Below are 46,805 nucleotides of genomic sequence, written 5' to 3'. Positions count from 1 at the left end.
ACACGTATCCATTCAGACAACCGACATCTACGCCCGTGCTGATTCCAAGCAAAAACGGGATGCTTTTGAAAAGGTTTATGTTGAAATGAAACCTGAAAAATCCAAAGCTAACTCGTGGGAGAAAGATGATACCTTGTTGGAATGGCTAAGGAACCTTAAAAAATAGCTGCATTATTATGTAAAGTGATATTGTAAAGTAGACGGCCAAACACACCTGTTTACCCCTCTTTATGATGTTGCTTTACATAATCTTTTACTTTCCATAATTACCGTTATGCAAAGCTTTGCATAACGGTCACAGGTTATTTTCAAAACATTAGAAAATACGATGATGGTGAAGCGAAAGTAAAATCGGTGCTTTTTGGGGGAACAGCGCAGCTTAGGTCACAGCGCGCCTTTGAGCTTTGTGAAGGGTTCACCCAAAATGGAAATGGCCTGTTTCAATTGAATTAGCAAAGGGGAGGCCTTCGTGCCTCCCCCTAAAAACACCCGTGATGAAAAGATATCCAGATTTATCTAATACAGCGCGCCCGGATTCTCTGTCCGCTTTTTCCGGTAGAGATCCCTTAAGTATTGGACTTTATTCCGCACAAAACAGCTGATCTTTTAGCTCGTCCCGCTGCTTATGAAGATCGGTATGACGACCGCTTGCTTGCTCTGGCCAAAGAGGTTAGAAACCAAGCTAAATGTGATTTGTAATCGGGGTTAGCTTGGTTTAGCGCTTTCAGCGCGTAGCTATAAGCGTTTCTCGGTTACGACGAGGTGAACAGCTTATCAGGAGCAGAGGACTGCTGGCCTATGCGGAAATCGAAAGCCGGATTTGGTAATACAAAAATGGCAACATCCAAAGACTGACACGTGCCCGAGCAGTCGTATACAACCTCACACCATACTGCCATACGGCATTAAAATCACGTATTAGCGCATCGATGACTAAACAAATTCTTATTTTAGTCAGCAAACGGGAATTTCAGAGCGCGTGAGCTTCAGGAAGCCGGTAAAATGATATAAAGCATCTGTGTACTGCTTTGGTCATCGATATCAGTCAGGTGCTTGATTTTGTTTTAGTTGACCTATAACCTCTGGTTAGAATGGAGGAAAGATCTAAAATGATGGGAGGTTTGTAAGAAATTGTTAATTCATATTTGAAATCCAGCTGGGTGGAAATGTTTCCTTGAAACTGCTAACCACCTACGGTTGTGAGGCTGACAACACTATGCAGATGATTGTCACTATGATACATCAGATTATCATAAATGTCAACCTTGATAAGTCTTCCGCTGGCCATACTGCTCACGATAAAATTATTGCGCTGGAAATAGCCAAAGCCATAAAACTGACGAAAATCCACCCGGCCAGGACTATGTCCGGGCTGCCTTGGGTATGACCGGCTGACGCTTTGAAAGCTTAAATGCTCAAAGCCGCAGCTTTGCCCGTAGTTTTCCAGAAGCTGCCAGCCGTATTTATTTTCAATCAGCGGAATCATGGCCGTCAGCTCAGGCCAGTTGGGAAGGTAAAGATCAAGATTTTGATCCTGTGTGTAAGGGCGAAGCCATTTGACAAAATCATAAAGCTCGGGGTGCTTGTAGCAAAGTGCTAAAAGCTGTTTCCACTTCGTGCGCAGCTCTTTGTCCAGTCCCTGCGGGAAAGCCTCGCGCTCGGTGTTGAAATCATAGCTGTACCAGGTTTGGATTTTGATTTGGCCTAAAAGCTCAGGGTCTATCCAGCTGAGTTTAAACTTAAAAAGCGATTTGTTTGGATCGGGCGGTAGCGCCCTTGCTTTTAGCGGTTTTCTGATCATTTTTTTTTGTGTTTTAATCGGATAGAAACAAAGTATAATCCTTTTCAATCGATTCATAGTTTAATCGTTCCATTGAAACTCCATTGAAATTCAATTGAAACTCAATTGAAAGTTGGATGGGAATATCCCGAAATTTCCAGGGCATAGCAGGGCGCCTGACCAGTGGGTCTGGTCAGTAACGGTTTGTGCTATATGTGCTGGAAATTTTGCCCGGTTTCCTTCTGCAAGCGCTTGCAAAAGGACCAAGGATTTTGATAAGTGTTTAAGCTTTCAGGGAATGATAAAAACTTTGCTTGCCTGCTTGGGATGATAGGAAGGATGGTAATGAATGTAGCCAAAACGCACCAGGTCGGCCATGTATTTATGGTAGGTCGGAACGCTTTTGATGCGGGCAATCGGCATGACGATCTTTCTTGAAATCGTAAAAGGACTGATACCCTGGTTCTGGCGGAGTAAATGAAGCAGCGCCATGTAGGTGCCAATGTGCCAGATGCTGACCCTTTTGTCCAAAAGGATCCGGGTTTGAAATTGAACGGTGCTGTTTTCCATGACGTGTTTAGTTTTGATTTTTACCTGATTTTAAAAGCGCGTCTATATCAGATTGCAGATAATAAAACGAGCCGCCTATTTTGGTATGTTTGAGTGTGCCATTTACGCGCAAGGTTTGCAGCGTACCGGGCGAAATGCTCAGCATCGCCCTAACCTGTGCGCTTTTAAGCCACTGGGTTTTTTGGGTGGCTTGCGCGGAAAAATGCGCTTTAATATCTTCGAGCAGCTGCGCTCGCAGCTGCCGAAGATCTTCTTTAGTGATCAGTTCTATTTCCATTTTACATTAAATTATGAGCAGCCGATTACAGCATTTTTGTGCTGATGTGGCCATTTTAAATACTTGAAAGGATCGTTTATTTTCTGGCGCGTTACATCGCAATAAGCAAGACCTGGCTTGGCTTATTGCGTTTAAAAACGGGCATGTACTGCAAGTAACCAAACGCGTGAAGGTCGTGCATACAGCGGTAGTAGGTGCTGCGACTTGAAATCTTACAGATATCAATGATCTGCTGGCTGAAAACATGGATCGGATCGGCAGCGGGCTGGTCTTTGCTGTAAAAGACGAGTGCCATGTAAATACTGATATGGGTGGTGCTGATACAGGGATCTTTTCTGATCGCATCGAAAAACCGGCTGACAAGATTTAAACTTTCCATGATTAATTGAATGATTTTGGTTGAAGATTGGGGAAGAGAATCAGAATACTGCTGTCACTCTTCCCCTGCATGTAATTTAGCCTACAGACATCCCTTTACTTTGACTAGCCTTTTTACCCTTGTACTGGCTATTTTCAGAAGCTTCGTTCTGCTGGCTGACCGTCTGTTTTTGATCCTCTTTTTTAACCGACTGATCCTGACGTGCCGTCTGCTGTTGGTTTTCTGATTTCTCTTGCCGGTTCGCAATCCTTTTCATGTTCTCATCGTAGACGGTAATGGATTTAAACTGCGGGGCAGCCTGGATAAAATGCTTTTTTTCTACGCCGTCTTTTTCAAAGGTCACCACTTGCCGGTTTCCTTTTTGCAGTGATTCGGTCAGCTTTCTTTTATCAAATTCAACACCCAGTTCTTTAATGGGCAGCTTTTCCAGTGCTTTATCGAGCTCAAAGCCGTATTTCTGGTGGAACTGTTTGATTTTGAAGTTTCCGTTGTTTTCAGTCTGCTTAAAATCCATTTGCAGCCAGGCGTTAAACTTCTTTCCTTCTTTATTGGTCAGATCCTTATTTACCGCGCGCCCATCCATCAGATTATAGGCTTCTTTGAGCGTCACATTACCCCCTTGCTTATTTACATAAAAGGTCTGTTTGAGCGCTTCTTTCTGGTTCTCTTTTTTCAGCTCAGCCTGATAGCTGTTTAGAAAATACAGATCGCTTTGGGTGGAGCGCTTAAAATGCAGTTCGGAATTTACCTGGTCTTTTCCAAAGGCAGTTTGGTGCTGCAAGGTGAACTCGGGTGCCTTCTTTTGAAGGTTTGCCTTCAGATCATTTTCAAGCGACTCTCCAAAGCCTGAGTATTTGACCTGGTCTTTCAGGTACTCAAAATTTTTCTGATTCATAACCGTATAATTTTAAGTGAATAATTAAAGAGCACTAGCTTTTAAAAGGGTCTTGTTTCGGATCTCAACGAGCGGGTGTCTGCCGCCGCCAAGCTCGCTCATCTTGATACTTAGTTTTTTTGCAGCGTCCAGCATCATTTTGGGCAGCGCAAAAACTTTCACAGAAGCGCTGCCAGGCTCGATTCTGGTAGAATCATTGTAAATCTGCACAGGCTGGATTTCGAGCTGCTGCATTGCGCCACGTTTGGCTTTTTTAGAGTCCTCTACAAAAAAGCGGATGCTTTCAATATCGTAGGGAATAGGTGAACGATTTATCAGCCTGAGCTGGTAATACATGATATCACCTTCAATGTATATACCCAGAAGCTGCATTTTGACCTGATAGGATTTATCCGAAATGCCGTGTAGCGCTCGGGGGAGCGTGCTGATTTTCTCAGCGTTTTGCACGATCTGCGCCTGGTTATGATCGTCCTTTAAGATCGCCCCTTGTCCTGTCTCATCCATATCTTTGGAAAAGCCAATGTTGAGTTGCAAGGGCTCAGGACTGTAATCCACCAGAAAACTATACAGCTTGCCATCGCGGGTGAGCACAGTCAGGTTAGACTGCTCAAATCCGCCTTGCGCGGCTTTAAGCTGCAAAATGTTACTGACTCCTTTGGCCTTCTGCGCCAGAATCCTCCGGCTTCCTTTATCGACACTGACAATATCGTAGGGGAAAATAATGTTGGTCGTTTTCTGAGTCGTTATTTCTAGCGGATAAGGGCTGATACCATAGAGCTCCGTTTTTTGCGCACTGGCTGCAAGGTTTATGATTAAAAGAAGCAGCACGGATGCAGATATGATTTGCAGGATATATTTGAAAAAAGTCATAGTATAAAAGTGATAAAGTGAAAACTGATTTGCTTGCTCATCTGGACACGATCCCTGAGCCATTCTTATCATAAAGCAGCACCTTGTAGCCCTCGCGGATCGATACCTGTTGTAATTTGGCCTTCCGGCTCAGAAGTGTTTTACTGGCCTTTATGGCTGCATCTGCCGCCTGCGCGCCTAATGAATTGTCCAGCGTGCCCATACTAATCCCACTAGAAGCCTGCGATGCTGACTGCTTGGCAACATCGCGGGTAATAGCACCCGGAATATAAATGCCTGGCTGTCCGTCCAGATCATAGACCATCAGATTTACTGTGAAAAGAGCGTTTTCATGCCGGACTGACTGAATCTGGATATTGAGCCGCTCACCGCTCAGGCTCGCAGTGCCAAAAAGAAAACTGCCTTTTGGAATCAGCTGGTCCTGGATGAAAATGTCAGTGCTGAGTTTAAGTTTGACCGTCGAGCCAGAGACGAGCCTTGGGTTCTGGTCAATAACGGCTTCAATCGCCTTTTGCTGCGCGCTGCTGACAGGCTCATCGAGTGAGAAAAAGCCGTTCTGCTCGAAATTTACCAGACTATTTTGCAGCGAATCATTTGGCCCGACTGCTTGCAGAAGACTGGCTTCGGGCAGCTGCTGTGTGAGCGAAACGCTACTGGCCTTTGGGTTCATGCTGTCCGCTACGCTGTTTTTTGGGGCCAGTTCAGGGTTTTGGATCTGAATGATTTTATCGAGCATGTCTGAAAGTGCTGCAAGTTCCGGATCACTTTCAGGCGTTTCAGCCTCTTGGCTGGTGGCCTGGGCAAGGATCGTCTGAAGCTGCTTTTCAAGCTGCTCATGGGCCGCATCTTTTGAGGCTTCACTATCTTTTTCAGGTGTTTTAAACGAAGGCTCAGAGGCGGAGCTCAGTGCCGCATTGAGCGCTTCAAGCTTTTTATAGACCTGCTCGGGTTTTGGATCTGATGCTGTTTTTCGTTTGGCACCACCCCGCCGGGCAGGTGTTTGCGGCAGTAGTGATACACCTTCTGTGGTTGCCGGAGCTAGCGCTAAGCTATCTTGGAAATACGGATCCTTTTTTAAAAGCTGCGCACGTTTGGCGGAATCCTGGGCTGCCTTTTCATAGTAGCTCAGTTTGTTGATCAGCTTATCCTGATTGATAATCGCATCGGGAAGCGCAGTGTTCAAGCCCTGGTTTTCTGCCAGCGGAAACTCTTGGTTTTTATTGACTTTCGAGACGATCACCCCGTAAAAAACGGTGATAAAAGGTAGTAGCACAAGCGGCAAAAAGGTGTAAAAACGCCGCTGTTTTAAAAAGTGCTCAGAATGATTTTGCATGGTTGTTATCGTTTTGGTGAAGAATTAGAAAGACTATCCTGGATATGCACATACTCCAGACTATTCAGATACTTCTCAAAAGGCTGGGGGCTTTTCCAGTAATACTGCCAGCTGTCACTTTTTGAGAATTCTGGCAGCTGTTCTGTTGTGATGCCGTCTATAATGAGCCTTAGAAAACCAAGACCTGTCAGACTGATCAGAAGAATCAATACCGGCATCTTTATTTTTTCCGGGATCCGAGCCAATAGGTTTTGCAGCCTTGCGCGAAACGACCGGATTTCAAGGGTCTTGTTTTCAGACGCTGCCGGCCTTTTATGTCTGTTAAAATCGTAGAACATGACGCTAACGGTTACGAATGGAGATATCTTTATTTTCAAGGGTCCTCCACTGCTCGATCAGAAAACCGTGGGGGTTGTTATCGCTACGCAGTGTGTTTCTCAGGTACCCTTCGGTGATCAGTCTTCGCAAGACGACACTGGTCGCGCGGGTAATGGTCTGCACCCCGTAGTATTTAAAGTAATAGGGGTAGGCGTGCGTATCGATCTGAATGCTGTCGCGGCTGATGCTCTGGCTGATATTGGAGGAAATAATACTGTTGTAAAAACCTGCTTCCCGCAGATTATCATACTGTTTTTTCGCCGAACCGTCTGCCAGATAAAGGGCTTTCACCAGATTGTTTTGAATAAGCTTGTCATCGGGTTCAAGCGAAAAGAAATACCAGTGAAAACTGCTGACATGGTCGCGTGCTTCAACAGGCACATTGTCCTTTCTTTGCGATGAGAAAGCTTCAAGGATCTTTCCGCTTTCCAGGATATAAACCCTGCTTTGCGCGTTTTCAACCATGACCGCCGAGCGGTAAAAAGTAAAGCAGCAAAGCGCGATACAGCCAAGACTTACAATGAGTGAAAAGCTGCGGATCTGCCGGAAAGCGGTATCGATATTTTTAGCGATTTTAAACATAGACTGTCTTATTTGATTTTAGGATTTTCGTTTTCTGTCGGGTACCGCGCTTTTAGCAAGGCTGCCAAAACCCCGGCCGGCAGCCGCCGCCGTGCTAAATGCTGCCGTCACAGTAGATGCAAAAAGGCTGGATACTTTGTGGGTGAGCGCGTTACCACCTCCTGCGTGGATGATGTAACCTGCTACCGATGGCACAGAAAAGTAGCCCACAATGCCAATGATCAGAAAAATTAGGTACGCGCTATCATGCGCGCCGAAAACGGTATCACCCTGGGTTTTGATTTGCGAGATATCAAGCTCAATCATTTTCTGCTGGATCACCGAGATGATCGCGCCGAAGATATTGGCCACCGGAAGCCATAAATAGATATTAATGTATCGGGCAATCCAGCCAGACAGTGTGTGCTGAAAGCCATCAAAAACCGATATCCCAAAGGCAAGCGGCCCGATAATGGCCAGCACGATCAGATGAAAGGTGCGCATCGTGTTGATGCAAAGCGCAGCGGACTCAAAAATGAGTTGAAGGATCTGGCTGATCCAGGCTTTGATTGCATTACGAAAATTAAAAGATTCTTTGGCCATGTAAAACTTTACATCGTTGCCCAGCCCTTCCAAAAGCCCTTCCGAGTAGTTTTCCCCGTAGGTGTATTTAAGCCATTTGTCTTTGTCACCGCCTCCGGTCTGCCCGACAAACATCTGCCAGCTCTCAGACTCTTTGACGGCCTGCTCTTTCTGTTTTAAAAGTACAGCGATTGCCTGGTTGGAACCCTGCACCATCGAAGCGGTGGCCGCCACGGTTGGCGAGAGGATTCCGTTGATCATCGCAATGACCTTGGGGAAAATAAGGATCGCAAAACCCAGGGCGAAAGGACGCAGCAACGGATAGATGTCAATGGGTTCAGCCGCGGCAAGATGCCGCCATACCCGGGAGGCAATATACCAAAGGGCTGCAAAACCTGCGATGCCCCGGCCGACACTGATCAGTTTTTCACAGAGCGGCATCATTTGATCGTAAAGGTCACCCAGCACACTTTGCAGTCCGCTGATCTGCCCGGCCAGCCCTTGCGCGTGGCTGGCAATTGGGCAGAATAGACACAGCAGCCATGTAAATAGTAATTTTTTAGATGGGCTCATAAGCGTTTTAGTTTGATTGCCCGTGAAGGGTTTGACTCATTTTGATATCCTGATACTCCTTTTTTCTTTGCAGCGCCAGAACGCTAGTCGAAGCGTTGAACTGGCGCAGAAAAACCAGTGATTCTGTCATATCTTCGTAGATGCTATCGACCGCTTTGAGCCGCTCGTCATCGGACATGCGCAATTTTTTAGCGGTCAATACGTCTGTGAGTGCATCCAGGTTTTTAACACTTCTTTTAATCAGCCGCCCGTAAACAGATTCCAGGTAATCCATCTCATCGGGGTTTAGAAAACCCGAGGCGGAGAAGTGCCGCTGCGCAGCCTGGTATTCTTTTAAAAGCGCGAGCTGGAGCGCAATGATATCCTTGATTCTTTGATAGTTTTTTACCCCCGGACTCACTTCAAGAAGACCATCCAGAAAAGCCTGGTGCAGATTAAAGTTGCTTTTTGAAAGATCCCGGATCAGCGTGTAGCCTTTGAAAAGGATATCGTAACCTTCTTTCAGTTCTTGCAGGATCTTACGGAGCTGATTAAGCTTTTCAATATTTAAAATGAGCTGCGTGACCTCGGCAGTCTGCGCGTGAAGTTTCACTGGTTGCGCCAGTGTAAAAAACAGCAGGGCTAATAGTAGCTTTTTCATGAATTCTAGTTTAGGCCGTGAAGCGCACGGCCGGTTTGGATTTGATCTTTTTCACTGGACCGCTGCCTTGTAAGCATCACCGACTGACTTTGAAACGAGCTTACAAAACGGTAGTTTGATAGCATTTGGCTGTATAGCACTTCGAGTCTTTCAAGCCGCTGGGCATCATTCATTTTTAGGTTTCCGTCCCGGATCAGCGTCAGAAGCGCATTAAGTATTCCCTGACAGTCATCGTAAACTTTGCCGTATACTTTGCTGACATAAGAAAGCTCCTGGGCTGTCAGCTGTCCGCTTATGGCAAGAAGGGTAGGGCCTTTGTTACAAATTTCATTGATCTGCCCGTGCAGGTCTGTGATGTCCTTCAAGCGTGGGTTGCCAGCAATCACCGGATTTACGATCAGCAGCGTATCAAAGAAATTCTTGTGCAGTTTAAATTCCTTGTTTTTAATGCTGTGAATCGTAGCGAGGCCTTCTTTGGCGATCTTATAACCTTTTTTGGTGAGCTCCAGATAGATTTTAAGCTCAGCGATCTGAGTTTGCAAATACTTTTTCTGCGTTTTTTTCTGGCGCAGCCATTCATTCAGATTCTGCCCGATTGCAGGTTTTATAAAAAGTATAAGAAGCATGAGCGGTAATCGCTTTTTCATAGGTCAAAAGTTGATTAAGGGAGTCCGTAGAGCGCTTTGACTGCATCGATATCCTGCTGGGTTTTGGCCCTGGAAAGACTAAGCATTTTATTTTCTCGGTTAAAACTCAAAAGGTCACTGTAATTTGAATCGACCCGCGTTGCGGCCTTATCGATCAGCGCCAGCCTTTCGGCATCTGTCATCTGCAAAGTGAAGGATTTGACCACGCTTGAAAGCAGTTCGACATTTTTAGCCGTTTCATCCAGGATCGAATCGTAGACCTTTTTCATGTACTTACGCTCATCGGCTGTGAAGCCCGGATCCTTTTGCAGCAGCGTCCACATCCTCTGGTAGGCTTCCACCACCTGAAGGTTCTTTTCTGCAAGCTGCTTGATTTTAAAATAATACGAGATCACTGCTTTTACCTTTTTTAGCTCATCATAGTACTCTTTATATAGATCCCGCTGCTTTTTGACCCAGTCTGCAATCTCTTCAAGTTTGAGTTTGGACATCACATTTTCAAGGGTCTTCTGCGCATTTTGCAGTTTGATCACCCGGTTCTGCCTTCTTTGAACCAGAAGATCGACCGCTTTGACCACCTTTTTAATGGCTTCTTTGATAATCTGTGCCCAGGGGATCGCAGCCTGCGTTTCGGGCACCGGCGTCAGCATCGCTGCAAAAAACACAAGGATCATTGTCCATTTTCTAAATGTTACGCTCATAGCTATACGGGGCTTAGTTTTTTTCGGAAAGAAGCGCTGAGATTCCTTTTTCAATGCTGCCAAACCGGGTTGCATACGCGTTTACCTTCATTTTCTCGGTCTGCTCGGTCGTGTAAGCCCAGTACTCAGAAGGGCTCACCTCGACGCGGTAGACCTTGGAAAGCATCCCGCCAAGGCTGATAAAAACTTCTTTGTACCGTCTGAGCGGATCGTTTGCTTTGTTGACCGAAAGGATCAAAGCCTTCTCTTTTTCTGTCAGGCCTAAAAGCTGCTGGATTGAATCAAACTTGTTTTGGTATTTGCTTTGATCAAGCAGGATCTTGCAGTCACTGTTGTTGATAATCGCCTGCTTGACAATCTCGGAGCTAATGATATCTTCCACCTCCTGGGTGACCACAATCGCTTCGCCAAAAAACTTACGGACCGTCTTGAAAAGATATTTTATATACTGGGCCATACCTTCCCGCGCGATTGCTTTCCAGGCTTCTTCGAGTAATATCACTTTACGGATTCCTTTGAGCTTTCGCATCTTGGAGATGAAAACCTCCATAATCACAATCGTGACGACCGGAAAAAGAATGGGATGATCCTTTATCTCGTCTAATTCGAAGACAATGAAGCGCTCCTGCAAAAGATCCAGGTTTTCAGTGGCGTTTAGAAGATAATCATATTCGCCTCCTTTGTAATACGGCCGCAGTACATAAAGGAAGTTGGCAAAATCAAAATCCTTGTCTTTGACCTGATCGGCCTGTAAAACCCCTCTGAAATCATCGGTCAGAAAATCATAGAAACTATTAAAGCCGGCCAGTACTGAGGGATTTTGGCCCAGCATCTGATAGTACATCGTCAGCGCGTTGGAAAGCGCCACATACTCTGAGCGCTTAAACTCCTCGCTGTCTTTTTTCCAAAGCGCCAGAAGCATCGCTTTGATACTTTCCTTTTTTTCGGTGTCAAGGCTGTCAGCCGCTCCGATGTAAAACGGATTAAAACAGATCGGTGTGGTCTCCGAGTAGCTGAAATAATAACCTCTCACCAAATCACAGAGCCCTTTGTAGGAGTGACCCACATCGACCAGTACAATATGCGCGCCCCTTTCATAGTAACTTCTGACCATGTGGTTGGTGAAAAATGACTTGCCACTACCAGAAGGGCCCAAAATAAACTTGTTACGGTTGGTGCAGATACCCATTGAGATGGGCTCATCACTGATATCGACATGCACGGGTTTTCCTGTGAGTCTGTCCGCCAGCCGCATGCCCACCGGGCTAACCGAAGACCGGTAGCTGGTTTCCAAATTCAGAAAACAACATGCTTGTTCGAGAAACGTATCAAAGCTATCGTTCATGGGAAAGTCTGCGGCATTCCCTGGAATCCCGGCCCAAAAGATCTGGGCTGCTCCTGCCGTTTCGATCTTAGCCACCGCATCCATCTGGGCCAGCGAAGAGGTGATCTGGCTTTTGAGTTCTTTCAGCTGGCTTTTTTGATCGGTCCAGGCCAGCACATTAAAGTGCGCTTTGACCGGCTGCCGCTGCTGGGCGACAGCTTCATTTAAAAAAGCGTTGGTCGAATCAAGGGCAATCGAGTTTTCTCGCGAATAATTCGCCAGCGATTGCAGTCTGAGCCTTTTGCTTTCCAGCCGCCGCATCGTTTTACCTTCGTCTTCCAGGAAAATATACTGGTTGTAAATGTGCGAGCAGGGCAGAAGCTGCCCCAGTCCGCAGGCAAAGCCGATGCTGAACTTGGTACGGTCGGTGGAGTACTTATCATAAGTGATCCGAGGACTGGCAAGCGGTGGCAGATCCGCGGCATCACCCAGCGTAAAAAGCTGACAGTACTGATCCCCGATTTTAATCCCATCCGAAAACTCCATATCCCGTAGCAGCGGCTCACCGTTGTCTTCTGAAAGAAAGCAGTAGCTTTCAATCAGGCCGACTTTCTCTGCATGGCTTTCAAGCTCGGTGCTTGTCAGCTGACGGATTTTCACAAATCCGCTGTCTGTCAGAATCCTTTTAAACTGACTGGCGCTATCTAAAAAATCATCCAGTAGATGCCGGCTGATGCTCTGCTCGGGCACAATGCTTTGCCGGATCAGATTGGAAAGAAGCGAGCTGGAAAGCTTTCTGCCCGCAGGCTTTTTGGTCAGTAGCACATAACAGCTGTGCTCTAAAAAAGGCCGCTCGTTAAAATACCGCTCACTGCTGCGGGTCAGAAAGCTGCTGTCTTCTCCGCTGAAATCGGGCTCGTATTTTCTATCAATAAACCAGTCCTGCTTGTGAAAGACGGTATGAGCCGGAAGAATCTTAATCGCCTTTACCCAGATCTGGTGAAGGGCTTCATACTCCTGGTCTGAAAGCGTAAAGATCTCAGGAAGATCAACTCTGAAAGCTACGGTGATATCGCCCTGCTTGGAGAGGATACAGTCGTGCTCGACCGTTAGGATCGGAAGCAGCTCATCTAAAAACTTTTCCATAGACTTTTAGGCTTTCAAGTGGGACAGATCAGAAGGCGCCTTTTTTACAAAGGGCAGCCTGTTTTTTGCTTTGATGATTTTTGGGATTCTTCCCCTGGCAAGCGCCTTGGTCAGGCCATGCTCTCCGTACGTGCTGCTCAGATGGTAAACGGTGGTAAATAGAACTGCTCCCAGGATTCCTGTTAATGAAAGGGTCAAAAACGTATTGACCTTGGCTGTATACAGGATCACATAAAACAGAAATACCAACACCATTCCGCCGCCCAGATACCAGATGTACTGGGCCTTTAAACCTTTGAATTCTATCGGGCGGTTAATGCCCTTATTAATTTCATAAATGCTGTTTGACATGGTGGTTTTGCTTTAAGTTTTGAAAGTCACTGACCTGATGATGAGTGTTCAACGCTGGCCGGAAGGTTTTAAACGTTCCGGCCTATACGCTGAGACTGCGAACCCCTACAGATCAAAGAACGATTCAAGAACTGTCGCTACCACCACCAGGAAAATGCAGCTGCCAAACCATGCCGCGGCTACTTTTCCCGTATCATTATCGCCGGCATTCCACTTTTGAAATACCTTAATGGCGCCTACCAGGGCCAAAACCCCACCGATTCCGTACATAAGCTCGGTTCCCGGCTCAAAATATTCCCGGACCAGCTCATTGGCCTGCTCGATTCCGGCGCTTCCATCCTGGGCCTTTGCAGCGGCTCCTACCAGCAGCGCTGAAAACAAAGCCGCACACTTTTGTTTTGACCATTTTTTAAATGTCAATCTCCTAAGTCTCATCTCGCATCATTTAAAAGTGGAACATGCTTTTCAAAGGACCGTCCGCTTCCTTTACTTTCCGGCTAGCAAAGGGCGGTTTCGGTCAGGCTCCATGGCAACCATAATCCATAACTCCTCTGTTTCATCCTCACTTAGGAGCATGGAGCCGTATTTTGCGCATTCCGCTTCGATATGGTTATTGATCGAAACGCGGAAGGGCGTATCCTTTAAATAAGAATAGTCTTTTAGAAGCATCTGGAGCAGCAGCACCAGATCGTTTTTACTGTATTGTTTCTGATGGGCCTCCTCAATCGCATCTTTCAGATGCGCGGTCAGTCCCATCACTTTTTGGAAGGTTTCTTCATCGGGCAGGGAGGGTTCGGTAGTTTCCTGTGCCACCTCTTCGGGCTGCTGTGGCTCCTCTATCACCGAAATGCTCGGTGCAGGTCTTTGTATCTTTTTGACAGGCCGGTTCTGTTTTCCGGAAAAAGCGGAGCGTAGATCCTGCCGGTAGAATTTGTAACCAATAAAAATATAGTAGCCAATTGTTATTGGGCTGAGCACAGCGGCGTAGGTGGTCCAGGGACTATCGATGTACATGGTCGTTTTGGTTTAATTTCTTTGCCTGATTGTTCGCCGGAAGTCGAAAACGGTTTCGCTTCAAGTGAATAAATTCTATGTTGCAAAGTAAACCTGGGGGAGGGGTTGCAAAAAAGTTAAACTTTTTTTGACCTTTTTTTGACCTAACTATCCAAGATGACGCTTGGAAGTTTTGGAGGAACTTACCGACCTATGACAGGTGAAAATCATTCGCATTTGTGAATAGATAGAATACCGTTTAATAAGAGTTTTTTAAAAAAAAAGATACAAGTTTAAATCTCTTCTTAAATTTATGTGTATTCCTAGGTTATCATTATAATTTGTAGATACAAAATTGAAAACTCTCTTCTTATATGCAGAATCCCATTAACCATTATTCCTCGATTTGGGAGGCCATCACTCTCGTGAAAACCCCATTGGCGCTCTTAGCATTGATGCTTCTCATCGCTTTCCTCGTGGCAAGAAATATAATTAAAAGCAAACGTAAAGAAGTTGAGTCAGCTCCAGAACATAAAAGAGCTAAGCTTATTGAAACCCTAAGGCAAGAGATGTCTATTAGCACCGATAGATTGAAAGGTACGAAGTTGGAAAATGTAATTCTAATGGAGTTAAGGATACGTGAAAGGAGACACATGTTCAGACTTAGAATTATACTGATATCAATTGTTCTTTTTGCGTTGCTAGTTGCCTATGCCTTTTACCAATTCAAGGAAAAAAGGGAAGTTCCTGATAGCCAAATAGGTAAAACTTTATCTCAAAAAGACACCTTTGTTATAAAAGCCCCCCCCCCCCCTCCTGCAACCACTTTCTCCATCCTTCCATTCTCTAAGATTGTTACCGAGAAACTAAAATCAATGCCTCATTTAAAGTATAAAAGTGTGAATGCTGATCGACGAGTCAAAATTGGATATGATAAGACGAATATAATCCAAGGTGACGGGTATTTTACGATTAAGAATGGCTGTGAAGTAATTGTTTATGTGAATGACGAAGACTGTTTTCATTTAAATGAGACATTAAATTACCTAGATAATTTTAAGTTTAGAGTGGACCTCGAAAAATCAGCACAAGAAGAAGCTCTAAAAATATTTGAAAACAACATCAACTTATATCAGAGCCAACTAAAAAGATGTTTGGAAGATTAAAAACGCTCTTATTAATTTTTACCTTGGCGAATTCGGCATTTGCCCAAAAAGTGCCACCACAAAAGCTCGTATATCTTTATGATACGACAAATACGTTTTTGATTCCTAACATCGAAGACATACTTAGAACTCTTACATATCCCAAAAGCACGAAAAAGATCTTCCAAGATCCCATCATAAGCTTAAATCTGACTATCGATGCTCGAAGAGCGATTCAAGCAGAAATTTTGGAAAGATTGGCTACCACGAGAGGAAATTATATGTCTGCTGAAACAAGGAGACTGGAAAGGGTTATTTTATCGGAATTAGACAAAGCAAATTACATTCTTAAAATAAAGATAAACAAGATTGAGCGTTTCATTGAAATACAATTTTCATTATTTAATGTTTATTGTGATAGTAATTGTACTCAGACAGTATCATATAACAAAAGCCTTTCACTTTTCATTGATCCGGAAAAGGATAATCATCGACAGGTAATTGCAAATACTTTACGACAACTTTTTCCCCAAGCAAATAACCCGCCAGATTTTGAGATATCAGCATACCCAACTACCAGTATTGATAGTATATACTATATCACTGAAAATCAAAAAATAACATTTAAACCTATTGTATATGATAATGATTCACCTGACGATCAGATGACATATAACTGGTTCCAATCTGACGAGGAAAGAAAAACCAATTTAGCACCAATCAATCGTTTCGAGAAAAGCCAAAGCTTTATTGGCCTTGCACCGGGAAAATACCGTTTCAGCTTTAATGTATCTGATGGAATCGATACATCTAGGACAGAATTAATCACTTTTTGTGTCTATCAAGTACCAAAACTTTTTTGGAAAGATACTTTGCTCAATTTAAAGCGCAAGAATTTTTACTCATTTAAATCTTCAGCAATTTTAGCTCAGAATACCTTTTTTGTGAAGAATAGCCTGGTAAATTTACCGACATTTTCTTACGCTACAAATTTGTTTAGGCAACAAGCCGAAGTAGGATCCGACTTCACTTCTAGTTTGGAATTTTTGAACCGTGATAGTATCCTTGTTTATCGGGAATCGATTAAAACAAAGGATTTGCCAACGCAAACCCTTTTTTTTGAAAATTTTCTCGACAGCATAGCAACTCAATATTTCGATAAAAAACTTACTACTCTCAGAATGGCTCCTCCGGGGAAATATATTTTGAAGGCTCAAATAAAGAATAATATTTATGCAAGTGCTCCAATTTTCAGGGATGTAAACTTCTATAAGTATAGGATCTTATCCTTTAGATATGCATTTCTGTATTTTCCTTGGAAAAGCCGAGCGATAGAGAGAACTACTTCGGTTCTATCATACGGCGTTAATTTTAGTCTAGCTTCTTTCTATTGGTTTGGGGTTTCTTATGGATTACCATTAAACGGAAATAATCTAAAAAAATATCTTGTAGAAGCGCGGGTTATTGTTCGTGATTTTGATATCAAGGATCTTAAGGTGGAAATTGGGACTCTGATAAACAAGGAAGAGGGATTTAATAGTGTAAAAAGTTCTCTTTTTGTTAGGTATTTATATTCCTTCATGAGTTTAAGTGTTGGTGCAGGAATACACTACAAACCTTATCGTCCAATTGATGGTGAACGTCGATGGCTTTATTCAATTTCTGTAAGCTCAGATATTCTACTTTTGAAGCGAATCCAAAAAAAACGATAAGAGTTTAGCCGACTTATTCAGAATTTCTATTCTCAAGTAGCACTTTTTATATAAACTCGGATTTCGCAACAACTATCCGATTTAAATTAAATGGGACTGGATAAGATTGCTACCCACCTACCCATTTATACCCTCTTTTCGAAATTTAAAAGTTAGGCTTTTACATGCCATGACTAATCTGGTTTGACATTCTTTAAATCGTGTATCTTTGTTAAATAAAAATTTGGTTTTTCAATATTGTGACGAACTTATCCATAAATAGCATAAATAAATTGACCTCAAGCCCTACATTGTAAATATCGCCATAAAAAGACTTTTCAATTTCATAGCGGAATGAGTTAGATAGACGCTTGTATGATAAAGGGTTGCTTTATGTAAAGACAAAATAAGTTTCGAAGGCTACATTGGTAAATTTAATGGAGTCGAGAGAAGGAAGGCTCTTATATACAATCCATGACGGAATTTTCAGTCTAAAACAGAGGAATACTCGCTATAATTAAATTTAATGATACCATGTTTAATAAAAACTGATATAATCCATTAGTTGTACCAAATTTTATTAGACGTTTAGATCTAATAAATCCGGCAATTTCTTACGATTGTTTCAGCCTTTTTAGCATCAACAATTACTATTGGAGAAAAAATCTATATGAAAGCTAAAAACCGATCGCTCAGAGTATAAATTTGGAGATGGAAGTTATCCTATAGTTAGAATGTTTGCTTAAAAAAAGTAAATATTTATTTTAATCTTTAACTTCAACGTTATGAAGGCTTCATCCCACTAAAGACTATATTCCAAAGTTGATTTTATATATTAAACATTTTGCTTTAGTGTAGATGGAAAAATATCAACGTTAAAACCATTAATTATTGATCTAAGTTTGTTAGCAAAGGATTTTAAATTGTTTTTCTATTCTTTTCATATTCCTTCTTCTTATTAAGCTCGGTTTGAAAAATTTCAATCTCCTGATCTTCAATCGAATCATAGGTTGATCCAAAATCCACTAAAGTTCTTCTCAACTTTGCAAGAATTACTATTATCGTTGTTATAGAGGGAATCGAGTCCGCATTGAATATACTGGAAATTGTTGCAGACCGAAGGCCAGTTAAACTCGATAATTTAGATAAATTGTCAACTAGCATTAAATCTACACTGTTTCGTTTTTTGTTTGATGAAGAGAGTAATTTATTCTCCTCTAAAAACTTATTCAGCGTTAATGCACATTTAAGCTGAATAATCCTTTTGCTGTCACCTTCCATGTAAGCAAGGAAGGATTTCTCGAAAAATAAAATGTTACGGTTTACCGTAACGAATTAAAAATTTTTTTTATATTTACTAAAATTTCAAAGAAGCTTTAACACTTAATTGAAATTTTACTGCGAAACTTCACAAAGAAATTGAAGCATTCGCTTAGAGTCTCACATTAGAAAACTGGTAATTTTTGGAACGAGACAATAAGTAGAATAGCTCACGACCTAGGCGTGGGTTTGCTTATTAGTTCCAGGGTATACCAGTACCTCTAATGAAATAGGTGAGTTCCACGCCTTTTAAGGCGTTCATTAGCTGCCGCAACAATGATGAAACTCACCACGATGCTATTGTTTCATGCTTCTTTTAAGAAGCAAAACTGGTAAATGCGTTATGATCACGATTCTTTCACTTGTCATTTGTCCACCGGAATAGCTGGTGCTATCCCTGCTGGTTTTTGTTTTCCTTTTCTAAAAGGAATCTGGGAGCGTGCGCCCGAAATATCTTGTTGAATCCATGTTGTGTTTTAATTTTTAAGCTATGCATCGGTACGCTAATTATATCTTTCAGTTGATTATCCGAAATCCGGAGTAGGGATTTCATATCCCGTTGATTTCAGTGCTACCTTTTCCAGGGAACAGAACTGGTATGCCTATTTTTTTTCACTCCATAAATACTGTTGCAATGAAAATATTTTATTGCTCCTCAGGGAAGCTATTGCCCTTTCTGTTTTATTTAATCGCTTTTTTACTGGCTAACCAACCCGTTAAAGCACAGTCTTTCCGAATCCAAGGGCAGGTGTTGGCTGCGGATAATACCGGCCCGCTAACGGGTGCCAGCGTCCGGGTCCGCGGAACCCAGCAGGGTACTACTACGGATGCAAATGGATTTTTTAGTTTAGCTGTCAGCAGTGATAAACTCAATTTGATCGTATCATTTATAGGCTACCGTTCGGCTGACTCAACCATTACGTTGCCTCTTAAAAAAGAGCTGGTCTTTCTGATGCAGCAGGATGCAGCGGTGATTAACGAGGTATCTGTGACAGGATACCAAAGTATTCCCAAAGAAAGGGCGACTGGCTCTTTTGTCCAGATTGACCAGGAGCTGATCAACCGGAGTGTGTCGACTAATATTCTCGACCGTTTGAACGGGGTTTCCAGCGGGCTTCTTTTCACAGGCAGCACTTCCAACGCAAAATCCGCAAATCCGCTGGGAAGAAATCTGGGCATCCGGATAAGAGGCGAAAGTACCCTGGCCGATGGACTTCAGGTAAGCCGCGATCCGCTGATTGTGCTTGACAACTTTCCTTTTGAAGGAAACCTGGATAACATCAACCCGAACGATGTTGAATCAATCACGATTTTAAAAGATGCAGCAGCTGCCTCGATCTGGGGAGCCAGAGCGGGAAACGGGGTTATCGTCATTGTCACCAAAAAAGGGAAAACCAATCAACCTTTGAAAGTTGAGCTCAATAGCAACATTACCGTGACGGCTAAACCCGATATTCACTATGACAGAAGTTTTCTTAGTGCTCCGGGTTACCTGGATGTAGAGCAGTTTCTATTCTCAAAAGGTTATTTTGACGCTGATCTGGGCAACACTTCGAACAGACCGGTCATCTCGCCAGCCGTACAATTGATGTCCGATGCAAAGAAAGGATTGATTTCTGCCCAGCAGTTAAAGAGTCAACTTGACGGTTTAAGAACCCGGGATGTGCGCAGTGACTTTGAAAAATATGTATATCAAAAAGCGGTGAACCAGCAGTACTCCCTTGGATTACAGGGAGGAACCGCGCATTCGACCTATCATTTGTCAGCAGGTTATGATAAGAACAGCGCTGCTTTACAACGCAATGGGTACAACCGTTTCACAGTGAATTCTGTCAATACCTACACGCCGGCCAAGGGACTTACATTAACGGCGGGACTTAATTATAGCACCAGTAAGTCGGCAGATAATAACTACCAAAATCAGTACGGCTCCATGAAACCGGGCGGAAAATACCAGGACCTTTATCCGTACGCGCAGCTTGCCGACGGAAATGGTAATGCGCTTGCTATCGTAAAAGATTATAGAGAAGCTTATGTGAACAGCACCTCTGGACTAGGATTTTTGGACTGGAAATACCGGCCACTGGATGAGATAGCACTGGCGGATTACACGACAAAATCTTCAAACCTGATTTTAAAAATAGCGGTCTCTTATGAGTTTAGCAAACATCTGAGCGCTAATGTGCAGTATCAAAATGAAAGGCAGCTTTTGACGGTAAGAAACTACCGAAGCGAACAGACCTATTACGCAAGGGATCTGATAAACAAGTTTTCCCTGCGGGATGCGGCTGGCGCATTTACCTACCCGCTGCCCAAAGGAGGCATTCTGGAACTTAGTCAAGCGGAATATAATACCAACAATCTCAGGGCCCAGCTAAACTTTGATCAGACTTTTGGCCAAAAGCATACGGTGACTGCTATTGCCGGAGCCGAGATTCGCCAGCTGACAACAACCGCTTTTAACAGATTATCCTACGCCTACCAGGATGAGTTCGGGATCGCTGTCAATAACCTGAATTTTTCCCAGTACCTACCAACCAATCCGGCCGGGACAGCGATGATACCTTATCCGGATGGTAATGTAACAGGTTTTACCAACAGGTTTATTTCCTACTACGCTAACGGCTCGTACAGCTTTGAGAGAAGATATACCCTTACACTTAGCGGAAGAAGGGACGGGGCCAATATTTTTGGAGCGAAGACCAACGAGCGGATTACACCCCTTTGGTCCGCAGGGGCAGGCTGGGACATTTCTTCGGAGAAATTCTACCATCTTGGCTGGCTTCCTTATCTGAAAGTTCGGGCCTCCTACGGAACCAGTGGAAACGTGTACCAGGGATCAGTCTATGTGAAAGGGAATTATCTTTCCAGTGATTTAACAGGCGCTTTGTATGTCAACAACATCACCGCCCCAAATCCGGAGCTCAAATGGGAAACAATCAAAACAGTCAACCTGGGTGTTGATTTTGGCATTGTCAAAGACCGGATCACCGGAACGGCTGAGTACTACATCAAAAAAGGGGAGGACCTGATACAAAACCAGCCGTTAGCACCTAGTGCAGGTTTTAACTTTTTCTATGGAAACTCGGCTGCTACTAAAACCAACGGCATTGATTTGACGCTAAAAAGCAGTAATCTGACTGGTGTTTTTAAATGGTCAACGACGCTGCTGGTGAGTCACCTAAGCGATAAGATCACCAGGTTTGACGGCAAGCTTTCTGCTACCAGTCTGCAGGGGACCAACAGTGGGAGGGTGAGTGTGGTTGGAAAACCGCTTTACGGGGTTTACAGTTACCGCTGGGGCGGACTGGATCCTGCTAACGGTGATCCGCAGGGGTATTTGAATGGTGAGCTCAGCAAGAATTATGCAGGGATCATTAATAATTTTTCAGCCGATAGTCTGGTGTTCCACGGTTCATCGGTACCGACCTGGTTTGGAGCGCTACGAAATGATTTTTCTTTTCAACGCTGGTCGCTGTCTGTGAACATCGTATACAAGCTGGGCTATTATTTCAGAAGGCCCTCGACATCGGTTAACTATGCAGATATCATTGCCGGATATGCGCATCAGGATTACGACAGCCGCTGGCAGGAACCCGGTGATGAGCTGTCAACCCATGTGCCATCCATGATTTATCCATCGAACGCGCAGCGCAATACTTTTTATCAGTATTCACAGGTCTTGGTTGATAAAGCGGACCATATCCGTTTGCAGGACATCCGGCTCGCTTATAGCTTGACTGGCAAAGACAAACACTCATTTTTTGATCATGCAGAGCTTTACCTGTATGCCAGTAATCTCGGAATCATTTGGAAAGCGAACAAACAGGGACTTGACCCGGATTATGCCAGTGTTTTACAGCGGCATACGCTTCGTGCCGCTACCTCTGTTTCCCTAGGTTTGCGGGCTTCCTTTTAACCTTAACCTGTCTTACAATGAAAAATAGTAAAAAAAGAATCTTTAAAATCAATCTGATCATTCTTCTGGGTACACTGTTTCTGGGAAGCTGTCAGGTGCAGGATGACTGGCTGAATGCAAAGCGTGATAAATCCGACATCACCCCGAAAAGTCTGGATGATTTTCAAGCAGTGCTTGACAACAGCAATACGCTGAATAAGAGCTATCCTATGCTTGGTATGATGAGTACCGACAACGTGTTTTTACCAGATAATATTCTGGGTTCAGTCAGCGAGCGCGAGCGTAATGCTTACAGCTGGGCCAAGGATATCTTTAAAGGCTCTGCCAGTAGCGATTTTGCCGCCCCCTATATTGCGATTGGGTTTTGCAACATAGTTTTGGAGGGGATTAGCGGGATCAAACCCACCGATCCACAAACTGCGCAGTTGACAAATATTAAAGGGCAGGCGCTTTTTCACCGGGCTATGTCATTATACAATTTATCCCAGCTCTTCTGTAAACCTTTTAACCCTTCGACGGCGGGCTCAGATTTGGGCCTGCAGTTAAAAGTAAGCTCAGATCCGAACGAAAAGGTGAAACGCTCGTCAGTTCAAGAAACTTACGAATTTATATTATCTGATTTAAAGGCAGCCATCGAGCTCTTGCCAGATCAGCAGCTGTACACGACAAGGCCCTCTCGTAAAGCTGCATTAGCGCTGCTTTCAAAAGTCCATCTTTCGATGCAGGATTATAAAAGCGCGGCTGAGGCTGCAAGCTTGGTTTTAGGTGACAACCCGGTACTGTTGGATTTTAACGAGGACAAAGTGAAACCGACAGCCACATACGTATTTCCAGCATACAGTAACCAGATGGCCAACGATGAAATTATATTTTTTGCTTACGGGATTACTTTAACATCCTTATGGCCGGTCAATAATGTAGGCTTTGTCGATTCGCTTTTTTATCAATCTTATCATGTCAACGACCTTCGAAAGACACTATTCTATAAAACAAATGCAGACGGTCTGGCAAAATTTACGGGTGCATATACGGGTAGTTTCTACAATTTTTCTGGCATCGCAACCAACGAAATTCTTCTGGTTTTAGCCGAATCACTGGCCAGGACCGGAGAGACTACCAAAGCGCTTTTACTTCTGGACTCACTTCTTGTCAAACGATTTAAATCGGGGACGTATCAAAAGTTAACGGTATCTGCTGATCAGGTACTTGCTGCCATACTTGAAGAACGAAGAAAGGAACTACCCTTTACCGGGCAGCTGAGGTGGGAAGATCTGAGAAGGTTAAACCAGGATCCAAAGTTTGCTAAAACGCTTACCAAATTGGTCAATGGAGTAAAACTAGAGCTGGCACCCAATGGTAACCGGTACGTGTTCCCGTTTCCGGACCAGGAAATACTGCTTAGCAGCGTGCAGCAGAACGATAGGTAATAATTAAAAAAAACAGATAATAGTATGAAAAGGATAATTTCAGTTTTAAGTTTAGTTTTTATGGTTGCCGGCTTCTGCAATGCGCAGTCTTTTGAGCGGGCAGCTGTATCCATTACCGTCCGGCTGAGTGACAGCGGACCGGGCGACTCTTTGTATTTGTCATTCAAGCCGGATGTTTTTGATTTTGAAGTGAACGAACCTTCCGGTTTTATCAAGCAGATTGTAGGTAAAAATGGTGAAGCCCGGTTTGTGATTCCGGCACCCGGGCTGCGGGGAAGATTTGCGGTTTGGAGATATTTCAGTGTGGATACCGTAGAGGGAGAATCGGGGAGATCAAAGGTATTGTATCCCTTTGTGCCAGACGCTTTCTGGGAAGCAGGCGATGCGTTGGCGGTGAACGTGGAGCGGTATAAGGGAACCAGTAAGAAAAACTTCTCGGCAGCGCATGATTTTCATTACAGTTACTTTGGCAAGGGCGCAGAAAAGAATAACATCAAGTTTAAGGTGGATTCGGTCTACAACCAAGCAAAGTATCTGTCTGATCGGAGCCTGAGACCTTTTGACGAAAAATATAATTACCAGGACCCGCATGAGAATCAAATTGCAGCAGGCAAACAGGCTCTGGACTCCCTTAAGGATAACTTGGATCCTGTTTTTTACCAGGCGATCAACGCCGATCTGATTTACAGAGGGTCTCAAATACGGTTTACGATGATGAAAAAGTTTTTTGACGAAAAAGTGAAAACGGATCCAATTCGGAAAGAACAGTTTTTAAATCAATACGATGTAAACCTAGCCGCGCAATTTGGCGCAGATGCCAGCCCTTTGAGTTTCGAAAGTGTCCGTTACTTTTACCGAAAGGCCTGTTTTGATGATTATGTACAAAACGGTTCATTGGATCCTGGACGGGTAATAAAAACACTTACTGAAAACTACGAGGGCGTTTTGCAGGAAAGACTGATTGCATACGCATTGGGAGAAAAAATACCTTCAAATTTTAATGAATTACTAAAAAACACTTTGGCTAAGACAAAAGATCCGGTAAGTCTTGCCAGGCTAAAAAAACTAGAAATTCGCAGGAAAGGGTTATCGCCATTCCCATTTAATTTGCCGGATGCATCTGGCAAATACGTAAAGCTGGAGGATTTTAAAGGGAAACTGGTTTTTGTTGATTTTTGGTATACTGGCTGTGGAGGATGTGCAGGTTATTTTAGCACAACGCTTTCCAAGGCAGAAGAACATTTTAAGGATAACGATAATATCGTTTTTGTAACCATTACTGCCGATACAGGCAAATCACTCTGGCTCAAAGGTGTCAAAACAGGAAAGTATGTTTCGGATAAATCCATAAATCTTTTCACGGAAGGGAAAGGGGACAAGCATCCGGCGATTGCACACTATAATTTTAATAGTTTCCCTTCGCTGATGCTGATTGACAAAGAGGGTAAGATTCAGGAATTCAACAGTGAAGCACTCGCAAAAAGAGACCCTGATAATTTAATCAGGGTCCTTCAAGAAGCAATTGAGAAAGAGTAATCAAGTTTGAAGATTCCCGAAAGGGAATCTTCAAACTAACATTTCAATTTTTCCAACCTGTGGCAGTTGCCTGAGATTTTGGAATTCGGTTATTTGCATCAGGTGTTGCAGTTGTGGTTATTTCACAGACTTGTGAACCCGTATCGCAATCCGGATCTCGTGTTGTAGTTACTTCATAGGAAGAGTCATCCTCATTCAACACATAGAAGGTTGCTACTGCCTTACTTTTTTCTTCTTTTGTTTCACTTGTTGCAAAAGCAGCACCCACGGCTATCATCGCAGCCAAAACCGGGAAAATGATTCTTTTCGTTTTCATAATCGTACTTTTAGTAAACTGTGAATTAATACGCCTACTATCTTACAGGTCTTCGGCTTTCTCCTGATTCACCTTGCGCAATGGAATATCTTTAAGCGGGTTATTTATGGGACCTGGTTAATAGCTTACCAGACATTGATGCTTAAAATTACCAGCTGGCTAGGCCAGGATACTGCACAAAAGGCAAGAAATGAACCCGTAAGCTATTTTCTTTTTGCCCGGATCCTGCTCAAAGTATAGGGACGGATGTTTAGAAAATAGGCAATGTCCTGAAGAAGGATTCTGTTACAGGGGAAAAGCTGGCAGAAAGCCGGGTAGGCTTTAACAGCCGGTAGCACTAGCAGCGCTGCTCGCTGATACTGTTTTCTGCTGTCCTTAAAATGGATTTTGCGGCTGAGCTTGTAGGTTTCACTGAATACGTGGTAGGCAAATTCAATTTGCTTGTTGTGGATGGAAAGCAGCTTACAATCTTCCAAAAGAACAATGTCTTCGAGTGATTCCATGTTTTCCATGAATCCACCTTTGGGAAGTACCATCTCATTTTCTTTCCAAAACCTTGTTACAACTTGTTTTCCATCTTCATCAAAATACCTGGATTTGATTAGCCCGCTTAGCACAAAGAAAGTCTGGCTGAATTTTTCACCGCTTTTTAGCAGCGTTGTTCCCTTGGGGAAATCTTGATGGATGACTGATTTATCGAGATAATTTTTAAACTGATCGCTTAATGGCACCAGTACAGAGAGGTATTCATTCAACTTTTTGTCCATAGCTTATGCTTAATATTCTTTGATCCATTCAATGATACTTTCCAGTGTTTTTATTAAGATTTCCTTATCCCGCTGCTCGACCGAGTATGATTTGTTTCGCATACTTTCCCAGGAAATATCCTGCTTTCTGGGTGTGGACAGGTATGGCGTAATACTTTGATAGACCAGGTTCAGCGAGCGGGCTTTCAGGATCCGGAGCGAATCCATCGCCCTGAAAAGAAGCCCGATCTGGTCAACCGAAAGAAAGCACAGCACCTTGAAACGTTCGGAAAGCGCGCTCCCAGCGTGAGGTGGACTATAATCCTGCAAAGGATTCACATCCCACTGGTGTTTCTTTTCCAGATACATGATCTCCTGTGCAAACCAGTTTCCTATGACCTTTTTTACGTCAGCATAATTAGGATTCAATTTCACGCCTGGCTTTCGGTGCATCTGATTGAACTCCTTATAACAAAGAAGGAGCTGGGTCATCTTATCGCGGATGGGGCCATAGGCGTTTATCTTTTGAGCGAGCTTCTGGGTGTAGTAATTCATGAAGGAGCGGCTGTTGAAGTTCAGATAAACCAAAAGCTCGATTACCGCATCGTGCACCTTGTCTTCTTTGAGATCATTTATTTTTTCAAGGCCTTTGATCACTTCTTTTTTATAGAACACTTCCCGAAGTGAAACGGGCCTGTTCTGATTTTCGCTGTTAAAGTTACCAAGTACAGTCAGCAGAATATCCGTCAGGGTTTTATGGCCAACCCTTTGAATCAAACCTGGCCTGATCGAATCAATCCTATGGGCCACTTCCTTTTTGATCTGGGTAAGGTAGGCAGCCGGGACACGCTCGTCCAGACTGATATACTCCCAGAAATGGTTTTCAATAAAGGTCAAAAGCTCATCGACACATCCGATGACTGTTTGAATGGTGCTGATCATGACAGGATTTGAGGTCCTTAGTTTTAATGCATTTTCACAGGCCTGGTCTAAAAGGATCACCAGTGTACTATGGTGCTGTTTGATCAGATGCTGTATCTTGCGTTTACTGGATACCGTAAATGTCTGCTGCTTGAGAAACGTTTTGTTTTTGTGGATTTCAGATACAGCCTTAGCAATGATGGTTTCGGCTTCTTTTTGTCCTACGGCATCGACATTGGTTTTGGATGGATCCAATGTGAAGGTGATGATCAGGTCAAGCCATTCGAGCGTATACTTTTTTTCTTCCATGGGACGCTGCGTGTTTGATTAATAATTATCATCAGCGAGAAGGGGTATGGTTTTGCACGGTAAGCACAAAATCCTGAGCTAATTTTAAAAGTCCTGGTTTTTGGTTCGAAACCGGCAAATACAGGGACGGAGCGCTTCTTTTTGGGACGAAGCAAAATGGAATATTCATTTTAGGTGGTATCAGATCCAATTCCTAAGACAGAAAAAGAAAGACCCATAGCCAATTTTGCCATGGGTCTTCGGTTTTAGCGTTTTCCTTGTTTTAGGATTGTACTAATAATGGTGCAGGTGGTGATACCATCCAGGTTTCTGCGGGCCGGTTGGTCCAGCCAGATGTTACCAGTGTAAAACGCAACAGGATACTTTTTGATTTTCAGGTCCTTTTTCATCACTAATTTTGTTTTGGTGGGTAGATTGATTTTCAACTTCCCAAAACAATATTTTACGGGCCTGATCTAAAAACCTTTGGTATCGAGCGCCTTATATCAGGTTAGAATGTCCAGTTCGTCCCTAAGATCCGGGATGAACGGCATATAAAGCTCCATTTCAAAACTTCTTTCAAAACTTTTACTTTGAAGCTTGTAGCGTCCGGGGAAATTGTGTTCCAGGATTCTTTCAATGTTTACAAGGCCAATGCCTGAATATTTTTCCTGTCTAGCGGCCGTTTCCTTAACAGGTTTACTGTTACTGATCTGAAATCTGACCCCTTTTTCTTCAGTACTTAAAACGATCCTGATCCAGTTGTCATCAACCGGGCTTCCGACGCAGTGTTTAAAAGCATTCTCTGTCAGTGTAAAAAGAATAAGTGAAAGAATTTTCTGCTCAGCTTTGACAATCCCGATCTTCTCAAAGGAAATTTCAGGACAGGTTCCCCTTCGGACCTTTTCAAGTTCCAGGTAACTTTGGATGCTGTACAATTCGTCTTGCAGGGGAATAGATTCATTTCTTGTGTCATAGACGTTATAGCGCAAAAGATCAGAGAGCTTCCGAAGATAGAAGGCCGACTGCTTCGAGACGGGTTCCACCTGAGCGTAGGCTGCATTGATCATATTGTAAATCAAGTGCGGGGCCAGGGTGGCTCTTAGGTTTTTTATTTCGGCACGGATCACCTCATTTTCTGCACTGAGTTTAAGCGCATTCTGCCGGTTGCCGTATTTTGCCATTTTCAGCCCCAGCGGCAGGAAGAGCAGCTGCATTTCCATCATATCGTAAGAAAAGATCAAAAAATCAGCCCCACTATCAAATTCGGTTTGGTGGATATACAAACTTCCGATGCCGTAAAATGTGGGCGATAAATTTATAAGCCCGTACAAATGATCAATCAAAAGGAAATTAAGGCTCGTAACGATATGCATTAAAATGAGCGATGAGATTAGACTGAGTGTATACAGAAAAAAGGGCCTTACCCGCGTCTGTAAAAAGTAAAATATCCACTCGTAACAGTAAAATATGGGTATCATTCTTAAATAATGAAGCAGGTATGCCATCCTGAGCGGAGCCGAGAGAAGCTCGCTGCGAAAAGCGGGCACAAAGTAAAGCAGGTGTGAACCAAGAAAAAACAGCCAGAAAATCCCGTGCATCAGGATTTTTTGACTCAGCGGCTCGTTCTCGAAACGAAAGCTGATACTTAAAAAGCGGTAGCGTCTATCATCCATTGAATGTAAGTTTTGAAAGTACGAGTGCTCTTAAATCTTTGGAAACTTTGACGCGGTAGTTGTTGCTCATTAAAATTTCGTTCCCTTCCATTTCTTTAACTGCCAGACGGTTCACTATAAACGAGCGGTTGGTCGTAATAAAAAGTGAGCTGGGAAGGCGACTCATCATAACCGAAATCGGGATCCGGCAGTACCTGACACTGTCCCCGATATATATTTTCACATAATTTCTTGCGCCTTCCACAAAGGTGACATCCGAATAATGGATCTGAACGATAAGTCCGTCCACTTTGACAATCATGGTGTCTTTGTGGAAAGCTGGAAATTTACCCTGACCATCATCACTGCTTTCCAGATCGATATTAAATCCAGGTAATGTGGGCTGAATCGATGAAAGCAAGACCTGATGCATCGTCTCACGCTGCTGTCTGACCCGGTAAACTGTGGCGATAAACTCTTCGAAATAAATGGGTTTTAAAAGAAATCCCTTGACCGCATAGCTATATCCGTCCACGGCAAAATTCTGGTGGGCCGTGGTGAGAATCACAGAAGCAGTCAGCGTTTTTAAAAGATCCAGGACCCTGAGCCCGCTCAGATCGGGCATTTCAACATCCAGAAAAAGAATGTCGGGCTTTAAGATCGGAATCTTGTCGAGTGCCTCTAAAGCCAGGTATGCACCTTCAATAGGGGATAGACCGGGCACCCGTTCTATGTACTGGTTTAATACCTGATGTGCAGGTTTTTCGTCATCAACGATCATGCAGGTGACCGCATTTTTCATTTGATCTTCCATTGTCAATTGGTGTCATAAGAGTGAATAACATTCAATGAGATAGAAGGAGGTAAGTACAATTTATGAAACTATCGGTTACTTGAAAAATAACTTTGATCCGTTTTTTGCCGTTTTTTTTAAATTCAAATCCATGTCGTAATATTTCTTTAAAAAGTGATAAATGATCCATTCCTGTTTTCTGTGCATCTGATTAAACCAGCGGTTTAAAAACAGATGCATCAGATGGGCAGCGGTTTCGATTAAATCTTCGCTTGAATTAACATTTTCATCCGTGAAGGTACGGCGCATGAAATTTGAAAGCTCATCAAAATGTGCTGTGAATGGATTGATTTCATGGACAGAATCTTTCTTCGGATCTAAAAAGGAAATGATTATTTTCTTGTGCGTCCTGTATTTCTGATCCAGAAGGACAAGATCGTTTGCAGATGCATTAAATTCTAAGCTAAATTCCTGATGCAGTCTTTTGATTAGTGAGAATTTTTCAAGGGTAGTAAGACCAGCGCTATTTAAAAGGCTATCGCATCCGCGCAACGCCAATAGCCAGCGCAGATCAGGCTCCTTATTTTCAGTGAGTAAGCGCAGAGATTTGCATGTCAGGTAACTGTCTACATAAAAGATCAATTCCATTTTGCTGTAAGCCAGTAGCTTGTAGCGTTCAGTCTCGCGCTTATACTGATCGGTAGTAAATGCGCTGATAAGTCCATTTTCCAGATACGGCTGAACCGTTTTTTGAAAGGCTCTCAAAAGAGTGCTCCATGACATTTTGCTTTCTTTGACATGAAACCGGACGCGCAGGTGCGGCTTTGGATCATAGTAACGGATAAAAAACCATTTTTCAATTTCTTCTCTTCGGATCATCGCGTCGCAGAAAGGCTCAATGATTTTAGAAAGCAGAAAATCCGCTGCCTCAGAGCTGCAATAGAGCTTCACATAAAGCCACTCACTGCCCAGATGAAATACCGCTGGCGTGGTCTGAATGTTTACCGGGATTTTTTCTTCCGGCTGCTGTCTGGGATTTAGAAAGGGGATGATCACTTCATTGGCCAGAGTATTTCCTTTGTCCGAAAGAAATCCCTTGCATTCGGTTTCAAGGTATTCGGTCAATGTCAAAGGGCTACTTTTTTTAAGGGTGTCTTCAAGAATTTGAAGCGAAAAAAGATTTTGTCCATCGATCAGAAGCTCGTTATCACCCTGCTGAATCTGAAAATACCTGGGTATTTTTTTCTGTTGTGAAAACGTTGCCCAGCCGCTGAGAAGGTCTTCACTTTTAGAATTAAGGGTTTTGAATTCATCCCATTCAATACGCCAAGTCGCTTTTTGAAGAACCAGATGTTTGTATGTGATCCTGGGTGAAAAAGGTTGTTTGTGAAAATCGCCCCAGTCCCAGCCAAAACTGGCGCTATCAGCCTGCTGGGAAAGCTCACATAGGAAGCGGTAAAATGGTAAACCGTTGGCATAATAATGGGCGCTTGTGAGCCTGGGGATTATTCTTTTGTCAAGGCGCTGGCAGCTTAGAATGATTTGCCTGCCATCAGGCGAGCTGACCAGAAGTTCACAGGGTTGGATCTGGTTCTCACTGGGCAGGCCGCTTTCAGACAGGTAGGGGATCTCAAATGAATGTAAAGAAGGACGGTTTATTACTTTTAAAACGTTGGCACTTGGAACATGGCAGATTTCAGCGAAGATTACATCCGGATTCTGTACCTCTTCAAGTCGGGCTGCATTTTCAAGCTGCTTTTTTAGCGCCGGATCAGACTGGCCAAACCGGCTCATCAGATTTAGGGCTGACGGGCCTGCCACCGATTTTAAATCAAAGGAAAATTCACCTTTATCAAAATCTGACTGCGCACCGCAGATGATACTGCCGAAAACGTAGAAGCTTTCTGGCAGCGGAGTTGGCTTTTCATTTTCAAATGCTAAAATATCCTGACCCGTTAACTCGTAGGCGATGCGACCGCTTGTCTTCGTTTTGTCAAGGATTCTTTTTTGAAGTCTGGAAATCGGGTTGTCAGCAAGCTTACTGTTTTCTTTGGAAGTAGTTTCAGTCAGACCGCTCAAAAGTGTCAGGTTGCTACTGACTGCGGGTTGGAGCGTTCCGTAAGCAACACCGCTAGCTGGATCCAGCACAGGCAAAAGGGGTACTGGTTTATCTCCAAAATGAGAAAATAACCGGCTGGCAAATGCTGCAAGGTCTGTGTTTTCGGTTTGACTGGTGAGAAAAGCCAGCTCACTGATTTCTGATGACATCATATCGATCGTGCTACGGCTGATTTCACAGGTACTGGCGCGGAAAGCTAAATCGGTTTGCAGAAAACTTTTGTCAGGCGTGCTCAGACCGGCCATGTCAAGGTGCGTTTTTATAGATTGTTGTATCACAGAATGAGCGGCGGTGTTTTGGATCAAGATTTGGATTCTGGATATAATTTCAAGATACTCTTCACATCCTGTCATCATGTTAAGCTCTTTCTGAATCCGCTCTAAATAATTCTCGCCAGTAGCGTTCATTTCAAAGCGGCTGACAAAAAACTGGGAATCAATCAAAGAATTGACAAAGGTCTTTGCTATCTTCTTACCTACATTGTACCGCCACAGAATTTCGTTTAATTCTGCTACGGTTCGTCCATCTTTTGCGTGCTCTAATAGCCTTGCCAGATACAGGCTTGATTTGATGGCGGATAAACCCAGCGTCTTACCATCAGCTCCCCGCTCGATATACCGGTAAGAATCCATGATCTGGTAAAGTGAGCTGTTAGGGAAGAGTTTTAATTGGCCGGTCACCTTAGGTGATTTCCGAATTTGACCCACCAGCTGAAAGCAGATTTGTTCATCAAGTTTAGTGTGTAGCTCCCATTCGTTTTCGGAATCAAAACGGATGATTGTCTTTTCGGTGACTGCTCCCAAACTATATCCTGCAAATAAACCGAAAGGGGTGCAGCGGGTGCTCATACGGATCAGGTATTTGAAAAGTGTCTGCAAAAGATCCTCTTTTCCGTTTTGCAGCTTGCCATTTAGAAGCCGCTGCAATTGTTCATGCAACCCAGGCGAGGCCAGGTGAAGCGCATTCTGTAATAGTGGATCCAGGTAGATGAGCTTTAAATAGGATTCAAAGGCCTGTGGATCGCTGCCGACTGCTTTTTGAAAACTAAAAAAGAAATCGTTGGAAAGTAGCGGTCTTCGCAGCATAAAAAAGTTTTGTGGTTTCATAATCAGGTCTGATTGGTGATCGATCCAATCAAATTCGTCATGTGCCAGATAGGCTTCAATTATTTGGGAAAAGACTTCCAAATCCCGGTACGAAAGTGCTTGCTGATATTTCGTCCCAGACAATTTGGTACAAAATGAAAATGGGGGGAAGCCTGCTGGAATCAAATTCTGAAGAGTCCTGACTTAATTACGCTACAAAGGTAGGCTCACTCAGCGCTGGAACGTCCACGAAATTCCGGCATAAACACTTGGCTCTGCGCAGGCATTCCATGCTGGGGCTTTCCTTTATTCCGTTGCTTCATGGGCGTTAGCGTCCTTCGCCAATTAGGGCACCATAATAAATTCATAAACCTTAAATTCAAATGTTATGGAAAATGGTGCTAACGTTTCAACAATTTATCAGTTTGCAGAGATTGAACTGGTTTACAAAAATCAGGTTAAAGTAAGTGAGCGTTTTGGAATCAGTCGTTCGCATGATGCCTACTCGGTTTTAAAACAATCCTGGGATGACAATAAAATCGGGTTTGTCGAGCAGTTTAAAATCATGCTTATAGACCGCGCCAACAAAGTGCTTGGCATCTATGAAGTTTGCCAGGGAGGAACCTGCGGTGTGGTAGTAGACTTAAAGCTGATTTTTGCAGCGGCTTTAAAAGCCAGTGCACATGGGATAATCCTTGCACATAACCATCCTTCCGGAAACCTTACAGCCAGTGAAGCAGATAAACAAGTTACAGAAAGAATAAAAAAAGTGGGACAACTGCTGGATATTTTAGTAATGGATCATATCATCATCACCAGTGAAGGATATTATTCCTTTGTTGATGAGGGTATAATGCCTTAAAAAATAAGCGGAAAACCGTAGGCCTGAAACCTACGGTTTTCCGCTTTAATTAAAAGGCCAATCTTCACAATTTACTAAGCCATCCCCAGGGCTTTCAGTTTTTGACTCAGCAGCTCTAGGCCCGCCTTTTCAAGGCAGTCTTTTGAGATTCCAAAAAGAAGCTCGCTGAACTGCTTTGAAATGTTTTCAGGAAGGCTTGGAAGTCCTGCCTTTCCTGTTTCATCCGACCCCTTCTCGATAGCATGACAAAGGACAAGCACGGCCTTACGTGAAATTTTCAAATCGATCTTTACGATCTCGTCCATTCCAGGACTGCAAAGCAGCGTATCATAGACCGTGGCTATTTCAATTTTTGAATCCATATTTCAGGCGTTTAAGTGAGCACTATTTACCACCCGTAAAATTAGAGCGGAGTGCCCAAATGGACCTAAGCAATAAACGGTTAGCATACCTTAAAACAACGCGCTGTCTTTAAATTGCCAGGGTGAAAGAAAGGACTTAAAGCACTCTTCTTTGACGGACAACATTCTGATAATTGATACTGAAAGTGTGTGCAAAACTTAAAAAACATATGACCCAAATGAAGCGGTTTAACACTAATATTCGAAGACGCAAAAAAAATGAAATAATGGATTTTAAAGAATTTAAAGATAGTCTAAAACAAGAAGAGTTTTTGAAAGAATCTCGGGTAATGCCTGCTTTGCCGCAAACTGCCAGATGTCAGAATGTTTAACAACATTCTTCCGGACTGGTAACCCATTCCGGATCTGGCCACTCCGTGGCGGCCGCCAATTCACTCCGAAGTCGTGAGCGGGGGAGTCTAAAAAGTAATAGTGTGTGAGATAGGGAAACGAAGGAGGAGATGGAAAACAAACAATCAAACAAAACAAGAATTGTCGCGCTAAGACTTAGCCCGCAGGAGTTCACGCTACTTGAGCGGAAATTTAAGGGCAGCACATGCCGTAAGCTCAGTGAATATATCCGCAAAGTGATCCTGGAAAAACCGGTGGTAGTCTACTACCGGAACGGTTCACTTGATGACTCAGTCAAGGAGCTAATCAGGCTTAGAAATGAGCTTAATAATATCGGTAATAACTTTAACCAGGCGGTCAAAAAACTTCACACCCTGGATCAGATTGCTGATTTTAAATCCTGGATTATTACCTACGAGCTCGATAAAAGAAGGGTGCTTGCACAGATTGAGGAGATCAAAAAACAGATCAATAAAACAGCAGACCAATGGTTGCAATCATAAAGACAGGGTACTCGCTCCAGCGCAGTTTTTATTATAATGAAAATAAAATCGGGCAGGGGGACGCGCAGTGTATTATGGCCGGAAATTACCCCAAAGATCTGGCGGATCTTAATCACATGCAGCGGCTGAATATGCTTCTTAAAACCGCTAAGCTTAACGATAATGTGAAAAGAAACAGCGTTCATATTTCGCTGAATTTTGATCCGTCGGAGAAGCTTTCAAAGGATCAGTTAACGCAAATTGCGGGCGTTTATATGGATAAGATCGGCTTTAAAGACCAGCCCTTTTTGGTCTATGAACATTACGATACGGGACATCAGCACATTCATATCGTATCGGTAAAAGTCCGACCTGATGGCACCCGGATCGAGACCAATAACATCGGAAGAAACGAGTCAGAAAAGGCCAGGAAGCAAATAGAAATGGACTTTAATCTTGTGAAAGCAGAAGCGCATAAACGTCAGGTTTTTGAGCTTAAACCGGTGAATGTAAGCAAGGCTCAGTATGGGAAATCTCAGACTAAACAGGCGATCAGTAACGTGCTAAATACGGTGCTTAATTCCTATAAATACACCTCGATCGCTGAGCTCAATGCAGTGCTTAGACAGTACAACGTGTTCGCTGATACCGGAAGTAAAGAATCCAGGATCAACAAAAATAATGGGCTTGTTTACCGGATTTTAGATGAGAGAGGCAGGCCCGTGGGTGTGCCGATCAAAGCCAGTGACTTCCATTTTAATCCGGGGCTTAAATACCTTAGCGCGCGTTTCGCGTTAAACGAAACTGCGTGGCTGCCGCATAAAGCAAAAGTGAAAAACGCCATTAATTTAGTGCTAATGGGAGCTTCAAAGCCCGACCTTCAAGGGCTCGCAACGGCCCTGGATAAGCAGGGGATCAAAGTGGTTTTAAGACAGAATGAATCCGGAATTATTTACGGGATTACCTACGTAGACCACCGTACCAAATCGGTTTTTAATGGCAGTAGTCTTGGGAAGCAGTATAGTGCAAACGCTATTCAAGAGCGTTGCAGACCTGCCGGATTAACCCAAGCTTCCCACCAGGAAAAAGCTCAGCACCAAGCTAACCGTAAGGTCAATCATGAGTCAAAACCTTTCAAAAGGCAAGATCAAATAGCATCTTTTGAACCTAATTCCGGCGGAAGTAATGGGCAAAATGAAATGCTGGATTCACTGCTGGATCCTGTAAAAGATGACAGTTCACTGCCGTTTGCGCTGCGAAGAAAAAAGAAAAGAAAACAAAAAAATATCAGTAATCACCTTTAAACAAATCTATCATGGCTTCACAAACAGGAGAAAATCAGCAGGCGCTTCACAGAATTACCGATATGACAAGGCTAATCAGTATTCTGATCCTGGCGCTACACTTTTACTATTTTTTCTATGGCGTTTTCGCGCACTGGAAACTAGTTTCTGTATTCAGCGACCGGATACTTTCCAATATTTACAGGACTGGACTTTTTAATGGATTTAATAAAACCAAGCTTATTGCGCTGGGCCTTCTTTTGATTTCATTGATGGGAGTTAAGGGGAAAAAGGAGGAAAAGATTAGCGTCAAAAAAGGGCTTATCGTCATCGGTATCGGGACGTTTTTATACTTTATAAGCCAGGTTTTTTTAGGTAGAAATAGCGATCTGGTCATGATTTCATTGACTTATATGCTGATCACCACAACCGGATTTTGCCTGGTACTAACAGGAGGGACGTTGCTGTCGCGTGTGATCCATTTAAAGATGAATAGCAAAGATATTTTCAACAAAGAGAATGAAACTTTTCCTCAGGAGCAGCGGCTTTTAGAGAATGAATTTTCTATCAACCTTCCTGCCAGATATCATTTAAAAGACAAGGTTCACCGTAGCTGGATTAACATTATTAATCCGTTCCGGGGGATTTTGGTCCTGGGATCACCAGGTGCGGGGAAGAGCTATTTCTTCATCCGACATAATATTACCCAGCACATCATAAAGGGATTTTCTATGTTTGTCTATGACTTCAAATTCGATGATCTCACTGTTATTACCTACAATACCTGGCTGAACAATCAGGACGCTTACAAGATTGTTCCCAAGTTTTATGTGATCAATTTTGATGATCTTGCCCGTACACACCGATGTAATCCGCTGGATCCACAAAGTCTTCTGGACATCACAGACGCAGCCGAATCTGCCCGTACCATTTTAATGGGTCTTAACAGGGAATGGATCAAAAGACAGGGTGATTTTTTTGTGGAATCACCCATTAATTTTCTTACAGCAATCATCTGGTTTTTACGACGGTATCAGGACGGGGAATACTGCACACTGCCGCATGTGATTGAGCTCATGCAGGTGCCTTATGATAAACTTTTTACAATCCTTCGCTCGGAAAAAGAGATTGAAGTTTTGATTAATCCCTTCGTTTCCGCTTATCTAAATGATGCCATGCAGCAGTTGGAAGGACAGATCGCATCAGCTCAGATTTCAATGGCCAGACTATCGTCGCCGCAGCTTTACTATGTGCTGTCGGGAAGTGATTTTACCCTGGATATCAATAACCCGGTTGAACCCAAGATTGTGTGCATGGGAAATAATCCTCAGAAAATTTCGGTGTATGGAGCGGTGCTATCACTCTACGTAACCCGTTTGATCAAGCTTGTCAATAAGAAAGGAAAATTGAAAAGCAGTCTGATCTTTGATGAGTTTCCAACGATTTATCTAAACAACATGGATAGTCTGATCGCTACGGCCAGATCTAACAAAGTGTCAACTACCCTCGGTGTTCAAGACTTCAGTCAGCTTAGAAAGGATTACGGAAAAGAGCAGGCTGATGTGATCATGAACATTACCGGTAACATCATCAGCGGACAAGTGACAGGGGATACTGCGAAGCAACTTTCCGAGCGTTTCGGTAAAATCATGCAGGACCGGACAAGCTTTTCTATTAACCGAATGGATACCTCGGTTAGTAAATCCAAGCAGCTGGATTCCGCTATCCCACCTTCGAAGATTTCTGCACTTTCATCGGGAGAATTTGTCGGATTGGTCGCTGATAATCCAGAGCAGAAAATTGATTTGAAAGCGTTTCATTGTGAGATTCTTAACGATCACCAGGCGCTGAAAGAGGAGCAGGATAACTATCAACCGATACCGGAAATCAGAAAGATCGATCAATCTACTGTACTTTTAAATTACATGCAGGTGAAACAGGACGTGCTGGATATTGTTGAATTTGAGATGGAGAAGATTATGTATGATCCGGCTTTGCAACATCTTATTATTAAAAAATGATAAGTACGATTTGGATCATTTATTTTCAGTGTAACATAAGAGAATATATGGTTTGTATTTCCGAGATACTGTTAATCATTTAGTTGAACTTGCGCTACAGGGATTTGGATGAATTAAGAGTCTAATCGAAGACTTCGGTATTTACCCATTCTATGTGAGATTCACAGAGCGATATACGATTGGATTAAAGGTGAATAATATTATATACAACTTTTCTCTATACCCGCAGCCCCTCAGGGAAGTGGAAAAATGGATTTATGAGAAAACATAAAGTAGCCGTTTTTAATAAATAAAAGACCATACAAATGAAAACAATAATTTAGCAAAAAATCAAATATTAGATTATCATTGTTATTATTAACTTAATAGATGGGGTTTCATCTAATCACTTAATATGCCTAAGAATATTACTTATTTACGTGTTTCTGCGCCGGGCCAGGACCTTGAAAAGAACAAAGCCGACGTTTCCAATGAGAAAAATCTTGATGAAGTCGAGTTTGTGCATGAAAAGGTTTCTAGCAAAGTTACCTCGCGCAACCGTAAAATTGACGCAATCTTAATTGATAATATGGGAAGGATGGCGAGTGAAATGAAGTTTTTTCTAGAGAGAAACCCAATTCCAGAGAAGTTCTTAAAAAGGGGAGCTCCGAAAATTTAAGTATCTAATGAGAGACTTCGGCGCCCTGGGGCCCTTTTGGATTCTGTATCAGATCCACCGAGCGATATGCTGTCTAAGAAGAATTGTGCAGTTTATTGACTCTGTAATTTTATCTGTTGCTTGTTACAATATGTCATTGCTTTATCATTTAAAGGTGCAAAATGGATAGTGATCATTTTTTCAATCTTTCGTTGTACGGAAAAACGGTCGTTAAAGCGTAATTTGGATGACCAACGGAATCCTGGCTTCTAAGTGAATAGACTATACATTTCAGTTCGCTAAACAGCTGGGGTGCAGATTGATATGTAATTCAAGCTTCGAAGCAGCATAGCCGTCTTACTTAAAGACTGATACAAATGGGTGTAGCAAAGAAATCCTAGTCAATAATGGCCAGGCTTTTAAGTAAGCATTATTATCGTCCGTGAGTGCGAATTTGCCTAAGAAAAAGTGAAGATAGCCACATATAATATAAACGGGATTACCAAGGGGTGCCATTTTTTACCCGAAAATTTCCGGCATTTACCGGCATATTTACATAAATTGCTTTTTTTACCCAAATCCTGCCCCTTCCCTTTATGAAACACTTTCTTTACTTACTTCCAATACTCTTCTATTTCTCCTGCACAAAAAATGAAGACAAGTGTTTAGATGGTTCCGATTTGGAAGTCAGTGTAGATGGCTTTGTAAAACCTTACATCGACAAATCCGAGGCGGTGGGCATAGCCATTGGCGTTTTTAAAGGAGGCAAGCCTTTTCTTCAAAAAGCGTACGGATTGGCAGATATTGAATTAAATGTTAAGCTTCCGATGAACGCATCATTCGAAATTGGCTCGGTAACCAAACAGTTCACCGCAGTCGCCATTCTTCAACTTGCAGAACAAAAAAAGCTCACACTGGAAGATGACCTTAAAAAATATTTAAAATTTGAAACTGGTAAACGAAAAGTCACAATACGACAATTGCTGAGCCATACGTCCGGAATAAAAGGTTATACCGAATTGCCCAGCTTTAAGACATTATCAATTCAGAAGCATAGCAGAGATACGCTCTTACGCATTGTGGAAAAAGAACAATTCGATTTCGAACCGGGCGAAGCATTGATCTACAATAATACGGCATTTTTCATGCTGGGGCTGATCATCGAAAAGGTGAGTGGATTGTCCTATGAAGCGTATGTAAAAAAGAATCTTTTTGATAAGGCGGGGATGAGCAACTCCTATTATTGCAGCGAAAACAAGATCACTAAAAACAGGGCTCACGGTTATGATAAAGTAGATCGAGGTTTGGTAAGAGCCGCTTATCTTGACCACACCTGGCCTTATGCAGCCGGCTCGTTATGCTCGACCGTTGAGGATCTGGGAAAATGGAACAATGCGCTTCATCATGGAAAGATTCTTAATGAGAAAAGCTACAAGGAATTTTTAACGCCTGTAAGTCTGAATGATGGGACGGTTACACGCTATGCGAAAGGCATTACAGTGACGGAATGGAAGGGAAAGCGCCTTATCGAACACGGTGGCGGAATTAACGGTTTTCTTTCTCAGAACAGCTATTTTCCTAATGACGATATCAGCATTATTGTTTTGATGAACACCACCAGCATTAGCCCCAGGAACATTGCCGATAAAGTTGCAGACCTGATTTTCAAGAATTTAGAGCCAGTGAGGCGCACACAATTTTCAGGTGACATCGGAAAATTTACGGGAAACTACAAAGGACGGGGACGCGGCCAGGACATAGATGTGAAAATCAGTAAAAACGTGTCCAACCTTCTGCTGACAGTCGGCAAAGGACAGCCGCAACCGCTTCAATACATTAGGGACAACTTGTGGACAGACGGAAACAACATTTATTTATTCAAACAAGAAAATGGCCGGATCACAGAATTACGAATGGATCAGGTTTATGGATACTTGATATTGAAACGAAAGTAAATACGCCTGTACGCACCTTACGTAACTTTTCTGTATACACGTTGCATTTGCCCGAGATAACGTCGCGCATTTTGACACTTACTACGTTTATTAACCTTCGGTTCAGATGATGCATCAAAATTGGGATTTTAATGGTAATGTTAGAGTAAATTACCAATCCCGAAGTCCGTATTTAGTGTGAAAGCTTATCTGGAAAAAGAACAAGTAGGCGCAGATGCTGACACATATTATAGATTTTGTCTATTGCATTCTGCCAGAAATTATTCGGTTGGAAGTTGAGACAAATTAGCTTTTTAGTGAGCACTCTGGAACATTGTCTAAAACTGAATTTTAAATAATACCTAGCTTTCACAATTGGCGGCAAGTATGTTACAAGAAACATACACTTTAGTTTTTGCTAAATACGTATCAATCTATCCGGATAATTCGGTATATGCAGGCAAAAACCAAGAACAGGTATCGGAAATATTTATTTCCATGGCCTTGTTTGCTTCTGATGATGGCACTTACTCCGTATTGTTTCAGTAATGTCAGAATCCCAAAGGAAACACAGAGAGGATATAAGAATATTAGTAATACTTATTTAAATTCGATCATTTTACAGTCACCGGATGTGTATTGCCGTGGTAATAACCCCGTGCTAATTGTTACAGGACAAAATGTGACATGGTATGCCGATGCAGCAAAAACAAGAATGCTTGCGCAGGGAAATAGCTTCCATGCACCATCTTTGGACCAAACCACAACATTTTATCTTACCGAGACGATTGATCAAATTCAAACCGAGGTAAAAGCCATCACCATTGAAATTGTAGATCCTTTTTTACTGGATATGAAAATCACAACAGCCAGTTGCGGAAGAAACGATGGTACAGTGACAGTCGTTGGTAAAGGCGGTACAGCTCACTATCCGCTTCAATTCAAATTAAATGATGGCCCTTTACAAACCTCTCCTGTTTTTACTAACCTTTCTGCCGGTACTTACAAGTTTACGATTTGGGCCGCTGGATGTTTTGGGAGCAGCGATATAACAGTGGGGCAGCAACCATCTCCAATTATAGCAGCTGTTGATTCCATATCGCCTCATTGCGGGGACACGAATGGCTCACTGCGTATTGCCGCCTATGGAGGAACTGGCTCGTTAATTTATTCACTGAATGGTATTGATTTTAAGTCTGATAACCGGTTTGATAATCTAGCAGGCGGGATTTATACCATCTCGGTTCGGGACGAAAGTCTTTGCATGGTCTCCCAATCTGTTTCTCTTAAAAAAAGTGTAAAGCTTCAGCTTAATACGGTTGAAGTAATGCCTACCAGTTGTGGCAAAGCCAATGGCCAGGTGATAATCAATGCTGCGCAGGGGAATGGGAGACTAACTTATTCGCTAACAGCTCGGTCTGATCAGCTATCGGCTATGTTTGACAATTTGGACGCAGGCAGTTATCAGGTATCAGCACTGGATCAGGATGGTTGCAGCGACATCCAGGCCGTTATAGTTGCTGCTAGTGAAGGGCCAACGATTACCAATATTGACAAGCAAATACCCACTTGTGATGTGGCAGATGGCCGGCTGACGGTTTCTGTTGCTGGCTTGGGCAACCATTATTACAGTATTGATGGCAGGACTTACCAGCAGGATTCTTCGTTTTTCGGACTTCGGGGCGGAAATTTCGTGGTCACCGTAAAAGATGATTCAAACTGTACGGCTGAAAAGAGAATAAATTTGGGAGAGCCGTGCAATCAAATGTTTTACTTACCCAATTCATTTACGCCTAACAATGATGGAATAAATGATGGGTGGGCTATTTTCTTTCCGTTTGCCAATTTAAATATAGTGGAGTTTACCATTTATAACCGGTGGGGAGAAGTTGTTTTTCATAGCAAGCCCGGAAGCGTTCAAAGTGGTAAGATTCTTTGGGACGGAAGTTATAGGGCAATCGTGGTAAATGGATTATATACTTTTCAATTGCAGGTACAGTTCGCTTCTGATAAAAGCCACATTTACCTAGGAACGGTTACAGTGCTTAAATGAAATAAAATTACACCAGTTTGATCAATCGAAAGTGCTTAAAGGTTTATCAAGAGCCTATGAAGACAGTCCGCAAAAACGGAAGTATACCGAGACTGAGACTTCCATACATCATTAATCCATGTTTCGTTTTTTGGCCGTCTCAAAAACTTGTATCGATAATCAAGTTTCTTTTTTTTTGAAAAACATGAGTTTTTGAGACTATCGATAATAATAGGTTACGCAAGGGTATTGACTGCAGCGACGGTGCAAAAGACCAAAATTTGGGCTTGCAAATTGACGTCTTAACGGAGGCAGGGAGTGGAATAGCATATCCTTTCGCCTTTCCAATAGGACTGACTCTGCTGCAATACTTTGTAAAGACTGCTGCATCCATTCGTGCAGTGACTACCGTTTTTTCACAAATATTGAACTGGCAAATGGTCCATTACTATCATTGGGTAATAGAACCTGCACACCATTTTTCCAATACATAGGACACTTAATACCATTATCAAGACCTTCACCTGCCACATATACGTCATTGTTAAACACAAAAACACTGGAAACCCGAAGAGCTCCGGGAAGGCTCTGGGATACACCATTTTTCCAAAGTCTTGCGGATCTGTTATTGTCGTTATACTGCAGATTCCCAACACAATATACATCTTTACCGGAAACGGCTATATCAACTGCTTCTGAATAAAATTCTGAGTTATCTAAGAAAGTGCCAACCCCGTTTTTCCAATATCTTGCCCTTGTATGGAAGCCAATACCTTCACTGCCAGTAACATATACGTCTTTGCCTGATACCACAACTGAGATTGCGTAGGAAATGTTGAGAGGATTGCCCAAAGTTATAACTACTCCGTTTTTCCAATAAACGGCAGTTGTATTTTGGAAGGCGAGCGAACCTGCAACGTATACATCCTTTCCAGCGACAAAAATTCCCCGCGCACGGGAATCTCTAACGGCAGCTTCATCAAGTGGGACTGCCATGCCATTTTTCCAGTAAGCAGCTTGCAATTTTAGTTGCTTAGTGTTAAGTCCATCTCCACAGATATGTACATCTCCTTCTGAGACTGCAACATCATAAAGCAGCTTCGCAGGTATACCATTTTCAACATTTGATACAACACCGTTCTTCCAATATTGCCCAATAGAAGAGGAATATATAATATTGGTACTCACTGAGGAGGCATCCCCCACAATGTGTATGTCGTTGTCCGATACAAAAATTGCCCTGGCACTTGCAAATACATTAGGGGTGGCGAGTTCTACCATCTCACCATTTTTCCAATATTGGCCGTATGGTCTAAAAGTGTTTGAAAAAGTCACATAGACATCGGCTGGTATGTCAGGATTTACATCTTGGTTAGGTTTCTTTTTGCATGTCAAGCAGAACAGAAAAAGAAAAAAAATTACAAAGCTATATGTCTTTTTCACAGAAGGTATGAAACTGTACAAGGATTTATTAAGTTCCAAAGGTACACGCATCTTCACAATATGCCAAGTAACCACCTGACTGCTCGTGTTCGGCTGGAAATACTGCGATGCGTTAAGCAATTATATAAATTCAATTTACCAGATAAGCTTTTTCTTAAATCAAAAAAAGAACTCATTTTCGTGATGCATACGAAATGAACTTTGTCTGACAATCAATTCTTTATCAAGCTAATTCTTTGCCGTTCATTTTAAATAGGCATGCATTATTTATATTTATGCTTCTCAAACAACATTCCCCTTTTGAATGAAAAACTTAAATTTACTTTTCCTGATCTTTTTTACACTAGCTTCTTGCAGGAAAAAGCCGGAGCCGGATTTGGCAGAAAAATTTGTAGGTGACTATTATGGCTCGAAAACAGACGGCACCGTAATTACAACGGAAAACTGGAAGATAACAAAGCAAGATTTAAATCATGTAAATGTCATTTTTTACTTTACGAACACTTACCCGAATGGAAATGTTACACGATCTAAATACGATATCTATATTCCCGACGTAACCGTTTCCGAAAATAATGTTCTTGATTTCAATAACCACTTTGTATTCGATCAGCTGGAAAACATCGTCATTGGTAAAGCAAATCGGACGAATGACATCATAGATTATGATATCGTTATCACTGATGAATATAGTACTAGAAAACTGAGTAATAAGATTTACAGACAATAATATCAAAACCACTCTCATAATTAATACTATATTCTAATTGTTAAGTATTAAATGAAAGTTTTAATTTATTATTTAGGCATTGACTTCCCGCTGGCCGCCATTAGCAAGAGAAGATAGGTTGTTCGAGATCATACATTGAAAATCGTTACGAAAAACGAAGCGCAGTTGCGTATGGACAAATTTATGTGTCCGTGTTGTGGATATAAACATATGATGAAGAACCAGGACAGTATGAAATTTGTCGTGTTTGTTTCTTGGAAGATGATTCCTCACAGAGAGAGTTTCCAAATTATGAAGGTGGCGCTAACAGAGTTTCGTTAAAGAAGAGCCAACAGAATTTTATCGATTTTGGAGCTTGTAAGTATGACATGAAAGGCCCTGCCAGATTACCGAAACAAGAAGAGCCCAAAGGCCTGAAATGAAGGAAGTTAGAATAACCTTTTTGAAGTGATATAATAAAATAAGTCTCAAAAAAGGAACATAATGTTAAGTGACAGGCTGTTACTTATAAAAATAATCTGAAAATCAGAAACCGTGTGATATGAAGGGTATTTGGTACAATCGCCGTAGATTGAAATTTATAATTTTATTACTCATTGGTTTCTCTAATGCTTACGCACAGCATAAAAGCAGTCCGCAAATTTTTTTTCAAGACCATTTCTATTTATATCCGGAAATTGATTCAAACATGGCAATTGCTCATCTATCAAAAAAATCTTATGCAGATTTAATTGACAAAATGTTTGAAGTTGACCAGAAATATAGAGATAGTATAATGAAGTATAGAAGCTTATGGAGTAATAAAAACATTTCAGAAGTGCCAACAAATGTTCGCAGCTATTTGAGTTTAGAAGGTATAAACGACAAAGCCAATCAAAAGTTATTGCTCAGACTAGTGACTTTATATGGCTGGCCAAATGGCGGTGTGGATCAAAATTTAAGTGTTGCCAAAAAGGCTTGGTATATAGTTTGGCACGCACCAAAAGAAGTTGAAATTAAGTTTTATAAATATTTAAAAGATGCAGTAGAAAATAATATACTGGAGAAACGTGAGTATGACAATTTAGTCCATCGTAAATACGAGAAATCCTTAAGTACACTTTAAAGATGTATACATTCAGGCCTTAATAAATCACTGATTGAAAATTGCTTTAATGTTAACTCAAACAAAATGTTAGTCATTGTGCAAGAATAAAATACTGACTTGTTTCGTCCTTAACCTTTTCAAGCATTAAGCATGTATACTTATTGGTGCCAGTCTCAAAAAACGATAGAATCAACTTTAATTACGGATTAAAAGGCATTACAAAATGATTCCAAAGAATTTGAAATTACCGTTTTATATATGCTCATTTGTTCTAGTGATTTACCTAGGAGTGTGTCGCTCTTAGCTCTCTTATTGTCTTTAATTTTTGGATTCGGGTTTAAGACTTCATTTGCTGAATTATTTTACGTTAGTAGCTTCTCTATGAAGTCATTGACATCTTAAACATGCGTTTTATATTGTAAGCTAAGCACACCAAGCTCCATTCGTTGTCTGTTTCAAATATTCCTCTTAATGAAAATTGCCGGAACCTTAAAACGCTTTTGATGATGCCGAAAACGGGTTCAACAGTTTGCTTTCGCTTTTTATAAATGGCTTCATATTGAGGGATTTTCAAGCGCATC

42 protein-coding genes and 1 pseudogene are annotated in these 46,805 nt (G+C 42.4%); 15 read left to right on the top strand and 28 right to left on the bottom strand.

Features of this window, described 5'->3' with window-relative positions; all coding sequences use genetic code 11:
* Nucleotides 1–1,183: 1,183 nt before the first annotated feature.
* The 17 genes from FDK13_RS33485 to FDK13_RS33405 form a co-directional block, all read right to left on the bottom strand.
* The gene (locus FDK13_RS33485) at nt 1,184–1,801 is read right to left on the bottom strand and encodes a hypothetical protein (RefSeq protein WP_137344378.1); all 618 of its coding nucleotides are present in this window, start codon (nt 1,799–1,801) and stop codon (nt 1,184–1,186) included.
* A gap of 270 nt (nt 1,802–2,071) precedes the next feature.
* The gene (locus FDK13_RS33480; protein ID WP_137344377.1) at nt 2,072–2,350 is read right to left on the bottom strand and encodes a hypothetical protein; all 279 of its coding nucleotides are present in this window, start codon (nt 2,348–2,350) and stop codon (nt 2,072–2,074) included.
* 7 nt (nt 2,351–2,357) lie between these two features.
* The gene (locus FDK13_RS33475) at nt 2,358–2,627 is read right to left on the bottom strand and encodes a helix-turn-helix domain-containing protein (protein ID WP_137344376.1); all 270 of its coding nucleotides are present in this window, start codon (nt 2,625–2,627) and stop codon (nt 2,358–2,360) included.
* Between the two features lie 91 nt (nt 2,628–2,718).
* Entirely contained in the window at nt 2,719–3,006 is a 288-nt protein-coding gene (locus tag FDK13_RS33470) for a hypothetical protein (protein WP_137344375.1), read from the bottom strand.
* A 76-nt stretch (nt 3,007–3,082) separates the two neighbouring features.
* Nucleotides 3,083–3,901, bottom strand: coding sequence for a hypothetical protein (locus tag FDK13_RS33465; RefSeq protein ID WP_137344374.1), 819 nt, complete (start codon nt 3,899–3,901; stop codon nt 3,083–3,085).
* A 24-nt stretch (nt 3,902–3,925) separates the two neighbouring features.
* On the bottom strand, nt 3,926–4,771 hold the full coding sequence (traN, locus tag FDK13_RS33460; protein WP_170982992.1) for a conjugative transposon protein TraN: 846 nt from the start codon (nt 4,769–4,771) through the stop codon (nt 3,926–3,928).
* A 37-nt stretch (nt 4,772–4,808) separates the two neighbouring features.
* Nucleotides 4,809–6,104 (bottom strand): conjugative transposon protein TraM, encoded by a 1,296-nt coding sequence (gene traM, locus FDK13_RS33455; RefSeq protein ID WP_137344372.1) that lies wholly within the window; start codon nt 6,102–6,104, stop codon nt 4,809–4,811.
* Nucleotides 6,105–6,109: 5 nt separating this feature from the next.
* Nucleotides 6,110–6,442, bottom strand: coding sequence for a hypothetical protein (locus FDK13_RS33450; RefSeq protein ID WP_137344371.1), 333 nt, complete (start codon nt 6,440–6,442; stop codon nt 6,110–6,112).
* 4 nt (nt 6,443–6,446) lie between these two features.
* The gene (traK, locus tag FDK13_RS33445; protein ID WP_137344370.1) at nt 6,447–7,064 is read right to left on the bottom strand and encodes a conjugative transposon protein TraK; all 618 of its coding nucleotides are present in this window, start codon (nt 7,062–7,064) and stop codon (nt 6,447–6,449) included.
* An 18-nt stretch (nt 7,065–7,082) separates the two neighbouring features.
* Nucleotides 7,083–8,198 (bottom strand): conjugative transposon protein TraJ, encoded by a 1,116-nt coding sequence (gene traJ / locus FDK13_RS33440; protein ID WP_137344369.1) that lies wholly within the window; start codon nt 8,196–8,198, stop codon nt 7,083–7,085.
* Between the two features lie 7 nt (nt 8,199–8,205).
* Nucleotides 8,206–8,838 carry a TerB family tellurite resistance protein gene (locus FDK13_RS33435; RefSeq protein ID WP_137344368.1) on the bottom strand — a complete coding sequence of 211 codons (633 nt, stop codon included), beginning with the start codon at nt 8,836–8,838 and terminating at the stop codon, nt 8,206–8,208.
* A 5-nt stretch (nt 8,839–8,843) separates the two neighbouring features.
* On the bottom strand, nt 8,844–9,485 hold the full coding sequence (locus tag FDK13_RS33430) for a hypothetical protein (protein WP_137344367.1): 642 nt from the start codon (nt 9,483–9,485) through the stop codon (nt 8,844–8,846).
* Between the two features lie 14 nt (nt 9,486–9,499).
* Nucleotides 9,500–10,186 (bottom strand): conjugal transfer protein TraI, encoded by a 687-nt coding sequence (locus FDK13_RS33425; RefSeq protein ID WP_229216330.1) that lies wholly within the window; start codon nt 10,184–10,186, stop codon nt 9,500–9,502.
* 13 nt (nt 10,187–10,199) lie between these two features.
* Nucleotides 10,200–12,656, bottom strand: coding sequence for a TraG family conjugative transposon ATPase (locus tag FDK13_RS33420; protein WP_137344366.1), 2,457 nt, complete (start codon nt 12,654–12,656; stop codon nt 10,200–10,202).
* A 6-nt stretch (nt 12,657–12,662) separates the two neighbouring features.
* On the bottom strand, nt 12,663–13,007 hold the full coding sequence (locus FDK13_RS33415) for a DUF4133 domain-containing protein (protein WP_137344365.1): 345 nt from the start codon (nt 13,005–13,007) through the stop codon (nt 12,663–12,665).
* A 105-nt stretch (nt 13,008–13,112) separates the two neighbouring features.
* Entirely contained in the window at nt 13,113–13,442 is a 330-nt protein-coding gene (locus tag FDK13_RS33410) for a DUF4134 domain-containing protein (RefSeq protein ID WP_137344364.1), read from the bottom strand.
* Between the two features lie 51 nt (nt 13,443–13,493).
* Entirely contained in the window at nt 13,494–13,985 is a 492-nt protein-coding gene (locus tag FDK13_RS33405) for a hypothetical protein (protein WP_137344363.1), read from the bottom strand.
* A gap of 389 nt (nt 13,986–14,374) precedes the next feature.
* Here FDK13_RS33405 and FDK13_RS33400 point away from each other — a divergent pair, with 389 nt between their 5' ends.
* Together FDK13_RS33400 and FDK13_RS33395 are read left to right on the top strand one after the other, a co-directional pair.
* On the top strand, nt 14,375–15,166 hold the full coding sequence (locus FDK13_RS33400; protein ID WP_137344362.1) for a hypothetical protein: 792 nt from the start codon (nt 14,375–14,377) through the stop codon (nt 15,164–15,166).
* Nucleotides 15,151–16,857 (top strand): hypothetical protein, encoded by a 1,707-nt coding sequence (locus FDK13_RS33395; protein ID WP_137344361.1) that lies wholly within the window; start codon nt 15,151–15,153, stop codon nt 16,855–16,857. Before FDK13_RS33400 ends, FDK13_RS33395 begins: the two co-directional genes overlap by 16 nt.
* Nucleotides 16,858–17,754: 897 nt before the next feature.
* On the opposite strand, the gene FDK13_RS33390 is transcribed toward FDK13_RS33395, so the two are convergent.
* Nucleotides 17,755–18,117: a hypothetical protein gene (locus FDK13_RS33390; RefSeq protein ID WP_137344360.1), complete on the bottom strand. Its 363-nt coding sequence runs from the start codon at nt 18,115–18,117 to the stop codon at nt 17,755–17,757.
* A 673-nt stretch (nt 18,118–18,790) separates the two neighbouring features.
* Here FDK13_RS33390 and FDK13_RS33385 point away from each other — a divergent pair.
* The 3 genes from FDK13_RS33385 to FDK13_RS35665 are packed head-to-tail and all read left to right on the top strand — an operon-like array spanning nt 18,791 to nt 25,038.
* The gene (locus FDK13_RS33385; protein WP_170982991.1) at nt 18,791–22,075 is read left to right on the top strand and encodes a SusC/RagA family TonB-linked outer membrane protein; all 3,285 of its coding nucleotides are present in this window, start codon (nt 18,791–18,793) and stop codon (nt 22,073–22,075) included.
* A gap of 17 nt (nt 22,076–22,092) precedes the next feature.
* Nucleotides 22,093–23,502, top strand: coding sequence for a RagB/SusD family nutrient uptake outer membrane protein (locus FDK13_RS33380; RefSeq protein WP_137344358.1), 1,410 nt, complete (start codon nt 22,093–22,095; stop codon nt 23,500–23,502).
* A 24-nt stretch (nt 23,503–23,526) separates the two neighbouring features.
* Entirely contained in the window at nt 23,527–25,038 is a 1,512-nt protein-coding gene (locus FDK13_RS35665) for a TlpA family protein disulfide reductase (protein ID WP_170982990.1), read from the top strand.
* A gap of 43 nt (nt 25,039–25,081) precedes the next feature.
* Here the strand turns inward: FDK13_RS35665 and FDK13_RS33370 are convergent, their stop codons facing one another.
* From FDK13_RS33370 to FDK13_RS33345, 7 genes are all read right to left on the bottom strand, one after another.
* Entirely contained in the window at nt 25,082–25,354 is a 273-nt protein-coding gene (locus FDK13_RS33370) for a DUF6520 family protein (RefSeq protein WP_137344357.1), read from the bottom strand.
* Between the two features lie 203 nt (nt 25,355–25,557).
* Nucleotides 25,558–26,121, bottom strand: coding sequence for a Crp/Fnr family transcriptional regulator (locus tag FDK13_RS33365; RefSeq protein ID WP_137344356.1), 564 nt, complete (start codon nt 26,119–26,121; stop codon nt 25,558–25,560).
* 9 nt (nt 26,122–26,130) lie between these two features.
* Nucleotides 26,131–27,330 (bottom strand): hypothetical protein, encoded by a 1,200-nt coding sequence (locus FDK13_RS33360; protein ID WP_137344355.1) that lies wholly within the window; start codon nt 27,328–27,330, stop codon nt 26,131–26,133.
* Nucleotides 27,331–27,575: 245 nt separating this feature from the next.
* Nucleotides 27,576–27,719, bottom strand: coding sequence for a hypothetical protein (locus FDK13_RS35660; RefSeq protein WP_170982989.1), 144 nt, complete (start codon nt 27,717–27,719; stop codon nt 27,576–27,578).
* Between the two features lie 96 nt (nt 27,720–27,815).
* Nucleotides 27,816–28,985: a sensor histidine kinase gene (locus FDK13_RS33355; protein ID WP_137344354.1), complete on the bottom strand. Its 1,170-nt coding sequence runs from the start codon at nt 28,983–28,985 to the stop codon at nt 27,816–27,818.
* Nucleotides 28,978–29,778, bottom strand: coding sequence for a LytR/AlgR family response regulator transcription factor (locus tag FDK13_RS33350; RefSeq protein WP_137344353.1), 801 nt, complete (start codon nt 29,776–29,778; stop codon nt 28,978–28,980). The genes FDK13_RS33355 and FDK13_RS33350 overlap by 8 nt, the downstream gene beginning before the upstream one ends.
* Nucleotides 29,779–29,853: 75 nt before the next feature.
* Entirely contained in the window at nt 29,854–33,105 is a 3,252-nt protein-coding gene (locus FDK13_RS33345; protein WP_137344352.1) for a lantibiotic dehydratase, read from the bottom strand.
* Between the two features lie 244 nt (nt 33,106–33,349).
* Between FDK13_RS33345 and FDK13_RS33340 the strand changes: the two genes are divergently transcribed.
* Complete coding sequence (locus FDK13_RS33340; RefSeq protein ID WP_137344351.1) at nt 33,350–33,823, top strand: JAB domain-containing protein; 474 nt, start codon at nt 33,350–33,352, stop codon at nt 33,821–33,823.
* 74 nt (nt 33,824–33,897) lie between these two features.
* Here FDK13_RS33340 and FDK13_RS33335 read toward each other — a convergent pair whose 3' ends face one another.
* On the bottom strand, nt 33,898–34,185 hold the full coding sequence (locus FDK13_RS33335; protein ID WP_137344350.1) for a hypothetical protein: 288 nt from the start codon (nt 34,183–34,185) through the stop codon (nt 33,898–33,900).
* A 500-nt stretch (nt 34,186–34,685) separates the two neighbouring features.
* Between FDK13_RS33335 and FDK13_RS33330 the strand changes: the two genes are divergently transcribed.
* The 6 genes from FDK13_RS33330 (at nt 34,686) to FDK13_RS33305 (ending at nt 42,985) form a co-directional block, all read left to right on the top strand.
* The gene (locus FDK13_RS33330) at nt 34,686–35,078 is read left to right on the top strand and encodes a plasmid mobilization protein (RefSeq protein WP_137344349.1); all 393 of its coding nucleotides are present in this window, start codon (nt 34,686–34,688) and stop codon (nt 35,076–35,078) included.
* Nucleotides 35,063–36,361: a relaxase/mobilization nuclease domain-containing protein gene (locus FDK13_RS33325; RefSeq protein ID WP_137344348.1), complete on the top strand. Its 1,299-nt coding sequence runs from the start codon at nt 35,063–35,065 to the stop codon at nt 36,359–36,361. Before FDK13_RS33330 ends, FDK13_RS33325 begins: the two co-directional genes overlap by 16 nt.
* A gap of 11 nt (nt 36,362–36,372) precedes the next feature.
* The gene (mobC, locus tag FDK13_RS33320) at nt 36,373–38,361 is read left to right on the top strand and encodes a conjugal transfer protein MobC (RefSeq protein WP_137344347.1); all 1,989 of its coding nucleotides are present in this window, start codon (nt 36,373–36,375) and stop codon (nt 38,359–38,361) included.
* A 394-nt stretch (nt 38,362–38,755) separates the two neighbouring features.
* On the top strand, nt 38,756–39,019 hold the full coding sequence (locus FDK13_RS33315) for a recombinase family protein (protein ID WP_137344346.1): 264 nt from the start codon (nt 38,756–38,758) through the stop codon (nt 39,017–39,019).
* A gap of 575 nt (nt 39,020–39,594) precedes the next feature.
* A complete protein-coding gene (locus FDK13_RS33310; protein ID WP_137344345.1) occupies nt 39,595–40,953 on the top strand; it encodes a serine hydrolase domain-containing protein in 1,359 nt (452 codons plus the stop codon).
* Nucleotides 40,954–41,386: 433 nt separating this feature from the next.
* Entirely contained in the window at nt 41,387–42,985 is a 1,599-nt protein-coding gene (locus tag FDK13_RS33305) for a T9SS type B sorting domain-containing protein (protein ID WP_137344344.1), read from the top strand.
* 384 nt (nt 42,986–43,369) lie between these two features.
* Here the strand turns inward: FDK13_RS33305 and FDK13_RS33300 are convergent, their stop codons facing one another.
* Complete coding sequence (locus FDK13_RS33300) at nt 43,370–44,407, bottom strand: hypothetical protein (protein ID WP_137344343.1); 1,038 nt, start codon at nt 44,405–44,407, stop codon at nt 43,370–43,372.
* 304 nt (nt 44,408–44,711) lie between these two features.
* On the opposite strand from FDK13_RS33300, the gene FDK13_RS33295 reads away from it, so the two are divergent.
* The 3 genes and pseudogenes from FDK13_RS33295 to FDK13_RS33285 all read left to right on the top strand — a co-directional run bounded on the left by FDK13_RS33295 (nt 44,712) and on the right by FDK13_RS33285 (nt 46,242).
* Nucleotides 44,712–45,137, top strand: coding sequence for a hypothetical protein (locus FDK13_RS33295; protein WP_137344342.1), 426 nt, complete (start codon nt 44,712–44,714; stop codon nt 45,135–45,137).
* A 218-nt stretch (nt 45,138–45,355) separates the two neighbouring features.
* Nucleotides 45,356–45,559, top strand: a pseudogene (locus tag FDK13_RS36830) (CPCC family cysteine-rich protein); the annotation flags it as partial.
* A gap of 119 nt (nt 45,560–45,678) precedes the next feature.
* Complete coding sequence (locus FDK13_RS33285; RefSeq protein WP_137344341.1) at nt 45,679–46,242, top strand: hypothetical protein; 564 nt, start codon at nt 45,679–45,681, stop codon at nt 46,240–46,242.
* Between the two features lie 361 nt (nt 46,243–46,603).
* On the opposite strand, the gene FDK13_RS33280 is transcribed toward FDK13_RS33285, so the two are convergent.
* Nucleotides 46,604–46,805 (bottom strand): transposase (locus FDK13_RS33280; RefSeq protein WP_170982988.1); only part of this gene is annotated, 202 nt, incomplete at its 5' end.

Origin of the sequence: Dyadobacter frigoris (assembly GCF_005280585.1) — a bacterium.
Taxonomy (GTDB): Bacteria; Bacteroidota; Bacteroidia; order Cytophagales; family Spirosomataceae; genus Dyadobacter; species Dyadobacter frigoris.
This window is presented reverse-complemented; position numbering and strand designations above follow the sequence as displayed.

Bases quoted from the DNA above. Each gene is read 5' to 3' on its own strand.
- FDK13_RS33380 (WP_137344358.1), top strand. From the start codon at position 22,093: ATGAAAAATAGTAAAAAAAGAATCTTTAAAATCAATCTGATCATTCTT.
- traN (WP_170982992.1), bottom strand. From the start codon at position 4,771: ATGACTTTTTTCAAATATATCCTGCAAATCATATCTGCATCCGTGCTG.
- FDK13_RS33480 (WP_137344377.1), bottom strand. From the start codon at position 2,350: ATGGAAAACAGCACCGTTCAATTTCAAACCCGGATCCTTTTGGACAAA.
- FDK13_RS33350 (WP_137344353.1), bottom strand. From the start codon at position 29,778: ATGGAAGATCAAATGAAAAATGCGGTCACCTGCATGATCGTTGATGAC.
- FDK13_RS33430 (WP_137344367.1), bottom strand. From the start codon at position 9,485: ATGAAAAAGCGATTACCGCTCATGCTTCTTATACTTTTTATAAAACCT.
- FDK13_RS33360 (WP_137344355.1), bottom strand. From the start codon at position 27,330: ATGGAAGAAAAAAAGTATACGCTCGAATGGCTTGACCTGATCATCACC.
- FDK13_RS33295 (WP_137344342.1), top strand. From the start codon at position 44,712: ATGAAAAACTTAAATTTACTTTTCCTGATCTTTTTTACACTAGCTTCT.
- traM (WP_137344372.1), bottom strand. From the start codon at position 6,104: ATGCAAAATCATTCTGAGCACTTTTTAAAACAGCGGCGTTTTTACACC.
- FDK13_RS35660 (WP_170982989.1), bottom strand. From the start codon at position 27,719: ATGAAAAAGGACCTGAAAATCAAAAAGTATCCTGTTGCGTTTTACACT.
- mobC (WP_137344347.1), top strand. From the start codon at position 36,373: ATGGCTTCACAAACAGGAGAAAATCAGCAGGCGCTTCACAGAATTACC.
- FDK13_RS33400 (WP_137344362.1), top strand. From the start codon at position 14,375: ATGCAGAATCCCATTAACCATTATTCCTCGATTTGGGAGGCCATCACT.
- FDK13_RS33485 (WP_137344378.1), bottom strand. From the start codon at position 1,801: ATGATCAGAAAACCGCTAAAAGCAAGGGCGCTACCGCCCGATCCAAAC.
- FDK13_RS33475 (WP_137344376.1), bottom strand. From the start codon at position 2,627: ATGGAAATAGAACTGATCACTAAAGAAGATCTTCGGCAGCTGCGAGCG.
- FDK13_RS33465 (WP_137344374.1), bottom strand. From the start codon at position 3,901: ATGAATCAGAAAAATTTTGAGTACCTGAAAGACCAGGTCAAATACTCA.
- FDK13_RS33390 (WP_137344360.1), bottom strand. From the start codon at position 18,117: ATGGAAGGTGACAGCAAAAGGATTATTCAGCTTAAATGTGCATTAACG.
- traK (WP_137344370.1), bottom strand. From the start codon at position 7,064: ATGTTTAAAATCGCTAAAAATATCGATACCGCTTTCCGGCAGATCCGC.
- FDK13_RS33450 (WP_137344371.1), bottom strand. From the start codon at position 6,442: ATGTTCTACGATTTTAACAGACATAAAAGGCCGGCAGCGTCTGAAAAC.
- FDK13_RS33420 (WP_137344366.1), bottom strand. From the start codon at position 12,656: ATGGAAAAGTTTTTAGATGAGCTGCTTCCGATCCTAACGGTCGAGCAC.
- FDK13_RS35665 (WP_170982990.1), top strand. From the start codon at position 23,527: ATGAAAAGGATAATTTCAGTTTTAAGTTTAGTTTTTATGGTTGCCGGC.
- FDK13_RS33330 (WP_137344349.1), top strand. From the start codon at position 34,686: ATGGAAAACAAACAATCAAACAAAACAAGAATTGTCGCGCTAAGACTT.
- FDK13_RS33335 (WP_137344350.1), bottom strand. From the start codon at position 34,185: ATGGATTCAAAAATTGAAATAGCCACGGTCTATGATACGCTGCTTTGC.
- FDK13_RS33385 (WP_170982991.1), top strand. From the start codon at position 18,791: ATGAAAATATTTTATTGCTCCTCAGGGAAGCTATTGCCCTTTCTGTTT.
- FDK13_RS33340 (WP_137344351.1), top strand. From the start codon at position 33,350: ATGGAAAATGGTGCTAACGTTTCAACAATTTATCAGTTTGCAGAGATT.
- traJ (WP_137344369.1), bottom strand. From the start codon at position 8,198: ATGAGCCCATCTAAAAAATTACTATTTACATGGCTGCTGTGTCTATTC.
- FDK13_RS33310 (WP_137344345.1), top strand. From the start codon at position 39,595: ATGAAACACTTTCTTTACTTACTTCCAATACTCTTCTATTTCTCCTGC.
- FDK13_RS33370 (WP_137344357.1), bottom strand. From the start codon at position 25,354: ATGAAAACGAAAAGAATCATTTTCCCGGTTTTGGCTGCGATGATAGCC.
- FDK13_RS33410 (WP_137344364.1), bottom strand. From the start codon at position 13,442: ATGAGACTTAGGAGATTGACATTTAAAAAATGGTCAAAACAAAAGTGT.
- FDK13_RS33355 (WP_137344354.1), bottom strand. From the start codon at position 28,985: ATGGATGATAGACGCTACCGCTTTTTAAGTATCAGCTTTCGTTTCGAG.
- FDK13_RS33470 (WP_137344375.1), bottom strand. From the start codon at position 3,006: ATGGAAAGTTTAAATCTTGTCAGCCGGTTTTTCGATGCGATCAGAAAA.
- FDK13_RS33415 (WP_137344365.1), bottom strand. From the start codon at position 13,007: ATGTCAAACAGCATTTATGAAATTAATAAGGGCATTAACCGCCCGATA.
- FDK13_RS33365 (WP_137344356.1), bottom strand. From the start codon at position 26,121: ATGGACAAAAAGTTGAATGAATACCTCTCTGTACTGGTGCCATTAAGC.
- FDK13_RS33305 (WP_137344344.1), top strand. From the start codon at position 41,387: ATGCAGGCAAAAACCAAGAACAGGTATCGGAAATATTTATTTCCATGG.
- FDK13_RS33285 (WP_137344341.1), top strand. From the start codon at position 45,679: ATGAAGGGTATTTGGTACAATCGCCGTAGATTGAAATTTATAATTTTA.
- FDK13_RS33395 (WP_137344361.1), top strand. From the start codon at position 15,151: ATGTTTGGAAGATTAAAAACGCTCTTATTAATTTTTACCTTGGCGAAT.
- FDK13_RS33325 (WP_137344348.1), top strand. From the start codon at position 35,063: ATGGTTGCAATCATAAAGACAGGGTACTCGCTCCAGCGCAGTTTTTAT.
- FDK13_RS33425 (WP_229216330.1), bottom strand. From the start codon at position 10,186: ATGAGCGTAACATTTAGAAAATGGACAATGATCCTTGTGTTTTTTGCA.
- FDK13_RS33315 (WP_137344346.1), top strand. From the start codon at position 38,756: ATGCCTAAGAATATTACTTATTTACGTGTTTCTGCGCCGGGCCAGGAC.
- FDK13_RS33435 (WP_137344368.1), bottom strand. From the start codon at position 8,838: ATGAAAAAGCTACTATTAGCCCTGCTGTTTTTTACACTGGCGCAACCA.